Annotated in this window: 47 protein-coding genes, 2 tRNA genes and 2 pseudogenes; 36 read left to right on the top strand and 15 right to left on the bottom strand. The window is 59.7% G+C overall.

The annotated features are described in order from the left end of the window. Positions 1 to 595: 595 nt before the first annotated feature. The 3 genes from D3227_RS33925 to D3227_RS41965 form a co-directional block, all read right to left on the bottom strand. Entirely contained in the window at positions 596 to 817 is a 222-nt protein-coding gene (locus tag D3227_RS33925; protein WP_120018505.1) for a hypothetical protein, read from the bottom strand. Between the two features lie 6 nt (positions 818 to 823). After that, positions 824 to 1,012 (bottom strand): DUF3606 domain-containing protein, encoded by a 189-nt coding sequence (locus tag D3227_RS33920; protein WP_120018504.1) that lies wholly within the window; start codon positions 1,010 to 1,012, stop codon positions 824 to 826. 478 nt (positions 1,013 to 1,490) lie between these two features. Continuing rightward, positions 1,491 to 1,643 carry a hypothetical protein gene (locus tag D3227_RS41965; RefSeq protein ID WP_167480972.1) on the bottom strand — a complete coding sequence of 51 codons (153 nt, stop codon included), beginning with the start codon at positions 1,641 to 1,643 and terminating at the stop codon, positions 1,491 to 1,493. Between the two features lie 745 nt (positions 1,644 to 2,388). Here D3227_RS41965 and D3227_RS33910 point away from each other — a divergent pair. The 7 genes from D3227_RS33910 (at position 2,389) to D3227_RS33870 (ending at position 8,074) form a co-directional block, all read left to right on the top strand. Next, positions 2,389 to 2,610 carry a hypothetical protein gene (locus D3227_RS33910; RefSeq protein ID WP_120018503.1) on the top strand — a complete coding sequence of 74 codons (222 nt, stop codon included), beginning with the start codon at positions 2,389 to 2,391 and terminating at the stop codon, positions 2,608 to 2,610. A 514-nt stretch (positions 2,611 to 3,124) separates the two neighbouring features. Further along, positions 3,125 to 3,958, top strand: coding sequence for an ATP-dependent DNA ligase (locus D3227_RS33905; RefSeq protein WP_120018511.1), 834 nt, complete (start codon positions 3,125 to 3,127; stop codon positions 3,956 to 3,958). A gap of 92 nt (positions 3,959 to 4,050) precedes the next feature. Beyond that, positions 4,051 to 4,776, top strand: coding sequence for a phytochelatin synthase family protein (locus D3227_RS33900; RefSeq protein ID WP_120018502.1), 726 nt, complete (start codon positions 4,051 to 4,053; stop codon positions 4,774 to 4,776). Between the two features lie 285 nt (positions 4,777 to 5,061). Beyond that, positions 5,062 to 5,271, top strand: coding sequence for a hypothetical protein (locus D3227_RS41960; RefSeq protein ID WP_167480971.1), 210 nt, complete (start codon positions 5,062 to 5,064; stop codon positions 5,269 to 5,271). A gap of 252 nt (positions 5,272 to 5,523) precedes the next feature. Continuing rightward, positions 5,524 to 5,730, top strand: coding sequence for a DUF768 domain-containing protein (locus D3227_RS33890; protein WP_245452015.1), 207 nt, complete (start codon positions 5,524 to 5,526; stop codon positions 5,728 to 5,730). 867 nt (positions 5,731 to 6,597) lie between these two features. Then, positions 6,598 to 6,729: a DUF768 domain-containing protein gene (locus D3227_RS33880; RefSeq protein ID WP_425374583.1), complete on the top strand. Its 132-nt coding sequence runs from the start codon at positions 6,598 to 6,600 to the stop codon at positions 6,727 to 6,729. Positions 6,730 to 7,810: 1,081 nt separating this feature from the next. Next, entirely contained in the window at positions 7,811 to 8,074 is a 264-nt protein-coding gene (locus D3227_RS33870; protein ID WP_147377758.1) for a hypothetical protein, read from the top strand. A gap of 518 nt (positions 8,075 to 8,592) precedes the next feature. Here the strand turns inward: D3227_RS33870 and D3227_RS33865 are convergent. From D3227_RS33865 to D3227_RS33855, 3 genes are all read right to left on the bottom strand, one after another. Further along, positions 8,593 to 8,895, bottom strand: coding sequence for a hypothetical protein (locus D3227_RS33865; protein ID WP_120018496.1), 303 nt, complete (start codon positions 8,893 to 8,895; stop codon positions 8,593 to 8,595). A 253-nt stretch (positions 8,896 to 9,148) separates the two neighbouring features. Beyond that, positions 9,149 to 9,346: a hypothetical protein gene (locus tag D3227_RS33860; RefSeq protein WP_120018495.1), complete on the bottom strand. Its 198-nt coding sequence runs from the start codon at positions 9,344 to 9,346 to the stop codon at positions 9,149 to 9,151. Between the two features lie 71 nt (positions 9,347 to 9,417). Beyond that, the gene (locus D3227_RS33855) at positions 9,418 to 9,717 is read right to left on the bottom strand and encodes a DUF1236 domain-containing protein (protein WP_120018494.1); all 300 of its coding nucleotides are present in this window, start codon (positions 9,715 to 9,717) and stop codon (positions 9,418 to 9,420) included. 372 nt (positions 9,718 to 10,089) lie between these two features. Between D3227_RS33855 and D3227_RS33850 the strand changes: the two genes are divergently transcribed. Beyond that, a complete protein-coding gene (locus D3227_RS33850) occupies positions 10,090 to 10,293 on the top strand; it encodes a hypothetical protein (protein WP_120018493.1) in 204 nt (67 codons plus the stop codon). An 85-nt stretch (positions 10,294 to 10,378) separates the two neighbouring features. Here the strand turns inward: D3227_RS33850 and D3227_RS33845 are convergent, their stop codons facing one another. Further along, entirely contained in the window at positions 10,379 to 10,648 is a 270-nt protein-coding gene (locus D3227_RS33845) for a DUF768 domain-containing protein (RefSeq protein ID WP_120018492.1), read from the bottom strand. A gap of 123 nt (positions 10,649 to 10,771) precedes the next feature. On the opposite strand from D3227_RS33845, the pseudogene D3227_RS43930 reads away from it, so the two are divergent. From D3227_RS43930 to D3227_RS43245, 7 genes and pseudogenes are all read left to right on the top strand, one after another. After that, positions 10,772 to 10,981: pseudogene (locus D3227_RS43930) on the top strand (DUF982 domain-containing protein); the annotation flags it as partial. A gap of 291 nt (positions 10,982 to 11,272) precedes the next feature. Beyond that, positions 11,273 to 11,782: a YciE/YciF ferroxidase family protein gene (locus D3227_RS43250; RefSeq protein ID WP_167480974.1), complete on the top strand. Its 510-nt coding sequence runs from the start codon at positions 11,273 to 11,275 to the stop codon at positions 11,780 to 11,782. A gap of 92 nt (positions 11,783 to 11,874) precedes the next feature. After that, a complete protein-coding gene (locus D3227_RS33835) occupies positions 11,875 to 12,240 on the top strand; it encodes a low affinity iron permease family protein (protein WP_120018490.1) in 366 nt (121 codons plus the stop codon). A gap of 265 nt (positions 12,241 to 12,505) precedes the next feature. Continuing rightward, complete coding sequence (locus D3227_RS33830) at positions 12,506 to 13,261, top strand: DUF4142 domain-containing protein (RefSeq protein ID WP_120018489.1); 756 nt, start codon at positions 12,506 to 12,508, stop codon at positions 13,259 to 13,261. 24 nt (positions 13,262 to 13,285) lie between these two features. After that, positions 13,286 to 13,888, top strand: a complete 603-nt coding sequence (locus D3227_RS33825) for a hypothetical protein (RefSeq protein ID WP_120018488.1) — start codon at positions 13,286 to 13,288, stop codon at positions 13,886 to 13,888. Between the two features lie 94 nt (positions 13,889 to 13,982). Continuing rightward, the gene (gene katE / locus D3227_RS33820; protein ID WP_120018487.1) at positions 13,983 to 16,094 is read left to right on the top strand and encodes a catalase; all 2,112 of its coding nucleotides are present in this window, start codon (positions 13,983 to 13,985) and stop codon (positions 16,092 to 16,094) included. A 65-nt stretch (positions 16,095 to 16,159) separates the two neighbouring features. Continuing rightward, positions 16,160 to 16,450: a hypothetical protein gene (locus D3227_RS43245; protein WP_245452014.1), complete on the top strand. Its 291-nt coding sequence runs from the start codon at positions 16,160 to 16,162 to the stop codon at positions 16,448 to 16,450. Positions 16,451 to 16,492: 42 nt separating this feature from the next. Here D3227_RS43245 and D3227_RS33810 read toward each other — a convergent pair whose 3' ends face one another. Both D3227_RS33810 and D3227_RS33805 read right to left on the bottom strand, forming a co-directional pair. Next, on the bottom strand, positions 16,493 to 17,650 hold the full coding sequence (locus tag D3227_RS33810) for an extracellular catalytic domain type 1 short-chain-length polyhydroxyalkanoate depolymerase (protein ID WP_167480973.1): 1,158 nt from the start codon (positions 17,648 to 17,650) through the stop codon (positions 16,493 to 16,495). A 243-nt stretch (positions 17,651 to 17,893) separates the two neighbouring features. Then, positions 17,894 to 18,811, bottom strand: coding sequence for a hypothetical protein (locus D3227_RS33805; RefSeq protein WP_120018485.1), 918 nt, complete (start codon positions 18,809 to 18,811; stop codon positions 17,894 to 17,896). Positions 18,812 to 19,397: 586 nt separating this feature from the next. On the opposite strand from D3227_RS33805, the gene D3227_RS33800 reads away from it, so the two are divergent. Next, a complete protein-coding gene (locus D3227_RS33800; protein WP_147377757.1) occupies positions 19,398 to 19,919 on the top strand; it encodes a DUF6894 family protein in 522 nt (173 codons plus the stop codon). Positions 19,920 to 19,965: 46 nt separating this feature from the next. After that, on the top strand, positions 19,966 to 20,604 hold the full coding sequence (locus tag D3227_RS33795; RefSeq protein ID WP_120018509.1) for a DUF6766 family protein: 639 nt from the start codon (positions 19,966 to 19,968) through the stop codon (positions 20,602 to 20,604). Between the two features lie 212 nt (positions 20,605 to 20,816). Here the strand turns inward: D3227_RS33795 and D3227_RS33790 are convergent, their stop codons facing one another. After that, a complete protein-coding gene (locus tag D3227_RS33790; RefSeq protein ID WP_120018483.1) occupies positions 20,817 to 21,893 on the bottom strand; it encodes a sensor histidine kinase in 1,077 nt (358 codons plus the stop codon). A gap of 546 nt (positions 21,894 to 22,439) precedes the next feature. Between D3227_RS33790 and D3227_RS33785 the strand changes: the two genes are divergently transcribed. Then, positions 22,440 to 22,886 (top strand): hypothetical protein, encoded by a 447-nt coding sequence (locus D3227_RS33785; protein ID WP_120018482.1) that lies wholly within the window; start codon positions 22,440 to 22,442, stop codon positions 22,884 to 22,886. A 315-nt stretch (positions 22,887 to 23,201) separates the two neighbouring features. Here the strand turns inward: D3227_RS33785 and D3227_RS33775 are convergent, their stop codons facing one another. Both D3227_RS33775 and D3227_RS33770 read right to left on the bottom strand, forming a co-directional pair. Further along, on the bottom strand, positions 23,202 to 23,771 hold the full coding sequence (locus D3227_RS33775) for a hypothetical protein (RefSeq protein ID WP_120018481.1): 570 nt from the start codon (positions 23,769 to 23,771) through the stop codon (positions 23,202 to 23,204). Further along, a complete protein-coding gene (locus tag D3227_RS33770) occupies positions 23,752 to 25,056 on the bottom strand; it encodes a YihY/virulence factor BrkB family protein (protein ID WP_245452013.1) in 1,305 nt (434 codons plus the stop codon). Before D3227_RS33770 ends, D3227_RS33775 begins: the two co-directional genes overlap by 20 nt. Between D3227_RS33770 and D3227_RS33765 the strand changes: the two genes are divergently transcribed. Next, on the top strand, positions 25,050 to 26,228 hold the full coding sequence (locus D3227_RS33765; protein ID WP_120018479.1) for a hypothetical protein: 1,179 nt from the start codon (positions 25,050 to 25,052) through the stop codon (positions 26,226 to 26,228). The genes D3227_RS33770 and D3227_RS33765 overlap by 7 nt on opposite strands. A 97-nt stretch (positions 26,229 to 26,325) precedes the next feature. Here the strand turns inward: D3227_RS33765 and D3227_RS33760 are convergent. Further along, positions 26,326 to 26,400: transfer RNA gene (locus D3227_RS33760), tRNA-Thr, on the bottom strand. 161 nt (positions 26,401 to 26,561) lie between these two features. Here D3227_RS33760 and D3227_RS33755 point away from each other — a divergent pair. The 11 genes from D3227_RS33755 to D3227_RS33705 all read left to right on the top strand — a co-directional run bounded on the left by D3227_RS33755 (position 26,562) and on the right by D3227_RS33705 (position 33,935). Continuing rightward, complete coding sequence (locus tag D3227_RS33755; protein WP_120018508.1) at positions 26,562 to 26,738, top strand: hypothetical protein; 177 nt, start codon at positions 26,562 to 26,564, stop codon at positions 26,736 to 26,738. 140 nt (positions 26,739 to 26,878) lie between these two features. Next, a complete protein-coding gene (gene murA / locus D3227_RS33750; protein WP_120018478.1) occupies positions 26,879 to 28,171 on the top strand; it encodes a UDP-N-acetylglucosamine 1-carboxyvinyltransferase in 1,293 nt (430 codons plus the stop codon). Between the two features lie 238 nt (positions 28,172 to 28,409). Further along, a complete protein-coding gene (locus D3227_RS33745; RefSeq protein WP_120018477.1) occupies positions 28,410 to 28,844 on the top strand; it encodes a DUF2948 family protein in 435 nt (144 codons plus the stop codon). Positions 28,845 to 28,852: 8 nt separating this feature from the next. Then, positions 28,853 to 30,145, top strand: coding sequence for a histidinol dehydrogenase (gene hisD, locus D3227_RS33740; protein ID WP_120018476.1), 1,293 nt, complete (start codon positions 28,853 to 28,855; stop codon positions 30,143 to 30,145). Between the two features lie 5 nt (positions 30,146 to 30,150). Then, positions 30,151 to 30,636: a UPF0262 family protein gene (locus tag D3227_RS33735; RefSeq protein ID WP_120018475.1), complete on the top strand. Its 486-nt coding sequence runs from the start codon at positions 30,151 to 30,153 to the stop codon at positions 30,634 to 30,636. Between the two features lies 1 nt (position 30,637). Next, positions 30,638 to 31,090, top strand: a complete 453-nt coding sequence (locus D3227_RS33730; RefSeq protein WP_281035014.1) for an arsenate-mycothiol transferase ArsC — start codon at positions 30,638 to 30,640, stop codon at positions 31,088 to 31,090. Positions 31,091 to 31,177: 87 nt separating this feature from the next. Beyond that, positions 31,178 to 31,396, top strand: coding sequence for a translation initiation factor IF-1 (infA, locus tag D3227_RS33725; RefSeq protein ID WP_006200926.1), 219 nt, complete (start codon positions 31,178 to 31,180; stop codon positions 31,394 to 31,396). Between the two features lie 24 nt (positions 31,397 to 31,420). Continuing rightward, positions 31,421 to 32,047: a Maf-like protein gene (locus tag D3227_RS33720; RefSeq protein ID WP_120018473.1), complete on the top strand. Its 627-nt coding sequence runs from the start codon at positions 31,421 to 31,423 to the stop codon at positions 32,045 to 32,047. Beyond that, positions 32,044 to 32,241 (top strand): DNA gyrase inhibitor YacG, encoded by a 198-nt coding sequence (gene yacG / locus D3227_RS33715; RefSeq protein ID WP_120018472.1) that lies wholly within the window; start codon positions 32,044 to 32,046, stop codon positions 32,239 to 32,241. Before D3227_RS33720 ends, yacG begins: the two co-directional genes overlap by 4 nt. A gap of 270 nt (positions 32,242 to 32,511) precedes the next feature. Continuing rightward, positions 32,512 to 32,587 (top strand) — tRNA-Phe (locus tag D3227_RS33710). Positions 32,588 to 32,747: 160 nt separating this feature from the next. Further along, positions 32,748 to 33,935, top strand: coding sequence for a tyrosine-type recombinase/integrase (locus D3227_RS33705; RefSeq protein WP_120018471.1), 1,188 nt, complete (start codon positions 32,748 to 32,750; stop codon positions 33,933 to 33,935). 312 nt (positions 33,936 to 34,247) lie between these two features. Here the strand turns inward: D3227_RS33705 and D3227_RS33700 are convergent, their stop codons facing one another. Then, a complete protein-coding gene (locus tag D3227_RS33700) occupies positions 34,248 to 36,092 on the bottom strand; it encodes a mechanosensitive ion channel family protein (RefSeq protein ID WP_245452011.1) in 1,845 nt (614 codons plus the stop codon). Between the two features lie 635 nt (positions 36,093 to 36,727). Next, positions 36,728 to 36,834: pseudogene (locus D3227_RS44515) on the bottom strand (adenylate/guanylate cyclase domain-containing protein); the annotation flags it as partial. 145 nt (positions 36,835 to 36,979) lie between these two features. Between D3227_RS44515 and D3227_RS33690 the strand changes: the two are divergent. The 6 genes from D3227_RS33690 to D3227_RS33660 all read left to right on the top strand — a co-directional run bounded on the left by D3227_RS33690 (position 36,980) and on the right by D3227_RS33660 (position 42,590). Then, positions 36,980 to 38,128: a sensor histidine kinase gene (locus D3227_RS33690; RefSeq protein WP_147377756.1), complete on the top strand. Its 1,149-nt coding sequence runs from the start codon at positions 36,980 to 36,982 to the stop codon at positions 38,126 to 38,128. Next, positions 38,053 to 38,754 carry a response regulator transcription factor gene (locus D3227_RS33685; protein WP_120018468.1) on the top strand — a complete coding sequence of 234 codons (702 nt, stop codon included), beginning with the start codon at positions 38,053 to 38,055 and terminating at the stop codon, positions 38,752 to 38,754. The genes D3227_RS33690 and D3227_RS33685 overlap by 76 nt, the downstream gene beginning before the upstream one ends. Positions 38,755 to 38,960: 206 nt before the next feature. Next, positions 38,961 to 39,329 (top strand): response regulator transcription factor, encoded by a 369-nt coding sequence (locus D3227_RS33680; RefSeq protein ID WP_245452010.1) that lies wholly within the window; start codon positions 38,961 to 38,963, stop codon positions 39,327 to 39,329. Positions 39,330 to 39,622: 293 nt separating this feature from the next. Beyond that, complete coding sequence (locus D3227_RS33675) at positions 39,623 to 40,801, top strand: hypothetical protein (protein ID WP_147377755.1); 1,179 nt, start codon at positions 39,623 to 39,625, stop codon at positions 40,799 to 40,801. 269 nt (positions 40,802 to 41,070) lie between these two features. After that, positions 41,071 to 41,295: an integrase core domain-containing protein gene (locus D3227_RS33670; protein ID WP_120018465.1), complete on the top strand. Its 225-nt coding sequence runs from the start codon at positions 41,071 to 41,073 to the stop codon at positions 41,293 to 41,295. A gap of 470 nt (positions 41,296 to 41,765) precedes the next feature. Then, positions 41,766 to 42,590 (top strand): transporter, encoded by an 825-nt coding sequence (locus tag D3227_RS33660; RefSeq protein ID WP_167480970.1) that lies wholly within the window; start codon positions 41,766 to 41,768, stop codon positions 42,588 to 42,590. Positions 42,591 to 42,751: the final 161 nt, after the last annotated feature.

The raw sequence follows: 42,751 nt of genomic DNA, 5'->3' as shown, positions 1-42,751 counted from the left end.
GACGCTGATATCGACGATCTGCTGCCCTTCAACTTCGCCAAAGCCGCCGCAGCCTGACCCGACGCGTCCGTCTGAAAGCGATCAGTTGTTGCAAGGGCCGTCAACGTGCGGGGAAATGAGCGCTTACGTCTGATTGGCACAACGTGGCGTTAGAGAACCTGTTCCTGCGAACAATCCGCACGCCGAGCTGGTCACCCGTGTCGGCGGTCCGTGAATTGAGAGCTGTTCAACTTTCGCTTGCCTCCCGTCCTGCATTGCCGCGACACCCCCTCAGCTGGCGCCGGAGAGTTCAATTTGGACCGCATGCTTTTTTGCCCCCACGGGCGGACCATTGCGCCAGAGATTTTTCTGTCCGTTAGGATGGAAATGGCCAAGCTCGATGAATTGATCCGGTCGTGTCCCATCAGGTGGTGTAGCTCGGCGGTTACGAAGCCGCTCGCGAGCGCGCCGTTAGTAGCGCTGTAGCGAGTGAGCGGCGTGTCGGTGGTCATCGGCAGCTGGCCGCAGGACGGGCATGGATGGAAATGCTCTCTCGTGCCCTGCGTGCTCGCTGTGTCGCCTGCCGATGATCGGCGGCCCGAGGTCTGAAAGCTGGTCATTTCGCGAAGTCGACGATCTGCAGATTTTCGTCCAGAAGGAATTCGTGAATGCTTCCGGCTTCGTCGATCACCCGGAACCAGTGCTGCTGCTGCACTGCCCTTGGATAGACCACCTTTCCGGTTACCGCTTCGACAGCGCCGAGAGCATCATACGCATCCGTATCCAGCGAAGTGACGACCTCTGCGCCATAAAGCTCGTCGACATGATAGCGCACCATGGCAGTCTACCTCTTGCCTAGCCGTTCAGCTTCACGCTCTAGCGTCTCACGACTGTTTCCGTGCTTCTTGATAAGTTCGCGAACCTCGGGGATCGTGAGGCCGAATTTGCTGGCGAAATAGCCGACCTCATATTCTTCGTCTCCGGCCACGCGGTCGCGATCTCGAATATCCCGCTTGGTCTTGTCGTCGGTCATTGCTTTTCCTCCTCGTGGTTGGAATCTCGTTATGTTCACTCTAGCTAATATAAGCCGGTGACCTAGACTCGGTTCCATGCGCAGGCGCCGGCCAAGGCCAGGGCCGGCTGGAGCCGTTGATGCCAACCCTGGTGGAGAAGCCACCAGAGGGCGCCGACTGGATTCACGAGGTCAAGTTCGACGGCTATCGATCGCAAATCGTCCGGGAGAGGGCCGGCGTGCGCATCTTCACCTGCCGCGGGCCTGGACGTCGAAGTATCGCAACCGCGCCAAGGCCGCCGGCGAGCTTGAGGCTGAAAGCGCCATCGTCGACGGCGAGATCATCGTGTTGAACAATGCCGGCCTTTCTGACTTCGGCGAATTACGCAAGGCTATCACTAGGCACCAACATGATCTGCATTTCGCTACGCTGGTGCGCTGCCACAGGCAGGCATCAGGACGCCCGAGGCGCTTCGGCCGTGTAGGACAGTGGCGCCAGTCACCGCGGCGCGGTAGCTGCTCGCCGTTCCTGCTTCATCGCCCTGCGGCGCTCGACTTCACGCCAGGCTTCATGTTCGGAACGAGCGGAGACAGTGCCGACCTCGAGATCGAACACGATGATTGTTCCTTCGTGCGTCCAGATAGCGATCATGCGCGCCCCCCGGCGCTGGATCTCAGTCGACAGAAAGATGCTCCCCGGCTAGATGGTCCCGCAAGGCGGACCCAAGGCCCCCGGAGACGTGGCCACTTGGGCATGCCGATTGGACTTCGGTCGCACGATCGATTGGACTGTGGGGGTCATCGAGCATCGCACAGGGCCAAAGGTGCCTCGAAATGGGTCAATACGTCTGGCACCGCAATTGCACTGGTAGAAGCACTGCCGGGTTAAACCAACACCCCGGCAAGTCCCCATTATTTTATCCCTGGGGGCGGCCCGCCGCTGCCGTGAATGGAGCGGCGGGTCTCAATTGCGCTTTGGGAGCGCTTCAAACTCGCGAGCGCGTAGGGAGCGGGACCATAGATAGATGATGGCCATCTGTGCAGGCTGCACCAACCCAATCGGGTCGAAGATGCTGAAGTGCCCGCAATGCGGCCATGACAACGCGCTGGCAATCTCCCAGAGGCTGCCAGACCCAATGTTTGAAGGCGTTGGGAAGCGACTTCAGTAATCACGGCGGTCGTTGGCACTTTGGGCGCCGGCACGTTCATGATCGCGACTGTCATCGTCCCACCGGTATGCGTCAGCTTTCATCTTGCCCTAGAGAGGCCAAAATCCCGTCCGGACAGGGGCCAGGTGGAACACTAAGACGCGCCGCTTCCTCCTTATTGATGATGCTGTGTTTCTTCGTTTCAGTGCGACAATTCGGGAGCAGGTTCGGGTGCCGCGGGAGGGTGCCATGCGAGAATTGCCATTCGACGTCGATGCAGATGCCGTGATTGAAGTCGGCCGATATCTGGATGGTCACGCGAAGACCACCGCAGTTTCGATATCTGAAGCGCTCCGTGTAATCAGGCGTCGCGTCAACAAATCGCGCGTCGGCGACAGCGGGTTAGAGGAATTGATTGTAGAAAGCGCCGCAGCCAGAAAGCTTGCCCTCTTGTTGGACAACCACAATTAGGGGGCGCGGGCTTGCCGGCGCATTCTGTAGCCTAAGAACACACAGGGACGCGCCAGGACGCGCGAAGCGCTTTGCTGCGGCCGGCCGAAGCGCGCGCTGGTAAGCTCGGCACGGCAACACCTAACGCGCGGGGTGATCCTGCCCCACAATGGGTCATTTGCGGCTGGCACCACAATTGCAGTGTTAGCAAAGCCGGTTGTTGGGGACCGGCAATTGGGGCGATGGGGGCCTCGCCGCTTCGCAAATGGAGCGGCGAGGTTTCTTGCGTTTCAGCCATCAACCTTCAGGCGGCTCGACAGCCGATCGGGGTGACGAGGGGCCGCCGAGCCTAACCGGCGGGGCTCAGGGGCGGCGCCGGCTGGGGCTGAATTATAGCCTCTTCATGCATAATTGCTAATTTAGTAAAATGCTCCATATTTCTTTCCCTGGCCGCCAGATTGACCGGGCCTGAGTTGAATCTGTGCGTAAACGAGTGAGCGCTGGCATAGGCCGGCTGAAATTTATCGAGCCGTTGATGCCGACCCTTGTGGAGAAGCCACCGGAAGGGGACGACTGGATTCATGAGGTCAAATTCGACGGCTACCGGTCGCAGATCATCATCGATGACGCGGACGTTCGCATCTTCACCCGCCGTGGTTTGGATTGGTCGGCAAAATATCGAGACTTGGTTGACGCAGCTAAAGAATTGAACGTCCAAAACGCCATCGTCGATGGCGAGATCATCGTCACCAATGAGGCGGGGCTGTCCGATCTCGCAGCCCTGCGGAAAGCCATCACGCAGCGCCAGCACGATCTCTATTTCGTCGCCTTCGATCTCCTGCATCTCAACGGCCACGATCTGCGTGACATGGCGCTGGAGGATCGCCGCGAGATTCTTGTCAGCATGATCTCGACTGGCGGTCGCATTCAGTTCAGCCAGGCTTTGCAGGGCGAGGCCAAGGCAATCTTCCACCTTGTCGATGAGGCTGGTCTGGAGGGCATGGTTTCAAAGCGGAAGGACAGCAAATATCGAAGCGGCCCGTCGACCAACTGGCTGAAGGCGAAATGCTACAGGATCGAAGAATACGAATTGCTCGGCGTCGAGCGCGAGGCCGGCAAGCCCGCCTTTGCCCTGATGGCCGAGCGCGGCACCGGGCGCTATGTCGGCTCCGCCTTCATCACCTTGAATCGGGAGATGCGCGAACGCCTCTGGGAGCGCGTTCAGGAGCATTCCGGGCCGGCACCGAAGGGCATGAAGCGTCCGGCGACTCAATGGGTGAAACCAGGGCTAATCGGCCGTGTGAAGCACCTGCGCGGCGAGGAGGACCTACGCCACGCCTCGCTGCAGGATTTCTGGGAGGATGATTGAAGACGACGGCCGGCCCAAGTCTGGCGCGGGGGGATGGTGATACACGCCGTCCTTCCGGTATAGTGGCACCATCACGCACCGGAGATGATGCCATGTCAAAACACTTCGTTCATGTGGCGGTGGTCGCGTTGGGGCTGTTCGTCACCAGCGCAGGCGCCGAAACCCTGAAGCTTCCTGACAATCTCACCGGCTTTAGTTCTGATGCCGGCGAAAACTACTTCGTCGAAAGCGATGCCCGGGAGGCCTATTTCCCTCTCGCAAGCAACTTTCTGACGCAGAAGACACAGTCCTATTGTGGTGTCGCCAGCATCGTCATGGTGCTGAACGCGCTCAATGTCCCGGCGCCTTCGGTTCCGGAGTTCGAGCCCTATCGCACATTCACGCAGGACAATATCCTCGATGAACGAACGGACGTCATTCTCGCCCGAGATGTCTTGGCGAAGAAAGGCATGACGCTCGATCAGATCGGTGGAATTCTCGCGACGCAGCCGGTCAAAGCAGAAGTCCGTCATGCCGCCGACAGCTCAGTCGAGGAATTCCGCAAGTTGGCCAGTTCCTATCTCAGCCAGCCGAACCATTTTGTAATCGTCAACTACCTCCGCAAGGCAATCGGACAGGAGAAAGGCGGCCATATCTCGCCGCTGGCAGCCTATGACGGGAAAGCGGACCGCTTCCTCATCCTTGATGTCGCACGGTATAAATACCCCCCTGTTTGGGTGAAGGCGTCTGAGCTTTTCGATGCCATGAACACGCAGGACTCCGACAACGAGAACAAGACCCGCGGCTTCGTCCTGGTATCGGCGGCTTCTGTTCAATAGTGACGGCCAAGGTTGAGATTTCGGGACTGACCCTTTCAAAGGGCTGGACGTTCCAATCGTTGATCGACGCGAAGATGGCGGTCACCGCGTTCTGTCATCACGCGCCATGCAATCACAGCCAACCGCTGGATTTGGTAAAACTTCGCGATTTCGGCCGGCGACCCGTGAGGGATTCGCTATGGGGCCTCGCTAGGTGTAGGATGCCCTTGTCGTCCGATCTAGTTGGCTTACGGACGCTTGAAAGAGTCGATCACGCTTTCGCCCTATTCGATGAGGCAAAATGCGATGACGAGGGCTCTGTGGGGCGTCGCCGACCCCGAACAACTGGCCGCGCTCGGAAAGCTCTTAGACGAATACGCCAAGGAGATGGGTATCTCCGGCGACCAAGAAGCGCGCGACCGTTTGGCCGAGCGCATTTGGGCACTGTTCAACGAGGGCGTTACAGGACTGGAGGAAATCAGGCGACGCTTGGATTCCAGTCGAGCCTCGCTCTAGAAGGCGTCCAGCGGCCCAGCGGCCGGGGCTGGGGGTGGCTTGGGGTTCGGCCGCCGGGCCTAACCGGCAAACGGAGAGGCAGTTTTCGCCGGCTGGCGAATTATAGGCCGCCTTTGCGTCGCTGCTAACTTGGCAAAACGGCGGTGTTCTCTTCCCCTCAAATGGATGAGCCGGAGTCAATCTCGCGTTTCTGCGGAAACCTAACGCTCGAACCGAAATTGACGGTCCATGACCACTCGCGGAAGAGAGTTCTTGGAACGGTGGCTTGCCGACAACGTGCCCGACCTCGTCGGCGCCGACGTCATCTCGACGGGCAGGGCGACCGATAAACTGTTTGCTGATGCTCAAAAGCAGGGAATTGAGGGAGCAGAAATCGTGGAAGAGACCGGCAAGGGTAGCGTCTATGAGACGATCCTAGACGCCGTGGTTCATCACCATGGCCCACGGTTGGCGGACTGACGCGGCGCGCGCCATCAGGCTCTACTGCGCTTGGAAACTGCCTGTAATAGGTCCGCTTCGTCCACGATCCCACGCCGGAAAGCGCTACGATTTCCTCAGCGAGGTCTTCCCTCTGTTCCTTGTCCTTTTGGGCTAGACGGCGCTCGCCGCACAGTTGGTCGAACACCCGCTGGAGCAAATCCAGATCAGCGGGCTCGATTACTCCGCTGTAGCGGCATTGGCCATCCCTCAAATACGGCTGATACGGGACTATCTCACATAACGAGTTTTGATGCGAAGGAACTTCAAATTTCAGGACCTCACCGGCCCCGTCGGCCTGGGTATTGGCGGCGCTATCGTTGCTGGCTATTCTGGCCGAAGCCGGCCTTTAAGTTCACCGGTCCGCACGCCGCGCGCTTCCAATCCGTTGTCATAAATCCGCGTCAGAACGCCTTCGGCAGCCTCAGCTCGCTGGGATGTGCAACTGAGGAGATCGCGTCCTCCCAACCTCGCCGGCCGGTTAGCGATGCGGTCCCAAACGCCCCACGTTCCACCGGCTTCTATGTGGCAGTAGAATCTGTGTTGGGAATGTTCCATGCAAGTAAACCTCTGCACATCGCTTTTTGCTCCGCATTGGCGCCGCAAGTGGTTAATGCCGCCAAGGACGCACTTGACGATTTCGGCAGGAGAAGATGGCCGGCGCCTGTTGGGCGGGGGGCTTTGGGGTAAGGCGCCGGCCAGTGACGGGCTCAAAAGTCCGCCGCCATGTTGAGGTAGGGTAAGGCGGTCCGTTCTCGTATGGTGTGATCGCGTAAGCTAGGGCCGGCAGCACCAGCGCCAACCGCCAGCCCGGCCATCGTCGGCGCCGACATCATCTCCGTCGCTGAATTGACCCAAAAGCTGTTTGCCGACGCCAAGGCGATCGGCATCGGCAGCATCGAGATCGAGGAAGAGACTGGGAGCGTCTATGAGATGATCCTTGACGCGATCATTCATCAAGAGGCCGGCTTGCTGGGCTGACGTATGCGGTCGCGGCCAAACCCAATCGTTAAAATTGTCTGGAACTGTCCCGCTCATCGCGCAATTATTGCCGTTAGCGGTCGATTTCTCAGGAATGTGGCCGCTCCCATTGAAAGCCCGCCGCGTGGTTCCTCCCACCGTGGCGGGTTTTTCATTTGGCGATTAGGCAAGGCCAGCGGTCCGGCGGTCGCGGGGGGGGGTGGGTTTCGGCCGCCGGGCCTAACCGGCAAACATGAGAGGGAAAGTTTGTCGGCATAACCCATTATAACGTCTTTTATAATTTAGTAAAACCAAAGAGCTGGCTCTTGCTCTCGGCTAGAGGGGCTTTTTCGTGCATTACTGGCCGTTAGGCCGTCCTCGTTCCGAGAGCCCAGACACGCACCGCTCCAGCACCTCCAATCGAAACTTGTGCCTACGCAATTGTTGGCCAAGTTCGGCGAGTTTCAACATACCGACAGAGCCGGATGTCTCCGCGATGAGTTCTCGCTCAAGTGTAGCTATGTGCTTTCTCAGTTCGAGGGCCTCGCCGAGCCGCACATCCCTGACCCAAGTTCGAGCACGCATCGTATCATCTCACCGTCGGAAACCTGTCCGATCATGGCATGCCCCGGTTAAGCTTCGACAATCCAATCGTCTCGAAATTTAGCAATCGCTAATCTGGCTGCACTGCGCGGACCTGCCCCCAATGGGTCATTTGCCGCTGGCACCACAATTGCAGGGATAGCAACGCCGGTTGTTGGGGACCGGCAATTGGGGCGATGGGGGCCTCGCCGCTTCGCAAATGGAGCGGCGAGGTTTATGATTGGCCGTCGGCAACGGCGCTTGTGCTCATGGCATAGTGGACGCCGGCTGCCGATCGGTCAGATAAACAGAGATCGACAGGCCGGCGCTCTTCCCCCGCCTTGTTTGATTTATCGGTCCGTTATAGCGACCGCGCAATTAAGCCAAAATGATAGGCCCCCACCACCGGGCGGCCGTGCCGCCATATGAAATCTGCAATGTTGGGCACTTGCCGGCGCCACCGAATTCAGGAATATACTCCTCCGTTGCGGCGAGCCCCTTCAACGGAGATCGCCTTTCCATGACCATGAAATGTCCGTTCGTCGAGAACACACTCGGCAAGAAACTGCAGATCGGCACGGGTCTGTCGGTGGATTGCCTGACTTGCCATCGACATGTTGTGCTTGACGTGCCGGCGCTAGCCCGGCGCCTGGGCGATGATTACGGCTGCATGCACTGGGATCTGATCAAGGTGCTCTATTGCCAGCCATGTCGAGATGCCGGCAGGGAGGACCGCGACCTGACGTTCACCAACCATGCCGTGACGCCGGACAAGAGGCGCTAGGCGCTCGCCTTCTACCTGCGGATGGTCAAATCGTAAGCGAGATCCTGCTATAATCCCATATGGCCGTCCGAATAGCGGTTGTCCTGGCGCTTCTTTTTGCCTTCGCCTACGGATTCGCAAAACTCGTGGAACGTAATGGCAGCGTTGGCGATCTGCCCTCCCCGTGTGAGGAATGGTCAAACCCTGATTGCCCAGACCCGAACGCGCCGCCCGCAAAGTAGCCCCATCTGTTCGGGCGTGCTTGACGATTTCAGGAGAAAGATGGCCGGCGCCCTTTGGGCAGGGGCTTTTGGGTAAGGCGCAGGCCAGGCGGGCAATCAAGTCCGCCGCCAGAAGCCTTTGCTCGACCCCGATGTTGCCGAGACTGGATAGCCATGAGGAGCGAACGAGCATGCCTTTTCAATGGAACATTTCGAATAGTTGAGTTCTTGCTTCGGATGCCGCTACCTTGGCTCCGTCGCAGGCTGGTGGGCACATCGGCCGGCCCGCGCCATCGGTCCCTCCGTGGCGCGCGCTTTTCAGGCTGACTCGTCGATCATCGGGGTGGTGCTTTTCGGCCGGTGGTATTTCTTCACCAATTCGACCGTGCCGGCGTCGACCGTGACGCGTCCAAGCACCTGCACCGTGACCCTGCCCAACTCCTCGTCGACGTGGACAACTTCACCCTCGAATCTCATCTTGTCGCCTGGTTTGGCTCTCGGATCTCCGGTCGAACAGGGATAGGTGGCCGTCGGAATGTGTAGGGTTACGCGATCCTCGATGCGCTTGCCCACCGTGGCGATGATAGCCACCTTGTCACCGATATTGATCTCCCGCGCCATGGATAGGATTCTGGGGCATTGTGGCCGGTCGTCAAGAGGATGCTAATATATGCGGGACCACACCCGAGCCCCGGCCGCGGCTGATGTGCAGGCCAATGGTCCCAAGTATCTTGGCACCTGGGATGGGCTACAAACCGACTTTGAGAAGCAAGGCGGTCAGAACGGTGTATTTCGCCTCGACAGGGGCCGCATCAAGCGGATCGGCTAGAGCGCCCCACCTCCGTAAAGGGGCCTGGTCGCGTTGGATTTCCGGTTACGCGGCTGCGGCAACGAAAGATATGGCGATCAGGTCGTCGCCCTCAATTCGGCCTTGCCTCTCTTCCATCGCCGCTACGACTTTCAGGAACGTCTTCATTTCGTGTTCGGTAACCCGCGCTTCCTCCATCCTTGCTCTTAGGGCGGCTACGCGCCTTCCCAAGGTGTGGGAATGCCCGATCTCACGGTTCGACATACTTGGCTCCTCGTTGTTCGAATTTGAAAGCCCGCCGCTCATTTGATGCGGCGGGCCTTCAGCTGAAGCGCTCATTCGTAAACTTTGATGATCTTGCGCGTGCCCGGATCCACGAGGACCGTCCGGTTGTCGATAACGACGTAGCGGTATTGCACGTCGGGAACCTCATGCAGCTCGACCGTATCGGGAAGGGCCGTGCCGATGTTGAGCTCCACGCCAGGAAGGGTCACTGAGGCCAGGGGCTGCTTCTTCACATATTCCCGGATGACCGTTTCCTGTTCCGGCTGAATGATCACGGTGTCGGCGGCGGCCGCACCAATACCGGCGAGCAGCAAAAACCCCGCAGCGGCCGCGGTGAGATGGATTCTCATAGTTTCCTCCTAGTGGTGTGAGTTGCGCCAGACGACATCGCTTTCACGCCAGAAGCTCACCCAACGCCAGCCATTTGCGAACGTTCCCTGGCAGGGCCTTCGGTCTGAATCGGTGTGGGACCTCAGTGCGATTGTCAGGCGCAATAGGCCACTGCATGGGCGGCGGCCGGAACCGCGATTGCCGGCATTCGTTGCTCGCTACCCGTTCATGGGAGGAACCTGCCGAGCAAAGGTCCACCATCGGCGGTCAACTGAGTGCCGGTCACGTCTGAGCCCCCTCGACATGGCGGGCACCCAATTTCGCGTGCCAGCAGCGGCAAGCGGCAATAGCGAGGCGAACCGTGACCTTTGTCCAGAACAGACCGAGCGCAGATGACGTCGCAAGCCGAGCCGCAAACGACAATCATGCTCCCAGAAGATTTTTCGGTGCTTGATCTGATTCCGAGTGAGGACGACGACAAGGTGGATGAAACTGTCAGGCGAACAGAGCGCCTGGCAATTGCCCTGGTTATCGGAATGGCTATTTGGTTGATCGTTGCACCGATGGTCTACGTTACCCTGAGGCACGCGATCTAAGCCGGCATGATGAGTCGTCTTGACGAACCCTGCAGGGAGATGCGTCGCAAATCCACTTCACCGCAGAGGTGCTATACACGGCCAATCAGCCCCGGCTTGACCCGCTTGCATCGCCGGTCGCTTCATGCGCTTCGGCGCTGGTCGCTCCGGCGTCATGGTGAACGATCGCGTCCAGGATCGTCTCATAGACGCTCCCGGTGTCTTCCTCGATCTCGGTGCTGCCAATGCCAAGGGATGGGGCGTCCGCGAAAAGCTTTTGAGCCAGCTCGGCGACCGAGATCATGTCGGCTCCGGCCGTTTCAGGGACATTGTTCGAAATCCACTTGTGCAGGAAGTTAACGCCGCGGGTGCTCAACTCGCCATAAGCCGGCGGCCAGCATTAGGTTCCGCCAATGCCCAAAGGTCAGGCCTGGCCTACTTGAGCAACTAATTGTTCGATCGAGCGTTTCGCCGTTCATTGAAAAATGGGCGACAGGCTATGGGTAAATTTCTTCCGGTCGAAGTTGTTTTCTTACGCGGGCGATCAATGATCGTTTCATCGATCATCGAAGCAGAGGAGGCGCTGCAAGGGTGTTGGCCGGATAAGCGCTCGGCCAGCTATCGACACGCTGCACGTCTTGTTGCAGCTGCTAAGGATGGGATGTGTCGGCCGACCGTGGCGTTTGAGGCCTTCAGGATTGCTGCACTCAAGCAAGGCCTGGTCAAGAACGGAAAGCCAAGCGACGCTCTCATCACGCTCGACCATCTAGCCGGCTACGAGTCTCCTCCATCGTTCGAGCAGCCCCAGCGGGCGATGACCGATCCTCTTAATAGCAACCGCAACCTCTCTTCAGCTCTGACGCGGGCAAGACCCTTTGACCTTGTCGGAATCGTGAGCAGTCGGCGGAGGGCGAAAGCAGGGTTTTCTTTCGCCGGCCACAGGAACTTGTCCTCAATACGCGAGTTGAGCCGAACCTCCGCTAACCAAGGAAAAAAAATCATGGCGACAACCAAGGCATCAACGAAGGGTCTGAACGACCTGTTTCACGGCACGCTGAAGGACATCTATTTTGCCGAGAAGAAGATTCTGGCGACACTGCCGAAGATGGCGAAGGCAGCGCAGAACCCCAATCTGAAAGCAGCCTTCGAAAAACACCACGGCCAGACAAAGGAGCATGTTACCCGGTTGGAAGAAGTTTTCGAAGTTATCGGCAAGAAGCCGGCTGGCAAGACCTGTGCTGCTATCATGGGCATCACCAAGGAAGGCAACGAAATCATCGAAGAGTATAAGGGAGCGGCTGCTCTCGACGCCGGCTTGCTTGCCGCTGCACAAGCCGTCGAGCACTACGAGATTTCGCGCTACGGCACGTTGCGGACCTGGGCTTGCGAGCTCGGCCTGACCGAGGCAGTGAACCTTCTCGACCTCACCCTGGCCGAAGAAAAGGAAACAGATGCAGCGCTGACCGAGCTCGCAGAGTCGGCCGTCAACGTCGCTGCCGAAGCCGCATAAGCGCGAGCAGCGCCGTGCCCAAGCACGGCACTTTCCTAGAGCCGCGAGAATCGAGCATCGCGGCTTAGATTCCCCTCCGAGATAAATTCCCCATGGAAAAGACATTCAACCGACTGGCGGGCGCCGTCGCTCGCGCCACCGGCAGGCCTTGGGCCTTTGCGCTTTGCTTGACAGCGGTGCTGATCTGGGCCGCTGCGGGCCCGATGTTCCACTATTCCGAGACCTGGCAGCTGGTTATCAATACCGGGACGACGATCATAACATTCCTGATGGTCTTCCTCATCCAGAATACCCAGAACCGGGACGGCGCCGCCATCCAGGCCAAACTCGACGAACTGATCCGCTCCGGCCGTGGCAAGAACGACTTCATTGGCATCGAGCACCTGACCGAGGCTGAGGTCGAGCAATTCCGCTCGCTCTGCGCTCAGGCCAAAATAGGGAAGACGATGGCCACCTAGGCGGGAGGCTTGCTTTCGGGCTCTTCCGACGCCCGATTGTCGATGTGCTTCCGATCGGCGTTGGTGTCTTCGGGCGGGCCGGAGCGCTTTTCGAGCCTCAAAGCGGACGGTGCTATTTGTGATGGCGGCGCACGCAGTAGCTCTCATCCCCGAAGCGTGATCACCGGCGGCCCTGCTTGGATTTATTAGCTCGGCTGCGGGAACAAAGCCCTCCGGTGCTTGTTAGGCTCACAGCACAAATGTGTGCCCAACAAGGACCCTCTCCATGAAAACCCACCTATTTGTGGCCTCCCTGGCCACGGCTACAGCCATGACCTTTGCACTGCCCGCCTTCGCCGCCGACAGTGCGCAAGACTTTGTCGACAAGGCCGCCGTCGGGGGCATGTTCGAAGTGGATTCGAGCAAGATCGCCGAGGGCAAAGCCCAGGATCAAAGCGTCAAGGATTTCGCGCAGAAGATGATCGACGATCATGGCGCGGCCAACGCCAAGCTCGAGACGATCGCCGGCGAACAGAAGCTGAAGGTGCCCACGGAGCTGGATGCCAAGCACAAGGCCGATCTTGACACCCTTCAAAACAGCAAGGACCCGGTCGACGGATCCTATGTCCAGATACAGCGCGAAGCGCATTCCGATGCGGTCAAGTTGTTCGAAAGCTACGCCAAGGACGGTGACAACGCGCAGCTGAAGACGTTCGCCCAGGAGACCGTCCCGACGCTCAAGATGCACCAGGAAATGATCGAGAAGATCGCGACGACTATGAGCACCCAGACGTCAGCGACGAAGTCTGAGACGCCGACTGTCACGGTTGGTGACGCACCCGATCCGACGCCTCCGCTCTCCGGCGCAAACAGCTTCACCGAGGACCAGGCCAAAAGCCGCATTCAGGATGCCGGCTTCTCGGAAGTGTCGAAACTGACCAAGGACGACCAGGGCATCTGGCGCGGTGAGGCGAACAAGGATGGCAAGAACACCACCGTGGCGCTGGACTACAAGGGCAACGTCGTTGCCGGCACCAACTGAACAGAGATCGAGGAGATCAAAAACATGAAAACTGTAACCGGACTATTCGACAGTTACGATGACGCCTCCGATGCAGTCGGCGAGCTGGAAGCCAGCGGCGTTCCGCATTCCGATATCAGCATCGTCGCCAGCAACTCGACCGATTGGTATGACAATGACAGCTCCACGGCCGCTGACGATGCAGCCGGCGGCGCCGGTCTCGGTGCGGTGGTCGGCGGTGCCGGCGGGCTTTTGACCGGGCTCGGTATCATGGCCATTCCGGGCGTTGGTCCGGTTGTGGCCGCAGGTTGGCTAGCCGCCACCGCCGTCGGAGCCCTGGGCGGCGCGGTCGTGGGCGGGGCTGCTGGCGGGATTGTCGGGGCACTCACGGATTCCGGCGTCTCGGAACAAGATGCCCATGTCTACGCAGAGGGCGTGCGCCGCGGTGGGACCTTGGTGACGGCCAAGGTCGACGACGCGCTTGCTCGCGATGCCGAGCGGATCCTCCGGCACACCAAGTCGGTAAACTTGGAAGACCGCCGCAGTGCCTACGAAGCCGGCGGCTGGACAGGATTCGACGCCGATGCCGACAACTACACCAAAGGTGAGATCGATCGCGACAGAGCGCGCAACGCCAGTCGCCTCTAATCGGGGAGCCCCGCCGCTCATAGGCGGCGGGGCTCCGTGGCGTCTGGCGGCCATCATGAATGCGTGCATCCCCCAACCGCTCTAGGAACAACTCATGGCCAAGTCTCCAAGCCGCGTCAGCGATCAAGCTGTCATCCACGATCAGAAACTGGTTCGAGGCGAAGGGGGCGAGTTGCACCAAATTGCGCATGGCTCCGTTCCACCGCTCACAACAGCCCAAGGCGGGCCAGTCTCGGATGATCAGAACTCACTGAAGATCGGTTCGCGCGGGCCGACGGTCCTTGAAGACTTTCATTTCCGCGAGAAGATTTTCCACTTCGACCATGAGCGGATCCCCGAGCGCGTCGTGCATGCACGCGGCTACGGCGCGCATGGTTATTTCGAGACCTACGAGTCGCTCGCCGAATACACTCGCGCCGATATCTTCCAGCGCGCCGGCGAGAAGACGCCGGCCTTCGTGCGGTTTTCGACGGTCGCCGGCAGCAAAGGCTCTGTCGACTTGGCCCGCGACGTGCGCGGCTTCGCGGTCAAGCTCTACACACAGGAAGGCAACTGGGACATCGTCGGCAACAACATTCCCGTGTTCTTCATCCAGGATGCGATCAAGTTCCCGGACATGGTTCACGCCGTGAAGGAGGAGCCCGATCGCGCTTTCCCTCAAGCTCAATCGGCGCATGACAATTTCTGGGATTTCATTTCGCTTACGCCCGAGTCCATGCACATGATCATGTGGGTGATGTCGGACCGGGCAATCCCGCGCTCTTTCCGCTTCATGGAGGGTTTCGGCGTCCACACCTTCCGGATGGTCAATGCTAAGGACGAATCCACCTTCGTGAAATTCCACTGGAAGCCGAAGCTTGGACTTCAATCCGTGGCCTGGAACGAAGCGGTCAAGATCAACGGTGCCGACCCCGACTTCCATCGGCGCGATCTCTGGGAGTCGATCCAGGCCGGCAATTTTCCGGAGTGGGAGCTGCAGGTGCAATTGTTCGATCAGGACTTTGCCGACAGCTTTGACTTCGACGTGCTCGACGCCACCAAGCTGATCCCGGAGGAAATCCTCTCGCCGATCCCGGTTGGTCGCCTGGTCCTCGACCGCATGCCCGACAATTTCTTCGCCGAGACCGAACAGGTCGCGTTCATGACCCAAAACGTTCCGCCCGGCATCGACTTCTCCAACGATCCGCTGCTGCAGGGACGGAATTTTTCCTACCTCGACACCCAGCTGAAGCGGCTGGGCGGACCCAACTTCACGCATATCCCGATCAACGCGCCGAAGTGCCCGTTCCACCATTTCCAGCAGGATGGCCATATGGCCATGCGCAATCCAGTCGGAAGGGTGAACTACCAGCCGAATTCATTCGGCGAAGGCCCAAGGGAGTCGCCGCAGCGCGGCTTCCGCTCGTTTGCAGAAACCGAACAGGGGCCAAAACAGCGCATCCGTGCCGAGAGCTTCGCCGATCATTACAGCCAGGCACGGCATTTCTACATCAGCCAGACGCCGCCGGAGCAAGGCCACATCGCGGCCGCGCTGATCTTCGAACTCAGCAAGGTGCAGACAGCGGCCATCCGCGAGCGGATGGTGTCCCACCTCATCAACATCGACGAAGGCCTGGCAAAAAAGGTCGGCGACGGGCTTGGCCTGAAGGCGATGCCGAAGCCCGCCGAAGCGGCCATTGCCACGCGGCAGGATCTTGCGGCGGCACCCTCGCTCAGCATCCTGGCTAACGGCCCCGATCGGTTCGAGGGGCGCAAGCTCGGCATCCTCGTTTCCGACGGCACCGATGCGGCGCTGCTCAAGGCGCTGACCGGTGCAGTGGCCAAGGCCGGTGCCAGTTTCGAGATCATCGCCCCGAAGGTTGGCGGCGCAAAGGCCAGCGACGGCAGCCTGATCGAGGCGCAGCAGATGATCGGCGGCGGCCCCTCCGTCCTCTACGACGCAGTCGCATTGCTGCCCTCGCAGGCGGCGATGGCAGACCTGATCAAGGAAGCGACGGCTCGCGATTTCGTGGCTGACGCTTTCGCGCACTGCAAGTTCATCGGCTACGTCGATACCGCGATGCCGTTGCTGGAAAAGGCAGGCATTGTGGACACTCTCGACGAGGGATGCGTTGCGCTCTCTGGACCCAAGGATGTTGCCAATTTCCTGAAGGTCCTTGGCGCGCTGCGTCTATGGGCGCGCGAGCCCAAGGTGAAGATGTCGTAGCCAGTGCAGCGGCCTTCAGCGGCGGAACCGCGCGCATTTGCGCCCGTCCAGAGTGGGAGCAGGCAATGACGAAGGAGTTCGAAATGGACGATGACACCGTGCAAAATCAATGCCGCCAGCCGCAGGAGCAATCTGGCGACAAACCCCGTCAGCATAGGGTTGAGGGCAAAGCCTTGCGGGTAAACGAAAACAGCGTCGAAGACCGCGACCCTTCCGCTTTGCCGGCGTCGCCGGACCAGCGCTCCGGCGACCTGCTCAAACCGCACAAGGTTGAGGGCAAGGCTCTGCGGGTGAACAAAAACAGCGTGGACGACCAGGAACCCGCCCGCTCACCAGTGCCCCCACACAGGGAATGATCGCGTGGGTCGTCGCTGCCGTTCTTCACGACAGCGACGACGCTAGCGCATCAACCCTGCTGCTCGCAATGCGTCCTCGATGACCTTGGTAATGCCCGCAGCCGAACCACGCGCGTTGAGAGGCTGCGGTTCCGGGGTGGGATCGATATGAACCGCCCGCGGTTTTTCCGCCTGCGTAAAAGTCTGCAACGCGGCGCCCGAAGCGGGCTCGGTTTTTCCGGGGCGCCGCACGCTTGGCTTCGCGAGACCCCAGAAGCGGGCGACATGGCGTGTCGAGGAAATCCCCACGTCCAGCATGAATGGCCCTGCCCTGCCGAGGCCATCGTCGCCGGTCGTGTTGAGCGGCGTGCCATGGCCCATGCCGGCAATTGTATATTTCTCGATCAGTTCCCGGCCACTGGTGTCGCACCAGACCTGCCGTGCTTGACCATCGACTTCTTCCGTGCGTGTCGGGGCCTTGCCGACGCCATGCACGCCTTGCCATTGCGAGAGGATCGCGTCGGCATTCGAGGGCACAACGGTGTTGTCGGCCGAACCCTGCCAGACCGAAATTCTCGGCCAGGGACCGTTGTGTGGAGAGGCCTCGTTCAAGAGCCGCTGGAGTTCGGCTTTGGATGGGCCACCATGGCCCCGCATACGGTCGAAGGCTTCGGGAATAGTCGAGGCGCTGCCGTAGGCAAGCCCTGCAATGATCGCCCCGCCGGCGAACACCTCCGGGTAAGCCGCCAGCATCACTGTCGCCATGGCGCCACCTGCGGAAAGACCGGTGATGAAAATACGCTTGCGATCAAGACCATGCGCGACGACCGCCGCCTCAATCATCTGTCGAATGGAACACGCCTCGCCGTTGTCGCGCCGGATATCCCCAGGCACGAACCAGTTGAAGCAAAGGTTTGCATTGTTGGCGCGTTGCTGCTCGGGGAAGACCAATGCGAAATCAAGCTCATCAGCGAGTTGCGACCAGCCTGAGTGAAAGTTGTAAGCATTCGCGTTCTGGGTGCAGCCATGCAGCACGACAACAAGAGGTGCGCCCTTTGGCAGGTTTTTCGGACGATAATATTTTGACTTCAAAGCCCCCGGATTTGAGCCGAAACCCATTAGAGGAAGGAGATGGTCTGGCGCGCCGTGCTCGATGGTTTCAGTGAAGCGTTGTGCTCTCAGCGCGGCAAGCCGCGCTATCGTGTCGGAGATTTTTCGCAAAGGGAGCGTCCTCGTTGTGACGCCCGAAATTGGACGGCAACAGGTGCAACGCGATTGCCACATTATCGTTGCTGCACTGCACAAAAATTGAAACGGAGGGCCACAAACCAGGCGAGCCGCATCCAGCTCGATTTCCGGTAAGCAAAAGCCCGTCCTGTGGAGTGAGGAACGGGCTTTCTGGCTTCGCCCAAGCAGGGAGCTACCATCAACCATCCTTCGGCGTCGACCGAGGTTCTGCGAACGTCAGCCGGCGCGAAAGATGGCTTCCTCTTCGTCGCGCTGCCTGCCTCCAAGTAGTGCAGCAACGCTCGAGATGAAAGCGCCAATCACCATAGACAATGCCCCGACTAGCGCGAAGCTAGCGGTAGCCTTCCTGGCTGTGTCTGCCGCCTGCATTGCCTTGGCCTTGGCCTCGTCAACCTTCGCGATCACCGCATCGACGCAAGCCTTCGCATCGGCTTCCGACAGGCCCGTGCGGGCGGCGACCAGTTGCGACAGATAGGTCTTGTCCTCAGCCGAAACCTCGCCATTTGCGGCGCCGGAAAGCAGGATGCGTGTAGCCTGTTCCGACGCGGTATTATCGTTTTGCCCGTTGGCCGGCGCCGCGGCGGGGTTAGCGGGCCGGAACAATGAATCCACGAAATAGCCAGTCCAGCCATCGGTCGACGGGGCACCCGTCGTGGCTGCATTGGTAGCTGCTGTCGTTGCCCCCAAGGCGGCGCCGGAGGCCACATTGGAGACGGCTTGCACACCTGAGCCCAACGTCGATGACAGAGCCGAAGCAAAGACGCCTGCGACGAGCAATGTCGCCAGAGCCCAGGCAAGGAAGCCATGCGCGGTGTCGCGGAAATAGACCTCGTCGGTGTGGACTCCGACCCATTTCGTGCGGAGACGGCCCGCAAGATATCCGCCAACTCCGGAAGACAGCCATTGCACGACAATCAGCCAGACGGCGGTGGAAGCCGCAAACGTCGTGAGCGAGGCCCCCGATCCAGTCCATGGCGAGACCATCGCCAGTCCGAGCCCCGAGCCAAGTAGCATTAGGATGACCGTCAGCGTCGAGGCGGCAAACGCGCCAGCAACGATCGGCCCCCAACTTACGGCGGTGGAGGACGATTCACCGTCCTCGGCGATTTCGATCGACGATATGGCAGACTGCATATCCGCCCCCCTTACCGCGCGAACAGCATGATCAAAATGATGATCGGAATTGGGATTCCGAGCAACCAAAGCAAGATACCGCGTCCCATAGAAACCTCCCGATAAAGTGTTAAGACCAAACAACAATCCTCGGAAAGGGCTTTCGTTCCGCACACCCTCCTGCGCACATCGGGATTTGGACACGGGGGCTGAAAGTTGGAGTAGTTCTCACTTCAACGCGACGAACTGCTGGTTGCTGTCACGACCCCAGAAATAACAATCTGAGCAATTAGCTCATTCGGTTTCCCACGCTTCAGCAGCGTGGGTTTCATGTAGCGCTTCTTCACGTCTACGTTCCTTGAAACCGTGGATTTGGCGCGGCCTCACTGGTCAAGAGGCGACCGACCGAGAGCTTGGCTGCAGGAGGTGCTGGAACTTCATCTGTTGAGGCACATTGAGTTGGAGGCGTGCACACGCCCGTCAAATTTGCGAAGGCGAAGTAGGGGCAGCCGGCGATCGCGCAGGCTCGAAGTCGGCCTGGGATATGGTGGCGAGTAAGCAGTCAACTGCAAGACACAGTCAGGCTAATGATTGGAGTTTCTTCCTCATGCAAATAATTCGGACCGAGATCGGCGAGGCAATCGGGCACAGCGGGCAGCAAATTGTGCGCGTGATCTTTTGTGGCGAAGACGGTGAGCGTGTCAGCGTCGACATGGCAAAGAGGGAACCCTTTGCTGAACGTGACGCTATCGGTCGGGCGATAGCAATACTTGTTCAGACTGCTAACTTCGACGTGGCGGCCAACAGTTACGACGCCCATAGCAATGGCAATTTCGACGAAGTGGCGGTCACTGCGGCGAATGACGAAAGCGGCGGCCTCTATATCTTTGAGTATCGTGACGGTGATGGCTGCCAGCAGGTGCCTCCATCCAAGATGCCAAGCTTCCACGCAGCTCGCGAGGAAGCAATTCGGTGCGCGATCGACGTCTTGGTCGACCTGCAGTCCGGCACAGACGATCCATCCGGCTGGCTGGTGCGCGTCCGGGACGAAAACGGCGAATTGCGCTGCTCAATCGACGTTTCCGAGGCTGAAGCTGCTCGGCAAGCGAGTGATGCCACGGCGGTTTGAAGCCGGCATCAATGTAGCCGTGGCGACGCCGGCCGAGGTAACGAAAATGGGTTCCTTCCTACGAAACAACGGGCTGAGCATCGCTTTGGTCGTGATGTTCCTTTTGAGCGCGCTGGGCATGATCTGGTCAGGCCAAGCAGTCCACAATGAAGAACTTCGGGAGCACGGCGCGCCGGCTGTCGGAGTTATGGCATATCTGACGAGCGGTGACTTCCTCTCTGCGCTGTTCGAAAACTGGGAAAGCGAATTCCTGCAAATGTCGGCCTACGTGATGCTGACCGCGATGCTCTTTCAGCGCGGCTCGGCCGAGTCCCGCGACCCGGATGCTCCCCACAGGCCCGATGACGAGCTACGGCCGGCGACGCGCAAGCAAATGCCGATACTATCGTGGCTCTATTCCTACTCGCTAGGCATGGCCCTAGCTCTGCTGTTCATCGTTTCATTTGCGTTCCACTGGTGGGCGAGCCTGACGGCAGCAAACGAGGAGGCGCTCCGCCATGGCGGACAGGTTCAATCTTTTGGAGACTACCTTCTCGAAACACAGCTGTGGTTCGAGTCGTTCCAGAACTGGCAGTCGGAATTCCTATCGACCGCAGTCCTGGTTGTGCTCTCGATCTTCCTGCGGCATAAGGGCTCGCCGGAATCCAAGCCTGTCGGCGCAGCAAACTCCGACACTGGCGAGTAAGCTGCGGACACGCCATCGTGGACGTGGAGCAATACCGGCCTGCGCTTAGATCTGCTGACCATTCTCATAGCCTCTGAGTAGGATGACGGCCTTGGGTAGAGGCGGTGACCGTCGGATGCCTAACGACCGAGCCGGCTTTGGGGGGTCGGCTTTTTATTGGGTGGCCGCAACATGAAAGCATCCGCCAGTATGCTATGTTCGCTGGGCAATTGTTAGGTTGCTACCGCCGATCGCTTGAAGACGATGGTCACCTTCGTCCCTTCGCCGGCGCTAGACACGACGTCGAACTGCGCCTTGGCGTTCTCGGTCAGTGAGTGTGCAATCAGCGCACCCAGCTTGCCGGGCTTGGGCCATGTCTCGCCCTCCGGCAGGCCGATTCCGTCGTCCGCAATTATGACCCGGCAGCCGTCGCCACTGACGATGCTATGCAGCGTTATCGTTCCGCCCTCGCGCCCCTGGAAGGCGTGTTTGAGTGAATTGGTCAGCAATTCGTTCACGACCAGTCCCGTCGGCATGGCGACATTGATAGACGCTGGGTATGTATCCACTTTCATGTTTAGGCGGATACCCTCGACCGCATGCGAGCTCATCACCGCCGACGCGATCTGGCTAAGATAGACGCCGAGATCGACCTCCTCTTTCTGCTCGTCGGCCGATAGAGTCTGGTAGAGGATCGCCAGAGCGTCGACGCGCCCGGCGAGGCGCTCAAATCGTTTCTGGTCTGGCTCGGTCGCATTGCGCGTTTCCAGACGGATCAATGCGGTGATCATCTGCAGGTTGTTCTTCACCCGGTGCTGCAGTTCGCGCAGCAGGGTGTCCTTCTCGCGGACGCGCTCCTCCACCGAACGGGCTTCATCAGTTTCGCCATGGGATGACACGTCGACCAGCGCCACGAGCCTGAAACAGACCTTGCCGTTGTCGTCTTCGATAACATTGGAATAGACGTCGACAATCGGTTGCTTGTCCTCGTCACGCTGCAGCCGAAAGGTGCCGACGAAATCGGTCTCCTCGACTACGGCCTCGGCCAGCGGCTTCTGCTGATGAATGCCTATGCCGGAAAGTGCTGCCCAGTTTTGCCGGGTAAGGCTGGCCGCCTTCAGGCTTGTCAGTCTCTCGAATTCCGGATTGGCATAGACGACGCGCTCCTTCCCGCTCAGGTCCGAAACGGCAATCGCGATCGGCACCTGGTCGAGGAATTTCTTGAACTGTTCACTTTCCAGCGCGGTGGCGAGGTCAGGCGTATCGAGCAATTGCTCAACTGCCTCGGCCTTTTCTGAATCCGATGTCATCTAGGGCCTGTGCTTGTTTGGGGAGCTCAGTATCAGTCATGCACTTCGCTCGCCACCGCCAAAGCTGGAAGCGGCGACGCGGTATCAGGAGTAGGAAGGCACCAGCCTCGTGTCACGGAGCGGCAGGCACGTCGCGGCGGCTTGTCGGCCATTTTCTTGCGCCATCGCTTCGGTCATTCTTGTGCCATGCTAGAGCGAACCCCGCTTTCGTTCGGACGGAGATCCCGCTCAACACCAACTCTTAGATTTGGCTAATGTTCCATCAAGCCTGCGGCATTAAATGCGCCGATAAGCGGAGCTAGAATCAAAGTTGCCAACAGATAATCTATGCCACGTGGAAGCCGGTTGGAACGCGAGGCGATTGGGATCCTCACGTGCGCTCTGGCTCGGCGCCGCCAGCTTCGCCCCTAAGGCTCCCTCGCAGCGGTCCTCTCCGGATACGCTTACGCAACATAATGCCGATTCCGCGCGTTCTACCCGATCGAGGAGTTATGGCCGATCTAACAGACGGCCTCCCATGCGGCGACTAGATCGGAGGCGACCAGGATGCCTAAGTTTAAAGAGGCGCTTGAGCGAGGAAAGGAAGCTCGCCGTCAGCAGGAGGAGTATCCCCGCGACGAGCAGGCGGAGCACGAGGCCCCTTTGGCGGACTTCGGCGCGCAAGCCAGGACCTGGCTAAATGACGTCGTGGTTGCGTCGTTGGAAGCGGCCAAGGCTGACGTGGCAGGCGAGATAACTGTTGACATAGACACTGCCCCACGCCGCCAGGTGAAAGCGTCAACGCCGTCTATTCGGTTCCAAATCTACAGAAAGCGAGGACCGGAGAAGCAGATCAGAAGGACCTTCACTGTCAGCGTTCAATTGAGTGGAGGGGTCTCAGTGTCCGCGCCTGGGATCGTGGCGAAAGATGTGGGAAACATAGGCGATAGGTCTGATGAGCGGTTCCGTAACGTAGTAGCCGAACTGATCGAGGACGCCGCTAAGGGCCCTTAGCCAACCTGTAGGAAAGGTAGCGGAAGGTCTATGGCGCGGGCTCGGGCGTAGCAAGCTGCCCCGTCGCCTCGGGAATTGAGATGCTTGGCTACGCGCGGACGTTGACCCACTCGGCGCAGAGATTGCGGGCTCAATCGTACCGCCGCATGGTCACCCTCCTAGACTAGAGGTCCACCAACGAAAGGTGGCAATAGATAGGAAGCGCCTTCTGTAGGCCAAACGGGCAGACGCCGCCCACTGGGTGGCTAGGCGTCCGCCACACCCCGTTACCGGCACTCCAGAATTCATTGCGGCGTTTAGTGCAGCGGAAGATTTCTACGAGCTCGGTGGGCGGACTTTCTTCAAATCCGACGTCCGCACCAACCCATCCTGGCCGGCAAAAGTCAGTGTCGATCCCGAGCTTTGAGCTTGGCTAATACCGGAGATGTGGTGCTCGCCGGTGTCATAAATTGTTGTTTCGCCGTGGTCATCGATCACCAGGCGCCGGGTATTGGAAAAAATGGCGTAGCGGAGATCATTCTGGGCACCTGTCGAGTTCGGTTGGCCCATTTCGGGCGGCCACCATGGAGCACTCGCGGGATGGACGGAGCGATAGCTTACTTCATCGGTTCTGACCAACGCTTGCGGGTTGTCGCTAAGGTATGCCGCCAGTTCAGTAGCAATGGCATTGAGCTTGGCCTTGAGTGTATCGTTGAACATGTCTCCCACCATGGTCATGCCGGACGACCACTGCGCCATCCCCCCAAACTCCTGATGGCTGAATTGTGCCATCCTCCCGCCACCCGACTTGAGAGCCTGCAGAACGGCTCTGACAGCGTCGGTCGAAATCGAGTGCCGGACCGCAATCCGATCGATCAAGGTTTCCTCAGTGTGGTCGACCGTCATGCGACTTCTCCGGCTTCGACGAAACATACGGGCGAAGACCCAGCATAAGGGTGGTCATCGTTGCGCTCGCGCATGCCACTGCTAATAGCGCGACAACGGGGGCAGAGTTGGACTTTTGCTCTGCGCGAAATGGGACGACGTGTTTTGCAGGCAAAGCACTGTGAACCAGCGCGTCCAGATCGGACCTGCTGCCGTGTCGAACGGAATAGGCGCGAGTGAATTCCGCACCGAGAAGAAAAATTTCCGATGAGTAGTAAACCCAGAGCAGTATGACGAGCAGCCCACCGGCCGCCCCATATGAGGATGCGATCGCACTGGAGCCGATATACCAGCCGATGAGCGATTTTCCGAACGTGAACAGGGCGGCGGTCACAACAGCGCCTATCCCGACATCGCGCCATTCCAAGGTTCGGTCCGGCAAAACTTTGTAGATAGCGGCGAACATAACCGAGATCAGGGCAAACGAAACGACTGTGTTGATCACCGCAAGGACTATTGTGCCGAACGGCATGTGAGTGTTGATGATGTTGCCCATCGCTGAGATAGCCGCGCTCGCTACGAGAGATACGAGCAACATGAAACCGAGTGCAGCGACCAAGCCCAGACTTGCGGCACGTGCGCGCACCAGACGCGACAACGAACTGCTCTCCGGTTCGACCTTCCATATTGTGTTCAACGACTGCTGCATTTCGCCAAAGACGCCAGAAGCGGTCACGAACAAGGTGACGATGCCAATCACTGCCGCCCAGGTCCCGGATGATTTGCCGGATGCGCTCTCGAGCGCGGTCTGAAGGAGGCTTGCGCTTTCTGGACCCATCAGGCCTGAGATCTGGGCAGACAAAGCCAACTGCGCAGCTTCATGACCGAAAGCGAGACCTGCGATTGCGACTACGATGAGTAGAATTGGCGCCAACGATGTGGTGGCGTAAAAGGCCATTGCCGCGCCATGACTGAGAGCATTGTCGTTGACAAAGCCAACTGCGCTTTCCCGCACCAAGTCCCATGCATCTGTGATCACGGGTCGCATTTTTGAGACCGTAGGCAGTGAGCCGCGATGGTATCCACTAGCAATGCGCCAGAACTTCCGATGTTCCGGTTGCTGGCATTTTGACAAGCGCGCCTTGGCGGCGCTCGAACGGGTTCTCGAGTAATGACCTTTGGCCAGTCGATGAGCCGGACGCCAACTGGACGTCTTTTGCGCGAGATAGGTTTCCGTTTGAAACGACTCGCTTTTTCTCCCGTTCTCAGCTTCACTGAAGAGAGAGTGGGGGAAGAGAGATGACACCAATAAAAAAGTGTCCTTTGGGGGAGCTATTTTCTGCATTCATCTTCGGCGCTGCACTGTTGATTTCAGGGTGCGCTACCCCTTACATCCCTCCGAAGGTTCAAGAGCCTGGCCTGACCAACGCATCCAGCTTTGGTGGCATTATGAGCTTTGCCAAGCAAGAAGACTTGCGGGTCGTCTGGGTGCATGGGATGTGCACTCACGAAGAAGACTGGGCAGATAATCGTCATGCCCTTCTCCAACACGCAATCGCTATTGGTTCGTCTAGACGAAACACTGTGTATGGCCCAGAGCAAGCCGCGCGCGTCACGTTCAACCACAGTGTGAACGGACATGCACTCGAACTCCGTTTTCTCGTCTGGTCAACCCTCGCCGCTGATGCAAAAATCGCGATTGGGCTTGATCACAACGATGAACTCAAGCGTGCAAGCCTGAACAGGGATCTCAAAAAAGGGCTGATCGACGACTGTTTCTCCGACGCCGTCATTTACACGGGCACAGCTGGCAACCCAACCAGATCCTGGATGCGTTCTGAAGTTTGTGACGCTCTGGGCGGCAATATTTCAGCCGCGGGCCGCTGTCTGATCAATGACAGCAAGCCGCGGCGGAAGACTGTCCTGATCGCCGAAAGCTTGGGCAGCAAGATTCTCTCCGATGCGATCGTCTCGATATGGCAAACTACGCCAGCATCGGAACAGTCGCGGGTTGCCCAGCGCCTTGGCGATGTCCAAATGGTTTTCTTGCTGGCAAACCAGATACCTCTACTGAACGCCGCTACCTACTCTCCAGGCACAGCCAGGATTGCGGCGGATAAATCGGCGGATCGAGCCAGCGGATCGCTCCTCGACGTGTTCGCCAGCGCACGAGCTCAAAAGAAAGCTTTGCGCGCCGAACCGTCCGGCCCCATCCGCTTTGTCGCCTTCACAGACCCGAATGACCTATTGAGCTATCGGCTCTTCCCCAAAGCGTATCTGCCGGAGGACATGAAGATCACCAACGTCATTGTCTCAAACGATCAGACTTATCTCGGGCTGCTGGAACGCCCGGATACCGCGCACTGCGGTTACGGTTGGAACCCGGCGGTGATAGCGACGGTCGCGGAAGGCTACGACGGCAAACGCCTGGGATCGATCCCGATCAACGTCCCACACTCTTGCGGGCTCGGGGGCTAGCACGCTGCCCCGTCGCCTTGGGACTTGAGACCCTGGGGTGACGGAGACGTCGACCCAAGCTGCCTTTTTCAATTCAAGGGTTTAGGGTGGGGAAATCTGGTGCTGCGAGAGAGGATTGAACTCTCGACCTCTCCCTTACCAAGGGAGTGCTCTACCACTGAGCTACCGCAGCCGCCGATGGCGGGGCTTCTGCCATATCGAACCGGCAAGCGCAAGGCCAAGCGCAACGCATCTGTGAAAGCCTTTGCCGGATAGCTTTTGATGACATGGCGGCGCCACAATGTTGGCTATCCCTGAATGCTGGGCTGGCGGGTCGCCGGCCGGGACGGGACGATGGACGACAAGACAATTCCAGCGAAAAAGAGTGGTGCGAGCCGCAAGGACAGGCTTGCCGAGCAGCTGCGCGCCAATCTGCAGAAACGCAAGGCACAGTCGCGCTCGCGACGCACCGGCGCGGCCGACGAGCGGCCTGAAGGACTGCAGGCGTCGGGCAAAACTGGAAAAGATTAACTCAAATCAGCCACACTGGCTGGCCACACTTGGTCCAAGGCTGTGGAAATCCTATTTCTTGAACCAAGCCGGCCAATGGTCTAGACGGGCCGATACTCAAACGATTGAAACCGGCCTTTCGGCCGAGGGGACGTTCTTCCATGGATCGCATTAGAATTGTCGGCGGCAACAAGCTTGCCGGAAGCATTCCGATTTCGGGCGCCAAAAACGCAGCACTGCCGCTGATGATCGCCTCGCTCTTGACCGACGACACGCTGACGTTGGAAAACGTGCCGCATCTGGCCGATGTCGAGCAGTTGATCCGTATCCTCGGCAATCACGGCGTCGACTATTCGGTCAACGGCCGCCGCGAAAAGCAGCAGGAAGGCTATTCGCGCACCATCAATTTCTCCGCCCGCAACATCGTCGACACCACCGCGCCCTATGAGCTGGTGTCGAAGATGCGCGCGTCCTTCTGGGTCATCGGGCCGCTGCTTGCGCGCATGGGCGAAGCAAAAGTGTCGCTGCCCGGCGGCTGCGCCATCGGCACGCGCCCGGTCGATCTGTTCCTCGAAGGCCTGCAGGCGCTGGGCGCCGATCTCGACGTCGACACCGGCTATGTCATCGCCAAGACCAAGAACGGCCGCCTCATCGGCAACCGCTACGTGTTCCCGAAAGTGTCGGTCGGCGCCACCCATGTGCTGATGATGGCGGCTTCGCTGGCCAAGGGCGAAACGGTGCTTGAAAACGCCGCTTGCGAGCCCGAGATCGTCAACCTCGCCGACTGTCTCAACGCCATGGGCGCCAAAATCTCCGGTGCCGGCACGCCCACCATCACCATCGACGGCGTCGAAGCGCTGTCCGGCGCCCGCGTCCGGGTCATTCCGGACCGCATCGAGACCGGCACCTATGCCATGGCGGTGGCAATGACCGGCGGCGACGTCGTGCTGGAAGGCGCCCGTCCCGAGCTGTTGCAGACCGCGCTTGACGTCATCGCCCAGACGGGTGCGGAGATCACGCCGACCAATTCCGGCATCCGCGTGCGGCGCAACGGCGCCGGCATTGCGCCGGTCGACGTGACGACGGCGCCCTTTCCGGCTTTCCCAACCGATCTGCAGGCGCAGTTCATGGGCCTGATGACGATGGCCAAGGGCAAGTCGCGCATCACCGAGACGATCTTCGAAAACCGCTTCATGCACGTGCAGGAGCTCGCCCGGCTCGGCGCCCACATCACGCTCTCCGGCCAGACGGCGATCGTCGATGGAGTGTCTAAGCTGAAGGGCGCGCCTGTGATGGCCACCGACTTGCGCGCCTCGGTGTCGCTGGTGATTGCGGGCCTTGCCGCCGAAGGCGAGACCACGGTCAACCGCGTCTATCACCTCGACCGCGGCTTCGAACGGCTGGAAGAAAAGCTCTCGGGCTGCGGCGCTGTGATCGAGCGGATTTCGGCGTAGGCGCAGCCCCAGCGTCCTGCCCTTCGCTGTCGCTCCGGGCGTTCGTCGTTCGAAAGGCCAAGCAATTGGCGTTTCGTCCGCTGCGCGGACCACGCCTCACCCCGTCACTAAACGGGGGAGAAGTGCCCGGCAGGGCGATGAGGGGCAGCGCAAACCTGTAGCCGTTGGCGCGGTTGCACGGATCGCCAAGACCGCCTAACAGAAGGCTGAACAGTCAACTTTCAGGTGCGAAATCCGCATGAATGCCCTCAAGCTTGTCGCGCTCGACGATCAGGATCTGAGCATCGTCTCGGCCCATGTCCAGGACGCCGTGATGAAGGTCGGCGACCTTGAATTCCTGCCGGCGGCCAAGCGCTTCATGCTGACCATGAACCGCTTCGTCTGGGAGGCGAAATCCGGCCTGTTCCGCCAGCACAATGAGCGGCGGCAGGCCGTGCTGCATTTCGACCGCGTACTCGGCGCCAAGACCAACGGCATTGCCCGAAACAAGCCGGCCGAGGTGCTGTCGCTGCTGGCGATCAGCTTCGTCGAGATCAGCAAGCCTGCCGGCATCGTCGAGCTGATCTTTGCGGGCGGCGGCACGATCATGCTCGATGTCGAGTGTATCGAGGCCAGGCTTGCCGACATTGGCGGCGCCTGGGAAGCCACCTCGCGCCCCGTGCACAGGGCCTGAGGCACCAGATGGCCATCACGCTCCGCCAGTCCGACGCCGATTTCGAACAGCGTTTCGCCGCCTTCCTTCTGACCAAGCGGGAGGTGTCGGAGGACGTCGATGCCGTGGTGCGCGCCATCATCGCGCGCGTGCGCGCCGAGGGCGACACCGCGCTGATCGATTACACGCTGAAATTCGACAAGGCCGAACTGAACATGCTTGGCATTGCCGTTTCCAGGGACGACATCACCAAGGCTTATGCAGATGCCGATCCGGCAACGATCAAGGCGCTGAGTTTCGCGCGCGACCGCATCCGATCCCATCACGAGCGGCAGAAGCCGAAGGACGATCGCTATACCGATGCCGCCGGCGTCGAGCTCGGCTCGCGCTGGACGGCGATCGAGGCGGTCGGGCTCTATGTGCCGGGCGGTACGGCGAGCTACCCGAGCTCGGTGCTGATGAACGCCGTGCCGGCCAAGGTGGCCGGCGTCGAGCGCATCGTCATGGTGGTGCCGGCGCCCCACGGCATCATCAATCCGCTGGTGCTGGTGGCTGCCGATATTGCCGGTGTGTCCGAGATCTACCGTATCGGCGGCGCTCAGGCGATCGCGGCGCTCGCCCATGGCACAGAGACGATCAGGCCGGTGGCCAAGATCGTCGGTCCCGGCAATGCCTATGTCGCGGCCGCCAAGCGCCAGGTATTCGGCACCGTCGGCATCGACATGATCGCAGGCCCATCGGAAGTGCTGGTGGTGGCCGACGGCAGCAACGACCCCGACTGGATCGCCGCCGACCTTTTGGCGCAAGCAGAGCATGACGTGTCGGCGCAGTCGATCCTGATCACCGACGATCCGGCTTTCGGCACGGCGGTTGAGCAAGCGGTCGAGCGCCAGTTGCAGAGCCTGCCGCGCGCCGAGACGGCAGCGGCAAGCTGGCGCGATTTCGGCGCGGTGATCCTGGTGCCGACGATCGAAGCATCTTTGCCACTGGTCGACCGCATTGCCGCCGAGCATGTCGAGCTCGCCATCGACGAGCCGGAAACCTTCCTGTCCAGGATGCGCAATGCCGGTGCCGTGTTCCTTGGCCGTCATACGCCTGAAGTCATCGGCGACTATGTCGGCGGCTCCAACCATGTGCTGCCGACGGCGCGCTCGGCGCGCTTTTCCTCCGGACTTTCGGTGCTCGACTTCGTCAAGCGCACCTCGACCCTGAAGCTTGGGCCGGAGCAGCTCCGGGCGCTGGCGCCGGCAGCGATCGCGCTGGCCAAGGCGGAAGGGCTGGACGCGCATGGACGTTCCGTCGCCATCAGGCTGAACATGTAGCAACCATGTCTGACTACGATCGAACCCGCGCCAGGCTGATCGACGTCGAACTCGACGAATCGATCGGCCGTTCGACGCCTGACGTCGAACATGAGCGCGCGGTGGCGATCTTCGACCTGATCGAGGAAAACAGCTTTCTGCCGGTCAATGACGAAGGCGCCGGGCCCTATCGGCTGAAGCTGTCGCTGGCCGAATCGCGCCTTGTGTTCGCCGTGGCGCGCGAGGACGGTGCTGCCGTCGTCACCCACATCCTGTCGCTGACGCCGCTGCGGCGCATCGTCAGAGATTACTATTTGATCTGCGAAAGCTACTACGACGCCATCCGTTCCTCGACGCCCAGCCATATCGAGGCGATCGACATGGGGCGGCGCGGCCTGCACAATGAGGGCTCGCAGACGCTGATGGACCGGCTGGCCGGCAAGATCGACATCGACTTCGACACGGCGCGACGGCTGTTCACGCTGGTCTGTGTGCTGCACTGGCGAGGCTGAACTGCCTGCCCCTCTGCCCCGTTCGATTCTGTTCCTGTGCGGGATGAATGCCGTGCGCTCGCCGATGGCCGAGCAGCTGGCGCGGCGCATGCTGCCCGTCGCCACCTTCGTCGCCTCGGCCGGCGTGCGCGGCGGCGAGCGCGACCCCTTCGTCGATGCCGTATTGGCCGAAGAGGGACTCACGCTCGGCGAGCGGCAGCCGAGAACCATGGACGACCTCGAGGACGACTATTTCGACCTGATCGTGACGCTGGCGCCGGAAGCACATCACGCCGCGCTAGAACTCACCCGCTCGCTGGCCGTCGACGTCGAATACTGGCCGATGCCGGACCCGACCGGCGCCGGCGGCACGCGCGAACACATCATGGCCGCCTATCGCGACGTGCGCGAGCGGCTGAAGGCGCGGATATCCGGCCGTTTCCTGGCGCCGGAGGCAAAAAACGCCGCGGATTAAGCGTGTTCACAAGCGGATGATTATCATATAGGTTCCGCCAAAATTCCGGCCGGCGCGCTGGAACTGCCATCCAAGCAAAGGTATCGAATGCCGAAGGAAGAAGTCCTCGAGTTTCCGGGTGTCGTGACGGAATTGCTGCCCAACGCGATGTTCCGGGTCAAGCTCGAAAACGAACACGAAATCATCGCCCATACGGCCGGCCGCATGCGCAAGAACCGCATCCGCGTCCTGACCGGCGACAAGGTCCTGGTCGAGATGACGCCCTACGACCTGACCAAGGGCCGCATCACCTACCGTTTCAAGTAAGATCAAGAGCCTGCCGGAATCGCGATGAGCATTTTGCAGAAGCTGGTGCTTGCTTCGGGTTCGCCGCGCCGGATCGAGCTTTTGCAGCAGGCTGGCATCGAGCCGGACCGCGTTTTGCCGGCCGATGTCGACGAGACGCCGCTGCGCGCCGAGCATCCGCGCTCGCTGGCCAAGCGGCTGTCGAAGGAGAAGGCCGAGAAGGCGCAGGCCTCGCTGCAGAGCGAGGACGACTATGCGCCCGCCTTCGTGCTCGCCGCCGACACGGTGGTGGCCGTCGGGCGGCGCATCCTGCCCAAGGCCGAGACACTCGACGACGCCGTGAACTGCCTGGGCTTGCTGTCCGGCCGTTCGCACCGGGTCTATTCCGGCATCTGCCTGATCACGCCGGGCGGCAAGCAGCGCCTGCGGCTGGTCGAGACCAGGGTGCGTTTCAAGCGGCTGCCGCGCGAGGAGATAGACGCCTATGTCGCCTCCGGCGAATGGCGCGGCAAGGCCGGCGGCTATGCCGTGCAGGGGCTGGCCGGTTCGTTCGTCGTCAAGCTGGTCGGTTCCTACACCAACATCGTCGGCCTGCCGCTCTATGAGACGGTGGCGCTGCTCTCCGGCGAGGGCTTTAAAGTCCACACCAGCTGGTTGTCCGCGCGGCCATGAGCCTGGACGACAAGGTGACGCCGCTGCGCCCAAAGCGCCCCTGCCCCGAATGCGGCAAGCCCTCGGCGCGCGAGACCTACCCGTTCTGCTCGACACGCTGCAAGGACATCGACCTCAATCGCTGGCTGAAGGGCGCCTATGTCATCTCGGCCCGCGACGATGAGGAAGAGCCGGACACGGACGGGCCGAAATAGGCAATTCGGCGCCGACGTTGCGGCCAATCCCCCTTCGCCCGTTTACGGGGACAAGGTGCCGGCAGGCGGACGAGGGGCAGCGCCGACCGCGACAATTGCTCCTCTGCCAGTATCGGTGAAGCACCACCGTTTTGTCTGCGACAATTGCCCTGGAAATCAACGCTTAAGCGCTGGACAGGCGGAATTCCCGTGCTATAACCCACGCGCTTTCAAGGGGCGCCCTCGGCGCTTTCCTGAAATCCGGTCAACGAAATCTCGTTTGCCGGCGAGGCCCAGATAGCTCAGTTGGTAGAGCAGCGGACTGAAAATCCGCGTGTCGGTGGTTCGAATCCGCCTCTGGGCACCATTTCCTTTTCCCATAGCTTCTCATAGCATCCCGCTAGTCAACAAAATCAACGAGTTGGCTTTTCTTAGCTGCTCATACCGACCCGCCGCGTACCGTTGCAACGCATCGGTTTGTGGGTAACGATCCGGACGATACCCATTACCCGGGAGGTCCGTTACCCATGTCGCTCTCCGACTTCGCCTGCAAGAACGCCAAGCCCCGAGGCAAGCCGTATCGCCTTGCTGATGGCGACGGGCTTTATCTCCTCGTCCGGAACAACGGCTCCAAACTCTGGCAATTGCGGTACCGCTACCTAGAGAAGGAAAACATCCTCTCCTTTGGAAAATACCCGCTGGTGTCACTTCTCGACGCGAGAGGGAAGCGCGACGACGCCAAGAGGCTGCTGATCGCCGGCATCAACCCCTCCACCAAACGCAGGGAGGAGCAGGTCACGGCCATCACGGAAGCCCGCACCACCTTCGGCCTGATCGCCGAAGACTATGTCACGCGGATGGAGGAACGGAACGCTGCGGCGGCCACCGTCACCAAAACCAAATGGCTCCTCGAAGACCTAGCCAGCCAACTCGCCAGGCGTCCCATTAAAGAGATCACACCAGCCGAAATTTTCCAGCTCCTCCAGAAGATCGAAAGGAGTGGTCGACGAGAGACAGCGCGACGTTTACGCGGCGTGATCGGCAGCGTCTTCCGGCTGGCCATCGTCACCTTACGGGCCGAAACAGACCCGACTCTTCACCTCCGAGGCGCTCTCCAACCGCCGAAAGTCAACGGTCGTGCCGCGATCATCGATGAAAAGAAATTCGGCCAGCTCCTCATGACGATCGATGAGTACGACGGCTGGCCAACCCTCAAAGCCGCCCTCCAGTTCCTCGCCCTTACCTGTGTCCGTCCCGGCGAGATACGGGGCGCCACACGCGACGAGTTCGATCGAACGAAGGCCGTCTGGCATATCCCGGCAGAGCGCATGAAGATGCGTGCTCCGCACGCCGTGCCACTATCCAAACAGGCGCTTCTGGTCTTGGAACAGGTCTGGCCGCTCTCCGAGCATGGCGGCCTTGTCTTTCCTTCGATCCGCTCGACTAAGCGGCCGCTTTCCGAGAACGCCATGAATGCCGCGCTGCGGCGTATGGGCTACGGAAAAGACGAAGTGACCGCACATGGCTTTCGGGTGACCGTCAGCACCATACTCAACGCCCGCGATTACGATCCAGACGTCATTGAGGCGGTCCTGGCGCACCAGGACACGAACGCCATCCGGCGGACCTACAACCGAGCGACCTATTGGGAGCAGCGGGTCGTGCTGATGCAGGAATGGGGAGATTTGCTAGACGCGCTAAAGGCGAACCATTAGTTTCGTCCCGTATGGGTCCGCGAACTCCTACAGTCGAACTCGCGTATTTCAATGCCCATTTCGAGGAGCGGTCATGAATAAGGAGCGTCCGCGCCAGGACGGGTACTGGACATGGCCGCGATACGCAGGCGCAACTCGCCCAAAAAGGGAGTTCGGAGGCGTCGCGGACGTCAGAAATCCTCAGCGGTTCCGGTAGGTCAAAGGCCCACTGTCGGCAGACTGGCCTCGCTCCCCACGTATACAGCATGCACGGCCTACCTCAGTCAGGTCCAGACACGCCCGATACGTCGAAGCCGTGACTATCCGGAATGCTCAGGCAGCTCCCGGATTAGATGTCAGTGGCTTTGCTACGGCCTGAATGCCGTTTTCCTGAAATGCCTGGTGCACGGCGAGCAAAACTGCGCGGCGGATCATGAAGTGTTTGCCCGCTTTCGCCATGAATTTGGCCCGGATGACCAGCGTACCGTCCTCAACCTCGGCGATTCCCTGGCTCTTGAACGGGGCCAGCAGATCTCCAGCAAGTTCCGGGTTGGCCGAAATATCCTGGCCGATCTTCTTGAAGATCTTTCGGACTTTCTCGACATCGGTGTTGAATGCTACGCGAAAGGTCAGTTTCTCGATCATCCAGTCGCGGCTGAAATTCTGGATCTTGCCAATCTCGCCATAGGGAATTGTCGCCAAGGCACCGCGCTGGTGGCGCAGGGAAACCGACCGGACCGAGATTTTTTCTACGGTCCCCTTGGCGCCTGACGTTTCGATATATTCGCCGAAACGGAATGCATCGTCGATCAGGAAAAACAGCCCGGAGACGAGGTCCTTCACCAGTGTCTGCGAGCCGAAACCGATGGCCAGCCCGAACACACTCAAGCCGGCGATCAGGGGCCAGACATTGACCCCGATCGACACCAGGATCGAGAGCAGTGCCAAGGCCACAATGCTCGATTTGCCGACCGCGCTGAGCAGCGGCACCAGCGTGCCAAGTCGTGAACGCGGCGCACCCAGCGCCTCCTCGTCATGAGCTACGGCGGGTAACTCAGCGCGCAAGGCGCGAGTCGTCCCCGTGCCGACCACGTTCCACAGAAACGCCGCCCCCAATATGATCAGCGCCACACCGGATGCGCCCTTGGCGACCTCTCGCAGATCTATGCCGAACCCGGCAGCCAGCGGTGTCGCCCATAGCGTTCCCAACATGGCAATCATGATAGCCACGACGGTAAAGCGGGCGGTCTGTCGCCCTGCCGCTGCCACGATCGAGATGTCAGGAGACTCCAATCCGCGCTGCGCCCAGTTCCCAATCATCGCGTCGAGATGGGGCGCGGCAAGAAACATCAACGCGGTCAGCAGAACGGCCGACCCACGAAGCGATGTTCCCAGGGTCAGCGCGGCCTGAGTGCTGAGAAAGGTGATTATCAGGAACGCGATCACGATTGCCGGCCACATCTTAGCGAGACGGGTGCGCCAGCGGCTTCTGGGGCGCGGACCGGCGACGGCGGCAGCCATTGTACGTCTGTGCCGCCATACCGCCCATGCAAACAGAAGGTAGATCGGAATTCCCAAGCCTGTTCGCAGCAGATCCCCCAAGGCCGGCCCGACGCTCCAGAGCCGCAAGGTCGCGAACAGCGCAACGCCGATCATCGCCAAGCCGATAGCAAGCGAGAGGTCGTGCACGAGCGCCGCCAGATGGACTGAGCGCTCCGCGAACTCGGTTCGCCGCGATGCCATCAAGAGTGATCTGACGGCGGCGAGGATGATGAGGCCGAGCACCGTCGCTACCGTCCAAAGGCGAAGGGTCTGCAAAGGCACGCCAGAACCTGCCAGCAGCCGCGCAGCAATGAAACCGATCACCAGCGCCACCACAGTAGCCGCCACGCCGGCGAAGAATCTGCGCCATCCACTGCTTTTGGCACTCGCCTTCTTGAACCCCCGGGCGAGCAGGATGAACACGCCCGCGACGAGCACAACAACCATTACAGTCTCGAACAGGAGCACAAGGGGAGATGTTCCCCCGGCCGCAAGCGAGGCCTTCAGGTTTTCAAGCTCGACGGGGACGTCGCTCAAAGCGGCAAACCGCGCGAACAGTCCGGAGACGAAACGCTCGGCGAGCTGTTCGAAGCCCGTAATCAACGAAGTAACGTCTGTTTCCGCCGTCGTGTCCACGATTTCCCCCCTTCAGCGCCTCGGAAGCCAGTTCCGGCGGTCGCTCGTCGGCCGCTGTCTCGCTATCCAGCGCCCGACCGTCGAACAATTCAAGCTTATTTGCCTGGCCCTTTGCCCCGCGCGGGTCCGAGCGCACTGAACTCGTCGGCCAAGAGCGCAACGACCACGCCGATGTCGTAGGTCTGATTTCCGCTGCCTATCAGGCGTTTTCTACTGGCTTTCTTCTGCTCGACTTTGGGAAAGCCAACATCTCATTCAGCTCTATTTGAACGCCTTACCGTAAGCAAGTACGCTGCCACTCCCATCCGCGTCCCAGTTCGGTCTTGAGCAGGTGACACTGACCGCCCCGGAAGGTAGATAGCAATATTACCCGATGGTAGCCGCCCTCATGCGCTGGCGCACAACCTCGCCAGGCGCATCCACGCCATGCACCTGAAAGACCGACTTCGCGATATCCAGACCAATCGTCGTAGCAATGCTAACTCCGCGGCTATAGCCGCAAGAGTGGACAGCCTCCCACCGCATCAGAAGCGGACGGGCAACTTCGGGTACGATTACCCGATAGCGGACGTTCAGTTCGACAGGTGCAGTGTCTTGAGCTGACCCGAACCGGACATCAGAAGGTGCCTACGACGCTACAATCTCAAGAGCCAGGCCTCTACTTTCCCTTGCCCTTGACTTCGATAGCGCCACGCGGCTCGAAGACGAACTGTCCCTTGAGCTGCTCGTAGACCGGGCGCGTTGTTCACGCTCGCCCCTAAGGACAGCTCGTGGGTCCACCGCAGCCGTTTCGCTTAATGGCGAGTTTGCGGAACGGCCAGAACATCATTGCTGCCCGCACGTCATGCCTCTAATATGGTCTAGTGGTACGACTGGGGCTTGCTGACATGGATGAGCGCACGTGCGACTGGTCTTATTCTGGACTTCCCGTAGGACTGGATGTGCGGTTCTGTAAGGTTATGGATGTCGCACCCGTCATGATATGGGTATCCGGCCAAGACTGCCTCTGCAACTGGTTCAATCGACCTTGGCTAAGGTTCACGGGACGCAGTATTGAGCAAGAACTGGGGAGCGGTTGGACTGAGGGGGTGCACCCAGACGATCGTGTTCGATGCTTGAACATTTACGAAAGCCACTTTGACGATCAGAAAGAATTCCGAATGGAATATCGTCTCCTGCGATATGACGGGATCTATCGCTGGATCGACGATGCGGGAATTCCCCGCTACGACCACGATGGGAAGTTTCTTGGCTATATCGGCTCGTGTGTCGATATCCAGGGCCAACGGCAAGCGCTTGACGAAATGCGACGTCATCTGCTCGAGGTTGCCTACCTGAACCGCAGTGCCGACGCTGCGATGCTGTCAGCCGCAATCTCACACGAGTTGAACCAGCCCCTGGCTGCGATCATGGCAAACACCGAGGCTGCGGAGATCCTCCTTACAGCGGGCCAACCCGATCTGGATCAGGTCAAAGAGATCCTCGCCGACATCCGCCGGGACGATCAGCGCGCTGCGGACGTGATCAGTCATATGCGCGGGTTTCTTCGAAAGAGCGAGGTCACATTCCATGAAATTGATCTGAATGATACAGTTCGCATCGTGCACGAAATTCTCGGCCCCTATGCCGCGGCCAAAGGTGTTCAACTGAGTATCGGCCGGGAGCTGGGCTCGCTGGCAGTCCGTGCCGATCCAATTCAGCTACAGCAAGTCGTCTTGAATTTGGGCATGAACGGGGTGGAAGCAATTGACGGATCCACCTATCGCGCACCTACGCTGTTGATCCAAACCGCCCGTGTCGACGCTTACACAGCCGAAATCTCCGTCGCGGATTCCGGTGCGGGTATTCCGGTCGACAGACTGGAACTGATTTTCGAACCGTTCTTCACGACCAAACAGAAGGGCACGGGCCTGGGATTGTCCATCGCTCGCGCGATCGTGGAAAATCATGGAGGAATGATATGGGCGGAGCACTTACCCCAGGGAGGGACAATGTTTCGGCTCACCCTGCCGCTTGCCATCGAATTGCCGACGTAGTCGCCAAGCCTTCTGTCATACATGTTGTCGATGACGACGCATCGTTTCGCGTGGCAGTCGCCCGTTTACTGCAGTCCTCTGGCTTTCAGGTAATTCTTTATGACTCGGCAACACAATTCCTGGAGCGGCTGCCAGTTGATGCATGCGGCTGCATTCTACTCGATGTCCAAATGCCCGGCCTAAGTGGGCTGGAATTGCAGGATGGCATCGCTGAGCGTGGATACTTGATTCCGATCGTCTTTTTGACTGGCCATGGCGATATCCCGATGTGCGTGCGGGCAACCAAGGCAGGAGCTGAAGACTTCCTATCAAAGCCTGTATCCAAAGAAATCTTGCTTGGCGCCGTCCGGCGGGCGCTTCTGCGATCCGAGGCAGCGCATGAACACCATGATCGGCTAGGCGCGTTGCGCGGACTCGTCGACACGCTGACACCGCGTCAAAAGGCAGTTTTCGCGTTGGTTGTCCGCGGCAGGCTCAACAAGCAGATTGCATTTGAATTGCGCACTTCGGTGCGTACGGTCAAGGCGCATCGCCATGAAGTTATGTTCAAGCTTCAAGTTCGCTCAGTTGCAGAGCTAGTATCCCTGGCCGACAAACTCGTTGCCCCGGACGCACGCGCCAACTGAGGCATCCTGGACCTGCGGTATGCGAGCGACCTGATGCATGAGGTCGCGAAGCTGCAGCGGCCGACAAATTTCCTCAAGGGTTTGCTGGGGATTCGGCCCTCGGGTACAATAGCCGAACGGGCCAGTGTGCCGTAGGGTGCATACAGAATGACACCCGCCGCCGAGCGCTCGTCCCCTGCACGGCGCGAGTTCCAAGGAACGCGCCGGTGCAAACAAAGCCGTTGATGGTGGCAGTCGTCGATGACGATTCTAGCATGCTGAAGGGACTTCAACGTCTTTTGAGCGCGCAAGGTCTTGTGTCGGAAGTCTTTGCTTCGGCTGAAGCGTTCCTCTCCAGCAGTGCTCCGGCACGAGCAACCTGTCTCGTTCTCGACATACAGTTGGGAGCAATGAACGGTTTCGAACTACAGCGTCAACTCTCGGACTTAGGGTCCAACATTCCAATCATATTCATGACCGCGTTCGATACTGAAGCTACCCGCACGCTGGCCATGGAGGCAGGCTGCTCTGCGTATCTGCACAAGCCATTTCCCGCACGGCTGCTGTTCGAAGCGATCCACGAAGCTACGAGTTAACTCCGGGCAATCTCACCCACGCTGCGACCGTCGCATTGCCCCCAAAGACAATTGTAGAAGGAGAGGTTGGATGTCAGAGTCGATGCGGACTGACATGGACGGAACAGCAGAAACAAGTGAAAAAATTCAGGATTATAAGTGATCGAGATGGAAGGGGGCGCCATCGTGACCAAGACCAAGGACGGTAACGCAAGGACTAACGCCTTCAGCCTGAGCCTCGCCGCTGCGATTAGGTCGGTTTGAGGCGCATGCTGATCGGCCCCTTTTCCACCCACATTTGAATGAGAGCGGCGATGGAAGGCGTGGACCGTGCCGATAGCCAGCTGTTCGAGAGCGGTCCGCCCCTTGGACTGCAGAGACGAATGGGGCTGGTGAAGCTGGGTAGGCCGGAAGTGGTGCGCCGGTGTGCATTGGTTATTTTAATCGGCTGGGTGCCGCTTGCGCTGCTGACAATGATGCGAGACGGCGCCTTGGTGGGCGATGACGTCCAAGCCTTTGCCAAAGACATTGCGGTTCATGCGCGTTTTCTTATTGCCGCACCCCTCCTCATCGTCGCCGAAATAGTGTCTGCGTCCCGGCTTGGCGCCGTCGCTCTGCATTTCCGTGACGCGGGGCTCGTGACCGAGCGCGATCAACCGCATTTCGCGGCCGCCCTCGTCTCGACCAGGGCGCTGCTCGATTCGAACAAGGTGGAAATAGGGGTGATTGCGCTGGCGTATCTGACGGTTGGTTCCATCGTTTTCTCGGTGCACCTGGACCAGCTTCCAAGATGGCACTTATCGTCCGGTGGGGTCGCAGCCACGTTTTCTCTCGCTGGTTACTGGCATGTACTCGTCAGTCTGCCACTCCTGCTTGTTCTGCTTTTTGGCTGGATCTGGCGATTGTGCCTTTGGACGCGATTTCTTTGGTTAATGTCGAGGCTTGATCTTCGCCTGGTGGCGGTCCATCCTGACCATGTGGCAGGCCTGCAGTTCCTCGGCTATTCCGTCCAAGGCTATTCCGTCGTGGCGCTAGCGCTGGCAAGCATTGTTGCTGGGCAGGTCATGACCAAAATCATCCACCATGATGTCTTGACCTTGGCTCAACAAGCGGGTTTTGGGGCAATGCTACTTTTCATTGTCGCACTTTTCACAGCGCCACTATTGGTCTTCTGCGGCCCCCTGCTGCGAACGCGGCGTCGGGGCGTCTTTGAATATGGCGCGGGTGCCAGCAAATTCGGAATTGAATTCGAACGCAAGTGGCTCAACCGTAACAAACAGGGCAACGAGGAAGTCATGCAGGCGCCGGATTTCTCGACCGCCACCGATCTACATCAGCTCGTTTCGAACGTCTATGCCATGCGCCTTGTTCCGGTGGATTTAAGGAGCATGATCGTGCTTGTCGGCACGGTCCTGGTGCCGTTCGTTCCGGTCTTGCTTATTTCGACGCCGATCGATGTTATCTTGGCAGGAATGAAGAACTTGCTGCTCTGAGTACAGTGAGTGCCAGTGAGTGCAGGGTGCCGCGAGCGGAGTTCACCCGCCCCACCGTTTTAGTCGCCGTTGAGATTGGTCGCAGCGTGCGATCGGGGGGGCCGCGCCGCTCCCTTGCGCGTCGCGCCTTACGGAAATGTCCATACGCAGGCTGCGTCTCAAGACTGTCGCCAACGATTGCCGCGCGCTTCAGATCGGGAACCGTGGGTGCCAATATGCGTCCGAGACCTACCGACGAGCACTCGAAACGGCCGGCCTAATGCGGCTCGATGAGCGCGATCGGCAATCCCTACCACAATGCGCCGGCCGAGAGCTTCGTGAAGACTTTGAAGGTCGAGGACGTCTATGTGGCTGGCTACGACAGCTTCGCGGATGTAGCCGAACGATTGCCGAGGTTCATCGAAGAGGTCTACAACTCGAAACGGCTGTACTCATCCTTTGGCTATCGATCACCAGAGGAATTTGAAATCCAACTTGCCCGGAAGGCGGCTTAGTTTGGCGGCATCGCCTGGTCCAGCCGGTGGGGTTCACTCCAATCGGGGGTCAGTTTTGGAAGCCGTTTAACAGGAGCGCCCCGACGCCACAAAATATGCCCGAACTTGACGGCCATTGCCAACAGCAGGGCCTACGAAACACCCTCCGTTCCGAACGTTTGGGCAAGCACCCGTCGACAAGGCGTTTGCAAGCAGGTAGCCGGAGCAGCCAGGATTGGTATTGTCCTTAAGGACATGCAAAGCACGAACCCCGCGCTTTGCAAAATAGTTTTGGGAGTGCGACGACTACACAGCATACGCCAGAAAGCGACCACGCCGGACGGGAATGAGATCGTTATGCTTGTGGCGACGCGCGTTTGGGAGGACTATCTTGCGCTCGCGCGCTACGTGCGGTGGCTCACCGGTGCACGCGGCGGCCTGCGCAGAATAGGGAGTCGCCTGGCGAACTCGCCGGCTTCACAGGAGGGTTTATGAGACCAATTGCGTTGTATTCCTGGATTGGCGCAGTCGGAACGGCGACACTTCTTTCGGGCGCGGCGGGCGCGTTTGCGCAAGAAGACACTGAAGCGCTTGCCGAGGAGTTGAGCAATCCGCTCTCAAAACTCATCAGCGTACCGTTTTTGGGCAATTACAATGGGAATGTCGGGGCGGGAGAAGATGGTTCGCAATGGTTTGTGAATATTCAACCAGTGATACCGATTGCACTCGATGCCAACTGGGACATTATTTCGCGAACGATAATGCCCGTCATGATAGACCAGAGTAATATCTTTCAAGGAAGCGGCTCGCAATTTGGCCTTCGGGATACAACGGAAAGCCTCTTCCTTTCGCCAAGGTACTCGTCCAACGGCTTCTCATGGGGCGTAGGACCAGTGTTTTTGTTACCGACAGGTACTGATGATTTGCTCGGCGCCGGGAAATGGGGTGCGGGGCCGACGGGGGCCGTGATCTGGCAGGGCAGCGGATGGACTGTCGGTATTCTTGCCAACCAGATTTGGTCGTTCGCCGGTGATAGCAGCCGCGGCGATTTCAACCAGACATACCTGCAGCCGGTCATCGCTTATACAACGCCGGAGGCATGGACGTTCACGCTCCAGGCCGAGAGCACCTACGATTGGAGCACCCGCGAATGGTTGCTTCCGATCAATTTCATGGTCGCTAAGCTCATAAAGATTGGAGACCAGCCGGTCAGCATCGTTGCCGGTGTGCGCTATTGGGCGGACTCACCCGATAGCGGTCCACACGGTTTCGGGGCGCGATTGGGCATGACTTTCCTGTTTCCGCGCGGTGATTGACTCCGAGGGCGCAACAGATCTGATCTCTGACGCGACCTAGTGGTTTCCGCCTAACATAAGAGTCCGGCTTGGGATTCCCTTTCGCGAGTGCGCATGCGAGTTTGGCGCATGCGCACAGGAATATCCCTCACCGTTTCGCCGATTGATCGCCAGCGCCTGAG

Origin of the sequence: Mesorhizobium waimense, from assembly GCF_003601975.1 — a bacterium.
Taxonomy (GTDB): Bacteria; Pseudomonadota; Alphaproteobacteria; order Rhizobiales; family Rhizobiaceae; genus Mesorhizobium; species Mesorhizobium waimense.
Note: the sequence above shows the minus strand (reverse complement) of the source record. Positions and strands in the feature narration are given on the sequence as shown.

What these genes read in the sequence shown, in the direction of transcription:
- D3227_RS33925 (WP_120018505.1), bottom strand. Translation starts at nt 817, where the DNA reads ATGGTGCGCTATCATGTCGACGAGCTTTATGGCGCAGAGGTCGTCACT.
- D3227_RS33920 (WP_120018504.1), bottom strand. Translation starts at nt 1,012, where the DNA reads ATGACCGACGACAAGACCAAGCGGGATATTCGAGATCGCGACCGCGTG.
- D3227_RS41965 (WP_167480972.1), bottom strand. Translation starts at nt 1,643, where the DNA reads ATGATCGCTATCTGGACGCACGAAGGAACAATCATCGTGTTCGATCTC.
- D3227_RS33910 (WP_120018503.1), top strand. Translation starts at nt 2,389, where the DNA reads ATGCGAGAATTGCCATTCGACGTCGATGCAGATGCCGTGATTGAAGTC.
- D3227_RS33905 (WP_120018511.1), top strand. Translation starts at nt 3,125, where the DNA reads ATGCCGACCCTTGTGGAGAAGCCACCGGAAGGGGACGACTGGATTCAT.
- D3227_RS33900 (WP_120018502.1), top strand. Translation starts at nt 4,051, where the DNA reads ATGTCAAAACACTTCGTTCATGTGGCGGTGGTCGCGTTGGGGCTGTTC.
- D3227_RS41960 (WP_167480971.1), top strand. Translation starts at nt 5,062, where the DNA reads ATGACGAGGGCTCTGTGGGGCGTCGCCGACCCCGAACAACTGGCCGCG.
- D3227_RS33870 (WP_147377758.1), top strand. Translation starts at nt 7,811, where the DNA reads ATGACCATGAAATGTCCGTTCGTCGAGAACACACTCGGCAAGAAACTG.
- D3227_RS33865 (WP_120018496.1), bottom strand. Translation starts at nt 8,895, where the DNA reads ATGGCGCGGGAGATCAATATCGGTGACAAGGTGGCTATCATCGCCACG.
- D3227_RS33860 (WP_120018495.1), bottom strand. Translation starts at nt 9,346, where the DNA reads ATGTCGAACCGTGAGATCGGGCATTCCCACACCTTGGGAAGGCGCGTA.
- D3227_RS33855 (WP_120018494.1), bottom strand. Translation starts at nt 9,717, where the DNA reads ATGAGAATCCATCTCACCGCGGCCGCTGCGGGGTTTTTGCTGCTCGCC.
- D3227_RS33850 (WP_120018493.1), top strand. Translation starts at nt 10,090, where the DNA reads ATGACGTCGCAAGCCGAGCCGCAAACGACAATCATGCTCCCAGAAGAT.
- D3227_RS43250 (WP_167480974.1), top strand. Translation starts at nt 11,273, where the DNA reads ATGGCGACAACCAAGGCATCAACGAAGGGTCTGAACGACCTGTTTCAC.
- D3227_RS33835 (WP_120018490.1), top strand. Translation starts at nt 11,875, where the DNA reads ATGGAAAAGACATTCAACCGACTGGCGGGCGCCGTCGCTCGCGCCACC.
- D3227_RS33830 (WP_120018489.1), top strand. Translation starts at nt 12,506, where the DNA reads ATGAAAACCCACCTATTTGTGGCCTCCCTGGCCACGGCTACAGCCATG.
- D3227_RS33825 (WP_120018488.1), top strand. Translation starts at nt 13,286, where the DNA reads ATGAAAACTGTAACCGGACTATTCGACAGTTACGATGACGCCTCCGAT.
- katE (WP_120018487.1), top strand. Translation starts at nt 13,983, where the DNA reads ATGGCCAAGTCTCCAAGCCGCGTCAGCGATCAAGCTGTCATCCACGAT.
- D3227_RS43245 (WP_245452014.1), top strand. Translation starts at nt 16,160, where the DNA reads ATGACGAAGGAGTTCGAAATGGACGATGACACCGTGCAAAATCAATGC.
- D3227_RS33805 (WP_120018485.1), bottom strand. Translation starts at nt 18,811, where the DNA reads ATGCAGTCTGCCATATCGTCGATCGAAATCGCCGAGGACGGTGAATCG.
- D3227_RS33800 (WP_147377757.1), top strand. Translation starts at nt 19,398, where the DNA reads ATGCAAATAATTCGGACCGAGATCGGCGAGGCAATCGGGCACAGCGGG.
- D3227_RS33795 (WP_120018509.1), top strand. Translation starts at nt 19,966, where the DNA reads ATGGGTTCCTTCCTACGAAACAACGGGCTGAGCATCGCTTTGGTCGTG.
- D3227_RS33790 (WP_120018483.1), bottom strand. Translation starts at nt 21,893, where the DNA reads ATGACATCGGATTCAGAAAAGGCCGAGGCAGTTGAGCAATTGCTCGAT.
- D3227_RS33785 (WP_120018482.1), top strand. Translation starts at nt 22,440, where the DNA reads ATGCCTAAGTTTAAAGAGGCGCTTGAGCGAGGAAAGGAAGCTCGCCGT.
- D3227_RS33775 (WP_120018481.1), bottom strand. Translation starts at nt 23,771, where the DNA reads ATGACGGTCGACCACACTGAGGAAACCTTGATCGATCGGATTGCGGTC.
- D3227_RS33765 (WP_120018479.1), top strand. Translation starts at nt 25,050, where the DNA reads ATGACACCAATAAAAAAGTGTCCTTTGGGGGAGCTATTTTCTGCATTC.
- D3227_RS33755 (WP_120018508.1), top strand. Translation starts at nt 26,562, where the DNA reads ATGGACGACAAGACAATTCCAGCGAAAAAGAGTGGTGCGAGCCGCAAG.
- murA (WP_120018478.1), top strand. Translation starts at nt 26,879, where the DNA reads ATGGATCGCATTAGAATTGTCGGCGGCAACAAGCTTGCCGGAAGCATT.
- D3227_RS33745 (WP_120018477.1), top strand. Translation starts at nt 28,410, where the DNA reads ATGAATGCCCTCAAGCTTGTCGCGCTCGACGATCAGGATCTGAGCATC.
- hisD (WP_120018476.1), top strand. Translation starts at nt 28,853, where the DNA reads ATGGCCATCACGCTCCGCCAGTCCGACGCCGATTTCGAACAGCGTTTC.
- D3227_RS33735 (WP_120018475.1), top strand. Translation starts at nt 30,151, where the DNA reads ATGTCTGACTACGATCGAACCCGCGCCAGGCTGATCGACGTCGAACTC.
- infA (WP_006200926.1), top strand. Translation starts at nt 31,178, where the DNA reads ATGCCGAAGGAAGAAGTCCTCGAGTTTCCGGGTGTCGTGACGGAATTG.
- D3227_RS33720 (WP_120018473.1), top strand. Translation starts at nt 31,421, where the DNA reads ATGAGCATTTTGCAGAAGCTGGTGCTTGCTTCGGGTTCGCCGCGCCGG.
- yacG (WP_120018472.1), top strand. Translation starts at nt 32,044, where the DNA reads ATGAGCCTGGACGACAAGGTGACGCCGCTGCGCCCAAAGCGCCCCTGC.
- D3227_RS33705 (WP_120018471.1), top strand. Translation starts at nt 32,748, where the DNA reads ATGTCGCTCTCCGACTTCGCCTGCAAGAACGCCAAGCCCCGAGGCAAG.
- D3227_RS33690 (WP_147377756.1), top strand. Translation starts at nt 36,980, where the DNA reads ATGGATGAGCGCACGTGCGACTGGTCTTATTCTGGACTTCCCGTAGGA.
- D3227_RS33685 (WP_120018468.1), top strand. Translation starts at nt 38,053, where the DNA reads ATGGGCGGAGCACTTACCCCAGGGAGGGACAATGTTTCGGCTCACCCT.
- D3227_RS33675 (WP_147377755.1), top strand. Translation starts at nt 39,623, where the DNA reads ATGGAAGGCGTGGACCGTGCCGATAGCCAGCTGTTCGAGAGCGGTCCG.
- D3227_RS33670 (WP_120018465.1), top strand. Translation starts at nt 41,071, where the DNA reads ATGAGCGCGATCGGCAATCCCTACCACAATGCGCCGGCCGAGAGCTTC.
- D3227_RS33660 (WP_167480970.1), top strand. Translation starts at nt 41,766, where the DNA reads ATGAGACCAATTGCGTTGTATTCCTGGATTGGCGCAGTCGGAACGGCG.